This window comes from Neobacillus niacini, from assembly GCF_023715415.1.
Classification (GTDB): Bacteria; Bacillota; Bacilli; order Bacillales; family Cytobacillaceae; genus Neobacillus; species Neobacillus niacini_C.
In genome coordinates this window covers 57,672-115,342 of the sequence record NZ_JAMBOB010000001.1, presented here as the reverse complement: position 1 = coordinate 115,342, position 57,671 = coordinate 57,672, and the positions used below count along the sequence as shown (strand labels likewise).

The 57,671-nt window shown below is 37.3% G+C and carries 55 protein-coding genes, 2 tRNA genes and 1 pseudogene (2 of these 58 cut by a window edge); 39 read left to right on the top strand and 19 right to left on the bottom strand.

What is annotated here, in order from left to right; translation table 11 throughout:
• From M3189_RS00515 to M3189_RS00475, 9 genes are all read left to right on the top strand, one after another.
• Positions 1-257, top strand: partial view of an ABC transporter substrate-binding protein gene (locus M3189_RS00515; protein ID WP_251630809.1) — the end only. Its footprint begins 1,102 nt before the window's first position; the window shows 257 of its 1,359 coding nt (coding positions 1,103-1,359); its start codon lies beyond the left edge, outside the window; it ends in the stop codon at positions 255-257.
• Between the two features lie 87 nt (positions 258-344).
• Complete coding sequence (locus M3189_RS00510; protein ID WP_251630807.1) at positions 345-890, top strand: glycerol-3-phosphate responsive antiterminator; 546 nt, start codon at positions 345-347, stop codon at positions 888-890.
• Between the two features lie 197 nt (positions 891-1,087).
• Positions 1,088-2,578 (top strand): glycerol kinase GlpK, encoded by a 1,491-nt coding sequence (gene glpK / locus M3189_RS00505; RefSeq protein ID WP_251630805.1) that lies wholly within the window; start codon positions 1,088-1,090, stop codon positions 2,576-2,578.
• A gap of 167 nt (positions 2,579-2,745) precedes the next feature.
• Positions 2,746-4,437 (top strand): glycerol-3-phosphate dehydrogenase/oxidase, encoded by a 1,692-nt coding sequence (locus tag M3189_RS00500; protein ID WP_251630803.1) that lies wholly within the window; start codon positions 2,746-2,748, stop codon positions 4,435-4,437.
• A 22-nt stretch (positions 4,438-4,459) separates the two neighbouring features.
• Positions 4,460-5,644, top strand: coding sequence for an ROK family transcriptional regulator (locus M3189_RS00495; protein WP_251630802.1), 1,185 nt, complete (start codon positions 4,460-4,462; stop codon positions 5,642-5,644).
• 499 nt (positions 5,645-6,143) lie between these two features.
• Positions 6,144-7,172 (top strand): TRAP transporter substrate-binding protein, encoded by a 1,029-nt coding sequence (locus M3189_RS00490; protein ID WP_251630800.1) that lies wholly within the window; start codon positions 6,144-6,146, stop codon positions 7,170-7,172.
• A gap of 154 nt (positions 7,173-7,326) precedes the next feature.
• Positions 7,327-7,806, top strand: coding sequence for a TRAP transporter small permease (locus M3189_RS00485; protein WP_251630797.1), 480 nt, complete (start codon positions 7,327-7,329; stop codon positions 7,804-7,806).
• A 21-nt stretch (positions 7,807-7,827) separates the two neighbouring features.
• Entirely contained in the window at positions 7,828-9,129 is a 1,302-nt protein-coding gene (locus M3189_RS00480) for a TRAP transporter large permease (RefSeq protein WP_251630795.1), read from the top strand.
• 402 nt (positions 9,130-9,531) lie between these two features.
• Positions 9,532-9,678: a hypothetical protein gene (locus M3189_RS00475; protein WP_251630793.1), complete on the top strand. Its 147-nt coding sequence runs from the start codon at positions 9,532-9,534 to the stop codon at positions 9,676-9,678.
• Positions 9,679-9,771: 93 nt separating this feature from the next.
• On the opposite strand, the gene M3189_RS00470 is transcribed toward M3189_RS00475, so the two are convergent.
• From M3189_RS00470 to M3189_RS00460, 3 genes are read right to left on the bottom strand one after another with little or no spacing between them, the layout of a single operon-like run.
• Positions 9,772-10,863: a Gfo/Idh/MocA family protein gene (locus M3189_RS00470; RefSeq protein WP_251630791.1), complete on the bottom strand. Its 1,092-nt coding sequence runs from the start codon at positions 10,861-10,863 to the stop codon at positions 9,772-9,774.
• Between the two features lie 48 nt (positions 10,864-10,911).
• A complete protein-coding gene (locus M3189_RS00465) occupies positions 10,912-11,649 on the bottom strand; it encodes a ThuA domain-containing protein (RefSeq protein WP_251630788.1) in 738 nt (245 codons plus the stop codon).
• 25 nt (positions 11,650-11,674) lie between these two features.
• Positions 11,675-12,835, bottom strand: a complete 1,161-nt coding sequence (locus tag M3189_RS00460) for a Gfo/Idh/MocA family protein (protein ID WP_251630787.1) — start codon at positions 12,833-12,835, stop codon at positions 11,675-11,677.
• 133 nt (positions 12,836-12,968) lie between these two features.
• On the opposite strand from M3189_RS00460, the gene M3189_RS00455 reads away from it, so the two are divergent.
• Complete coding sequence (locus tag M3189_RS00455) at positions 12,969-13,772, top strand: helix-turn-helix transcriptional regulator (RefSeq protein ID WP_251630785.1); 804 nt, start codon at positions 12,969-12,971, stop codon at positions 13,770-13,772.
• A gap of 328 nt (positions 13,773-14,100) precedes the next feature.
• On the opposite strand, the gene M3189_RS00450 is transcribed toward M3189_RS00455, so the two are convergent.
• Both M3189_RS00450 and M3189_RS00445 read right to left on the bottom strand, forming a co-directional pair.
• A tRNA-Arg gene (locus tag M3189_RS00450) sits at positions 14,101-14,174 on the bottom strand.
• 74 nt (positions 14,175-14,248) lie between these two features.
• Positions 14,249-14,950 carry a YwaF family protein gene (locus M3189_RS00445; protein WP_251630783.1) on the bottom strand — a complete coding sequence of 234 codons (702 nt, stop codon included), beginning with the start codon at positions 14,948-14,950 and terminating at the stop codon, positions 14,249-14,251.
• Positions 14,951-15,113: 163 nt separating this feature from the next.
• Here M3189_RS00445 and mutS point away from each other — a divergent pair, with 163 nt between their 5' ends.
• The 3 genes from mutS to M3189_RS00430 all read left to right on the top strand — a co-directional run bounded on the left by mutS (position 15,114) and on the right by M3189_RS00430 (position 20,175).
• Positions 15,114-17,708, top strand: a complete 2,595-nt coding sequence (gene mutS, locus M3189_RS00440; RefSeq protein WP_251630781.1) for a DNA mismatch repair protein MutS — start codon at positions 15,114-15,116, stop codon at positions 17,706-17,708.
• A gap of 14 nt (positions 17,709-17,722) precedes the next feature.
• Entirely contained in the window at positions 17,723-19,603 is a 1,881-nt protein-coding gene (gene mutL / locus M3189_RS00435; protein WP_251630779.1) for a DNA mismatch repair endonuclease MutL, read from the top strand.
• Between the two features lie 119 nt (positions 19,604-19,722).
• Positions 19,723-20,175 (top strand): hypothetical protein, encoded by a 453-nt coding sequence (locus M3189_RS00430; protein ID WP_251630777.1) that lies wholly within the window; start codon positions 19,723-19,725, stop codon positions 20,173-20,175.
• Positions 20,176-20,517: 342 nt separating this feature from the next.
• On the opposite strand, the gene mreBH is transcribed toward M3189_RS00430, so the two are convergent.
• The gene (gene mreBH / locus M3189_RS00425) at positions 20,518-21,525 is read right to left on the bottom strand and encodes a rod-share determining protein MreBH (protein ID WP_251630775.1); all 1,008 of its coding nucleotides are present in this window, start codon (positions 21,523-21,525) and stop codon (positions 20,518-20,520) included.
• A 303-nt stretch (positions 21,526-21,828) separates the two neighbouring features.
• On the opposite strand from mreBH, the gene miaA reads away from it, so the two are divergent.
• The 3 genes from miaA (at position 21,829) to spoVK (ending at position 24,139) form a co-directional block, all read left to right on the top strand.
• Positions 21,829-22,809 carry a tRNA (adenosine(37)-N6)-dimethylallyltransferase MiaA gene (gene miaA, locus M3189_RS00420; RefSeq protein WP_251630773.1) on the top strand — a complete coding sequence of 327 codons (981 nt, stop codon included), beginning with the start codon at positions 21,829-21,831 and terminating at the stop codon, positions 22,807-22,809.
• A 26-nt stretch (positions 22,810-22,835) separates the two neighbouring features.
• Positions 22,836-23,066, top strand: a complete 231-nt coding sequence (gene hfq, locus M3189_RS00415) for an RNA chaperone Hfq (RefSeq protein ID WP_034672853.1) — start codon at positions 22,836-22,838, stop codon at positions 23,064-23,066.
• 122 nt (positions 23,067-23,188) lie between these two features.
• Positions 23,189-24,139: a stage V sporulation protein K gene (spoVK, locus tag M3189_RS00410; RefSeq protein WP_251630771.1), complete on the top strand. Its 951-nt coding sequence runs from the start codon at positions 23,189-23,191 to the stop codon at positions 24,137-24,139.
• A gap of 34 nt (positions 24,140-24,173) precedes the next feature.
• Here spoVK and M3189_RS00405 read toward each other — a convergent pair whose 3' ends face one another.
• On the bottom strand, positions 24,174-24,779 hold the full coding sequence (locus tag M3189_RS00405) for a trimeric intracellular cation channel family protein (protein WP_251630769.1): 606 nt from the start codon (positions 24,777-24,779) through the stop codon (positions 24,174-24,176).
• Between the two features lie 170 nt (positions 24,780-24,949).
• Here M3189_RS00405 and hflX point away from each other — a divergent pair, with 170 nt between their 5' ends.
• From hflX to glnA, 4 genes are all read left to right on the top strand, one after another.
• The gene (hflX, locus tag M3189_RS00400) at positions 24,950-26,218 is read left to right on the top strand and encodes a GTPase HflX (protein WP_251630767.1); all 1,269 of its coding nucleotides are present in this window, start codon (positions 24,950-24,952) and stop codon (positions 26,216-26,218) included.
• 4 nt (positions 26,219-26,222) lie between these two features.
• Positions 26,223-27,494 carry an aminotransferase class I/II-fold pyridoxal phosphate-dependent enzyme gene (locus M3189_RS00395; RefSeq protein WP_251630765.1) on the top strand — a complete coding sequence of 424 codons (1,272 nt, stop codon included), beginning with the start codon at positions 26,223-26,225 and terminating at the stop codon, positions 27,492-27,494.
• A gap of 146 nt (positions 27,495-27,640) precedes the next feature.
• Positions 27,641-28,042, top strand: a complete 402-nt coding sequence (locus M3189_RS00390; RefSeq protein ID WP_251630762.1) for a MerR family transcriptional regulator — start codon at positions 27,641-27,643, stop codon at positions 28,040-28,042.
• A 98-nt stretch (positions 28,043-28,140) separates the two neighbouring features.
• Positions 28,141-29,475 (top strand): type I glutamate--ammonia ligase, encoded by a 1,335-nt coding sequence (glnA, locus tag M3189_RS00385; protein ID WP_251630760.1) that lies wholly within the window; start codon positions 28,141-28,143, stop codon positions 29,473-29,475.
• A 48-nt stretch (positions 29,476-29,523) separates the two neighbouring features.
• Here glnA and M3189_RS00380 read toward each other — a convergent pair whose 3' ends face one another.
• Together M3189_RS00380 and lexA are read right to left on the bottom strand one after the other, a co-directional pair.
• The gene (locus M3189_RS00380) at positions 29,524-29,814 is read right to left on the bottom strand and encodes a DUF4257 domain-containing protein (RefSeq protein WP_251630758.1); all 291 of its coding nucleotides are present in this window, start codon (positions 29,812-29,814) and stop codon (positions 29,524-29,526) included.
• A gap of 169 nt (positions 29,815-29,983) precedes the next feature.
• On the bottom strand, positions 29,984-30,607 hold the full coding sequence (lexA, locus tag M3189_RS00375) for a transcriptional repressor LexA (protein WP_251630756.1): 624 nt from the start codon (positions 30,605-30,607) through the stop codon (positions 29,984-29,986).
• A gap of 157 nt (positions 30,608-30,764) precedes the next feature.
• Here lexA and yneA point away from each other — a divergent pair, with 157 nt between their 5' ends.
• From yneA to M3189_RS00330, 9 genes are all read left to right on the top strand, one after another.
• Entirely contained in the window at positions 30,765-31,088 is a 324-nt protein-coding gene (gene yneA, locus M3189_RS00370) for a cell division suppressor protein YneA (protein WP_251630754.1), read from the top strand.
• 9 nt (positions 31,089-31,097) lie between these two features.
• Positions 31,098-31,754, top strand: coding sequence for a YneB family resolvase-like protein (locus M3189_RS00365; RefSeq protein WP_251632005.1), 657 nt, complete (start codon positions 31,098-31,100; stop codon positions 31,752-31,754).
• A gap of 147 nt (positions 31,755-31,901) precedes the next feature.
• A complete protein-coding gene (locus tag M3189_RS00360) occupies positions 31,902-32,132 on the top strand; it encodes a DUF896 domain-containing protein (protein ID WP_095251703.1) in 231 nt (76 codons plus the stop codon).
• Between the two features lie 182 nt (positions 32,133-32,314).
• Positions 32,315-34,318: a transketolase gene (gene tkt, locus M3189_RS00355; RefSeq protein ID WP_251630752.1), complete on the top strand. Its 2,004-nt coding sequence runs from the start codon at positions 32,315-32,317 to the stop codon at positions 34,316-34,318.
• 248 nt (positions 34,319-34,566) lie between these two features.
• Entirely contained in the window at positions 34,567-35,007 is a 441-nt protein-coding gene (gene sirA, locus M3189_RS00350) for a sporulation inhibitor of replication protein SirA (protein ID WP_251630750.1), read from the top strand.
• 77 nt (positions 35,008-35,084) lie between these two features.
• A complete protein-coding gene (locus tag M3189_RS00345; protein ID WP_251630748.1) occupies positions 35,085-35,306 on the top strand; it encodes a YneF family protein in 222 nt (73 codons plus the stop codon).
• A gap of 172 nt (positions 35,307-35,478) precedes the next feature.
• The gene (locus tag M3189_RS00340; RefSeq protein ID WP_251630746.1) at positions 35,479-35,943 is read left to right on the top strand and encodes a hypothetical protein; all 465 of its coding nucleotides are present in this window, start codon (positions 35,479-35,481) and stop codon (positions 35,941-35,943) included.
• A gap of 164 nt (positions 35,944-36,107) precedes the next feature.
• Positions 36,108-37,859, top strand: coding sequence for an ABC transporter transmembrane domain-containing protein (locus tag M3189_RS00335; RefSeq protein ID WP_251630744.1), 1,752 nt, complete (start codon positions 36,108-36,110; stop codon positions 37,857-37,859).
• A gap of 1 nt (position 37,860) precedes the next feature.
• The gene (locus M3189_RS00330; protein WP_251632002.1) at positions 37,861-39,654 is read left to right on the top strand and encodes an ABC transporter ATP-binding protein; all 1,794 of its coding nucleotides are present in this window, start codon (positions 37,861-37,863) and stop codon (positions 39,652-39,654) included.
• Positions 39,655-39,695: 41 nt separating this feature from the next.
• Here the strand turns inward: M3189_RS00330 and M3189_RS00325 are convergent, their stop codons facing one another.
• The gene (locus M3189_RS00325) at positions 39,696-39,875 is read right to left on the bottom strand and encodes a Spo0E family sporulation regulatory protein-aspartic acid phosphatase (protein ID WP_251630742.1); all 180 of its coding nucleotides are present in this window, start codon (positions 39,873-39,875) and stop codon (positions 39,696-39,698) included.
• 273 nt (positions 39,876-40,148) lie between these two features.
• On the opposite strand from M3189_RS00325, the gene M3189_RS00320 reads away from it, so the two are divergent.
• Together M3189_RS00320 and M3189_RS00315 are read left to right on the top strand one after the other, a co-directional pair.
• Entirely contained in the window at positions 40,149-40,856 is a 708-nt protein-coding gene (locus M3189_RS00320) for a cytochrome c biogenesis CcdA family protein (RefSeq protein WP_251630740.1), read from the top strand.
• 66 nt (positions 40,857-40,922) lie between these two features.
• Positions 40,923-41,396 (top strand): CcdC family protein, encoded by a 474-nt coding sequence (locus M3189_RS00315; RefSeq protein WP_251630738.1) that lies wholly within the window; start codon positions 40,923-40,925, stop codon positions 41,394-41,396.
• A 46-nt stretch (positions 41,397-41,442) separates the two neighbouring features.
• Here the strand turns inward: M3189_RS00315 and M3189_RS00310 are convergent, their stop codons facing one another.
• Positions 41,443-41,925: a hypothetical protein gene (locus M3189_RS00310; RefSeq protein WP_435368044.1), complete on the bottom strand. Its 483-nt coding sequence runs from the start codon at positions 41,923-41,925 to the stop codon at positions 41,443-41,445.
• Positions 41,926-42,007: 82 nt separating this feature from the next.
• Positions 42,008-42,436, bottom strand: coding sequence for a DUF2621 domain-containing protein (locus M3189_RS00305; RefSeq protein ID WP_251630736.1), 429 nt, complete (start codon positions 42,434-42,436; stop codon positions 42,008-42,010).
• Positions 42,437-42,652: 216 nt separating this feature from the next.
• On the opposite strand from M3189_RS00305, the gene M3189_RS00300 reads away from it, so the two are divergent.
• Positions 42,653-42,749: transfer RNA gene (locus tag M3189_RS00300), tRNA-Sec, on the top strand.
• Positions 42,750-42,981: 232 nt separating this feature from the next.
• Here the strand turns inward: M3189_RS00300 and M3189_RS00295 are convergent.
• From M3189_RS00295 to M3189_RS00285, 3 genes are read right to left on the bottom strand one after another with little or no spacing between them, the layout of a single operon-like run.
• Entirely contained in the window at positions 42,982-44,136 is a 1,155-nt protein-coding gene (locus M3189_RS00295) for a Ger(x)C family spore germination protein (protein WP_251630734.1), read from the bottom strand.
• Positions 44,123-45,223 carry a GerAB/ArcD/ProY family transporter gene (locus M3189_RS00290; protein WP_251630732.1) on the bottom strand — a complete coding sequence of 367 codons (1,101 nt, stop codon included), beginning with the start codon at positions 45,221-45,223 and terminating at the stop codon, positions 44,123-44,125. Before M3189_RS00290 ends, M3189_RS00295 begins: the two co-directional genes overlap by 14 nt.
• 24 nt (positions 45,224-45,247) lie before the next feature.
• Positions 45,248-46,813, bottom strand: coding sequence for a spore germination protein (locus M3189_RS00285; RefSeq protein ID WP_435368043.1), 1,566 nt, complete (start codon positions 46,811-46,813; stop codon positions 45,248-45,250).
• 649 nt (positions 46,814-47,462) lie between these two features.
• Here M3189_RS00285 and M3189_RS00280 point away from each other — a divergent pair.
• Positions 47,463-47,699: a hypothetical protein gene (locus tag M3189_RS00280; protein ID WP_251630728.1), complete on the top strand. Its 237-nt coding sequence runs from the start codon at positions 47,463-47,465 to the stop codon at positions 47,697-47,699.
• Positions 47,700-47,978: pseudogene (locus M3189_RS00275) on the top strand (M15 family metallopeptidase); the annotation flags it as partial.
• 678 nt (positions 47,979-48,656) lie between these two features.
• On the opposite strand, the gene M3189_RS00270 reads toward M3189_RS00275, so the two are convergent.
• Both M3189_RS00270 and M3189_RS00265 read right to left on the bottom strand, forming a co-directional pair.
• Positions 48,657-49,196: an SH3 domain-containing protein gene (locus M3189_RS00270; RefSeq protein WP_251630726.1), complete on the bottom strand. Its 540-nt coding sequence runs from the start codon at positions 49,194-49,196 to the stop codon at positions 48,657-48,659.
• A 200-nt stretch (positions 49,197-49,396) separates the two neighbouring features.
• Positions 49,397-50,317 carry a hypothetical protein gene (locus M3189_RS00265; RefSeq protein ID WP_251630725.1) on the bottom strand — a complete coding sequence of 307 codons (921 nt, stop codon included), beginning with the start codon at positions 50,315-50,317 and terminating at the stop codon, positions 49,397-49,399.
• Between the two features lie 347 nt (positions 50,318-50,664).
• On the opposite strand from M3189_RS00265, the gene M3189_RS26805 reads away from it, so the two are divergent.
• Positions 50,665-50,790: a hypothetical protein gene (locus M3189_RS26805; RefSeq protein ID WP_285889256.1), complete on the top strand. Its 126-nt coding sequence runs from the start codon at positions 50,665-50,667 to the stop codon at positions 50,788-50,790.
• Between the two features lie 407 nt (positions 50,791-51,197).
• On the opposite strand, the gene M3189_RS00260 is transcribed toward M3189_RS26805, so the two are convergent.
• The gene (locus M3189_RS00260; RefSeq protein WP_251630722.1) at positions 51,198-51,911 is read right to left on the bottom strand and encodes an RraA family protein; all 714 of its coding nucleotides are present in this window, start codon (positions 51,909-51,911) and stop codon (positions 51,198-51,200) included.
• 36 nt (positions 51,912-51,947) lie between these two features.
• On the bottom strand, positions 51,948-53,282 hold the full coding sequence (locus M3189_RS00255) for an ABC transporter substrate-binding protein (RefSeq protein WP_251630720.1): 1,335 nt from the start codon (positions 53,280-53,282) through the stop codon (positions 51,948-51,950).
• A 499-nt stretch (positions 53,283-53,781) separates the two neighbouring features.
• On the opposite strand from M3189_RS00255, the gene M3189_RS00250 reads away from it, so the two are divergent.
• The 4 genes from M3189_RS00250 to M3189_RS00235 all read left to right on the top strand — a co-directional run.
• Entirely contained in the window at positions 53,782-54,459 is a 678-nt protein-coding gene (locus tag M3189_RS00250) for a hypothetical protein (protein WP_251630718.1), read from the top strand.
• A gap of 103 nt (positions 54,460-54,562) precedes the next feature.
• Positions 54,563-55,201 carry a YesL family protein gene (locus tag M3189_RS00245; protein ID WP_251630716.1) on the top strand — a complete coding sequence of 213 codons (639 nt, stop codon included), beginning with the start codon at positions 54,563-54,565 and terminating at the stop codon, positions 55,199-55,201.
• Between the two features lie 386 nt (positions 55,202-55,587).
• Positions 55,588-56,928 carry an ABC transporter substrate-binding protein gene (locus M3189_RS00240; protein ID WP_251630714.1) on the top strand — a complete coding sequence of 447 codons (1,341 nt, stop codon included), beginning with the start codon at positions 55,588-55,590 and terminating at the stop codon, positions 56,926-56,928.
• 210 nt (positions 56,929-57,138) lie between these two features.
• Positions 57,139-57,671: the 5' portion of a carbohydrate ABC transporter permease gene (locus tag M3189_RS00235; RefSeq protein ID WP_435368051.1), read on the top strand. The gene runs 379 nt beyond the window's last position; only the first 533 of its 912 coding nucleotides appear in the window; the start codon lies at positions 57,139-57,141; its stop codon lies off the right edge, out of view.

Sequence of the window (57,671 nt, the reverse complement as noted above, 5' to 3'; positions counted from 1 at the left end):
TTTCAAATGAATTAGAAAATACGCCAGTTATTGCAGCGGAAGATTGGCGAAATCAAGAGGTCATTTCCCAGGTTTCCTCTCATATGAGAGACTCAATTATGAAAGCTCTAAATGGGGAAGTAACCTCACAAGAAGCAATGAATGTAGTAGCAGAAAAAATTAAAGAAGCGATTGAGGCAAGTCAAACTATTCAGAGTGAAAAGAGAAATGAGATACCTGATGACCTTCAATCATCAAACCATTCAGCCAGTTATTGAACAAACTTGAGTCATAGGCCAAGGGTCCATTTTGATGGGTTTTATGACCTATAAAATAATAAGAACAGAGATGAAAGGATTAATGTTATGAACCAGAAAATCATCCCTGCCTCTTCTAATATGAAGGAATTCGAATCCTTTTTGAGAAGTCCTTACGAGATTGGTGTGTTTTTAGATATGCATATTGCTCAGTTAAAACATATTAATAGTATGGCTAAGGAAAAAGGAAAGAAAATGATATACCATGTGGACTTAATCCATGGCATAAAAAATGATGATTACGCCACCGAGTATATTTGTCAAGAATTCAAGCCATACGGCTTAATCTCAACCAAATCTAGCGTGATTCAAAAGGCAAAGCAAAAAGGTGTAATTGCTGTACAAAGAATTTTCCTAATTGATAGTCATGCTCTTGAAAAAAGCTATAAATTAATAAAAAAAACCCAGCCCGATTACATTGAAGTCCTTCCAGGGGCAATGCCGAAGATTATTGCTGAAGTTAAGGAGATTGTAGGAATACCTATTTTGGCTGGGGGGCTGATTCGAAATTCTGAAGATGTGGATGCGGCACTAATGGCTGGAGCTACAGCAATCACGACTTCAAAAAGAGAATTATGGGAGGGTTTTTTTTAAAACTATTAACAACATACTCATGTTAAAAAAGTTGTTGACATGGGTTTTAGTAGAATTGTATACTTTCCTCAACAAGTTAAAAGTATGTGACGGAGAGTAGGAGATTCACGCAGAGACCCATTTTGTGGTTAATTCTGTTTTGTGAATCTCCTTTTTTATATTCATATATAAGATGATATTTTGGGAGGAAATGAATAGTGGAAAAATACATTTTATCGATAGACCAGGGGACAACTAGTTCACGAGCAATTATTTTTAATAAAAATGGAGAAATTGTTCATTCTGCACAAAGGGAAATCACGCAATACTTTCCAAAGCCAGGCTGGGTTGAACACAATCCTAATGAAATTTGGGGTTCCATTCTTTCGGTTGTAGCTGAAGTCTTATCAGAATCCGAAATTAAACCTGAACAAATTGCAGGTATAGGGATTACAAACCAGCGCGAAACAGCTATAGTCTGGGACAAGGAAACAGGCCATCCAGTTTATAATGCCATTGTTTGGCAATCAAGACAAACAACTGAGATTTGTGAAGATTTGAGAGAAAAAGGTTATAATGACCTATTTCGTGACAAAACTGGACTGTTAATTGATCCTTACTTTTCAGGAACAAAGGTAAAATGGATCCTCGATCATGTGGAAGGGGCACGTGAAAAAGCGGATCAAGGAAAATTAATATTTGGTACTGTTGATACATGGCTGGTTTGGAAACTATCCGGAGGCCGTGCACATGTAACAGATTATTCTAATGCTTCTCGAACCTTAATGTTCAACATCTATGAATTAAAGTGGGATGATGAATTATTGGATATTTTAGGTGTACCTAAATCTATGCTGCCAGAGGTTAGACCATCATCTGAAGTCTATGGAAAAACGGTTGATTATCACTTTTTTGGGAATGAGATTCCAATATCAGGGGTTGCTGGTGACCAGCAGGCTGCATTGTTCGGACAAGCGTGCTTTGACGAAGGAATGGCCAAAAACACATATGGTACCGGCTGTTTTATGTTAAAGAATACTGGTGAGAAAGCTGTGCCCTCAGGGCATGGATTATTAACTACTATAGCATGGGGACTGAATGGAAAAGTAGAATACGCACTTGAGGGAAGTATTTTTGTGGCTGGTTCTGCCATTCAGTGGCTTCGTGATGGGTTAAGAATGTTTAAAGATGCAAAGGATAGTGAAGCATATGCATTAAAAGTTGATTCCAATGATGGCGTCTATATGGTCCCCGCGTTTGTAGGCTTAGGAACTCCTTATTGGGATAGTGATGTACAAGGTGCTGTTTTTGGTTTAACCCGTGGCACCACAAAGGAACATTTAATTCGCGCTACGTTAGAATCACTTGCATACCAAACTAAAGATGTCCTATCTGCCATGGAAGCTGATTCTGGAATTGAACTAAAAACTCTCCGTGTTGATGGCGGGGCGGTGAAAAACAATTTCCTAATGGAGTTCCAAAGTGATATTTTGGATGTTCCAGTAGAAAGACCAGTTGTAAATGAAACTACCGCATTAGGAGCAGCATATTTAGCAGGACTTGCTGTTGGCTTCTGGGAAAGCCAAGAGGAAATTGCCAAGCAATGGGCGGTTGACCGAACGTTCTTACCAAAGATGTCAGATGAAAATCGGAATAAATTATTTGACGGTTGGAAAAAAGCAGTGAAAGCAACAATGGCTTTTAAATAATTATTTTCAATTTCCTTACTTAATGTTATACTAAAAGCAAGTTAATACATGGCAGGAGAAGTCGGAGAGACCACAAAAACATTATCAATATTGATAATGTCTTTTGTGGTCTCTTTTTATTTCATCTGAAAAAATTAATACTACTATACAAGCAGGAGGAGTACATTATGAAATTTTCAAACCTAAATCGAACTGAATTTGTTAACAAATTTAAAACAAAAGTTTTTGATTTATTAGTTATAGGCGGAGGAATTACAGGAGCTGGTATTGCCCTTGATGCACAAACACGAGGAATGAATACGGCTCTAGTTGAAATGCAAGACTTCGCTTCTGGGACCTCAAGCAGGTCGACTAAATTAGTTCACGGCGGGCTAAGATATCTAAAACAATTTGAAGTTAAAATGGTGGCAGAGGTCGGAAAAGAAAGGGCGATTGTCTACGAAAATGGCCCGCATGTGACAACGCCTGAATGGATGTTATTGCCACTTCATAAGGGTGGTACATTTGGTAAATTTAGCACATCCATTGGTCTACGTGTATACGATTTCTTAGCTGGTGTAAAAAAGTCGGAACGAAGAAAAATGCTAACATCACAGTCTACATTAGCAAAAGAGCCGCTTATAAAAAAATCGGGTTTAAAGGGTGGCGGTTATTATGTGGAATATCGTACAGATGATGCAAGGCTGACCATTGAGGTCATGAAAGCAGCGGTGGAAAAAGGGGCATTTGCTTGTAATTATACAAAAGTATCAAAGCTCCTTTATGAAAATGGTAAGGTAATTGGTGCCTTGGTCGAAGATCAATTAACAGGAGAAAGGTATGAAATTCATGCCAAAAAGATTGTTAATGCTGCCGGACCATGGGTGGATCAAATTCGTGAAATGGATCAATCCAAAAAAGGGAAAGTCCTACAGCTTTCAAAAGGTGTTCACTTAGTGATTGACCAATCCCGTTTTCCTTTGAAACAAGCCGTCTATTTTGACACACCAGACGGTCGTATGGTGTTTGCCATCCCCCGTGACGGAAAGGTCTATGTCGGAACAACAGATACTTTCTATAATGAAGATGCCGTAAATCCTAATATGACAGAAAGTGATCGTAGTTATATTTTAAATGCTATCCATTATATGTTCCCTGAAGTGAATATAAGTGAAAAAGATGTCGAATCGAGCTGGGCTGGTGTACGACCGCTTATTTACGAAGAAGGAAAGAATGCTTCAGAAATTTCTCGGAAAGATGAGATTTGGGAATCGAATTCGGGTTTAATCACCATTGCTGGAGGTAAATTAACAGGCTACCGAAAAATGGCTGAAATGGTGGTTGATTTATTGGCTGCAAAATTAACAACTGAAGAGGAGAGAAGTTTTAAATCATGTCAAACGAAGTATCTCCCAATATCAGGTGGAGATGTCGGAGGTTCAAAACAATATCCTTCATTTATTACTACAACAGTTAAAAGAGGCATGGAAATGGGTCTTACAAAAGAAGACGCTGAAATATTAGTGAAAATATATGGATCCAATAGTACCACATTGTTTGAATTATTGAAAAATAATATGTCTGATGCAAAAAAATATCAATTACCTACAGTGTTATTTGCAAAATTACTTTATGGCATTGAGCATGAAATGGTTGCTACACCGATAGATTTCTTAAACCGCCGAACAGGTGCTATTTTATTTGATATACAAACAGTAAGAAAATGGAAGAAGCAAGTAATTGCGTATTTAGCTGATAGATTAAATTGGTCTGTAGAAGAGAAAAACAAATATTCATCTTCGGTAGATGAAGCATTAAACGCTGCTGTCATCCCTATGAATCAACCAAAATCTTACCAAAAAGCTGCAAATGGTAATTAACTTGAATAGTAGGGTGAACGTTATGGAAATAGGTGTGTCTTCTTATCTAAAGAAGATAAATAAAAGTTTGATATTAAGTAAGATTATTAAGCATGGGCCGATTTCGAGGTCAGATTTAGCGAATATAACAAAATTAACAAAGGCAACCATTTCTACACAGGTAGCAGATCTTTTAGAGGAAGAGTTGATCACCGAATCCCATAAGGAGAATAACAGTGTTGGTAGAAATCCGATTATGCTTTCTCTTAGTGAAAATGCGGGTTATGCATTAGGAATTGATCTAGATTATCGGGATTTACAATTTACTGTATCTGACTTAATGGGGAACCCAGTTCATACTGATAAAGTTGAGTTTGAGAATTCCGACTATGATGAAATTATTCATCTCTTAATCAAGCAAATTCGTGGATACCAAGAAAAGTTCTCTGATAGTCGTTTCGGGATTATTGGTGTTGTCATAGGAATACATGGAACAGTGACGAATGACAAAACCATCTCTTTTGTTCCACAGCATAGGTGGTATAACAAGGACTTAAAGTCTGACCTAGAGAAAAATATAAATATAGCAGTTGATGTTGAAAATAATGCGAATTTATGTGCATTTGCGGAAAAAGTATTTAATTACCACCAATGCACGAATTTAATTAATATAAGTATGTATTCTGGAATCGGTCTAGGATTTTTAATGAATGGAGATTTGGTCAAAGGGTATCATGGATTTGCTGGAGAAATGGGTCACATGATTATTCATCCTGATGGAAAACCTTGTAATTGCGGTAAATCGGGTTGTTGGGAGTTATATGCTTCAGAAGTGAGCTTCTTTAAACAAATATCCGAGAAACTTAATAAACCAATATTGACCTACGGGGATATTAAAAATCTTGTTATTGAAAGAAACCTGGCTGTTATAACTGCAATGGATGAGTATATAAAGTACGTTTCTATCGGTCTAAATAATATTATTAATTTACTAAATCCAGAAACACTCGTGTTAAATAGTGAACTATTAAAACAATTTCCTGAAGCCATGAGAATAATTAAATCAAATATAAAAACTTCGATTAGTAATTATAAGGAAATATATATATCAAATCTCGGTACTAATGCTTGTGGAATGGGCGCATGTGCTTTAGCAATAAAGAATTTTTTACAGATACCCGAGTTAAGTTTGTCAATTAAACAAGATGTGACGGTACAAAGTATTTAAATCCTAAGGGATTTCCTAGGTGGAGACTTAAAAATAATAATATCCGAAGTAACCCGACAGATGTTTGCCCTGTTGGGTTACTTCTTTTAAGCCCTGTAAGCGGGTACAACTACTTAAACGACATCCATCTTTGACTTCTATTAGATGAAATGCTTGAAAAAAACGAATTGACATCGTTTTCAATTCCTATTATTATAGTAATTAAGTTAATAATATGTGACGGAGAAATGGAGACTCACACGGATTGCCTGATATTTTATTCAGGTCCTTCTGTTGTGGGTCTCTTTTTTTTCGTTAACCCTTTAGGCTAACAAATTGAAGGGGAGAGGGAGTCACTTTTCATTTGAAAATGAATGGAGACGAAGATTTTACATCATGTTTAAAGCAGGAGTATTTGGGGAGGGAAATGATTAAAGCAAAGTATAAATAAGAAGAATATGCATTAATTTTTCTGAGATTTATGAAAAATAAATAATTTTAAAAATGGGGGTCAATCATAATGAGAAAATTATTATCTTTTGTTACATCTGGAATTTTAATAGCCGGACTTTTGGCTGGATGCGGCAGTGCAGGAAACAATACGGAGGATAAAGGCGGAAAGGAAACAGGGGTAGAGGAGAAAACGTTTAAGCTTGCCCATAACATGAGTGAAGACCATCCTGTTCACAAAGCCCTTGCTGATTTCTCCAAGAAGGTGGAAGAAAAGTCGGATGGGCAAATGAAAGTTCAAATTTTTGCTAATGGAGTTCTTGGAGCGGAAAAGGAAGTATTAGAGCAGCTGCAAGGCGGAGCTGTAGATATGACGAAAGTGAGTGCAGCAGCCCTAGAGAGTTTTGCTCCTGAATATGCAGTTTTCAGCCTCCCATATTTATTCGTCAGCAAGGAACATTTTTATAAATCGATGGAATCAGAAGCAGTTCAAAAGCTTTACTTGGCAAACAAAGATAAAAAATTTGTAGGGTTGACCTACTATGATTCTGGAGCAAGAAGCTTCTATACAAAAGATAAAGCGATAAACACTCCAGAAGATTTAAAAGGGTTAAAGATCCGTGTTCAGGATTCACCGACAGCAATCGATATGGTGAAATTACTAGGCGGGAACGCAACACCAATGGCGTATGGAGAGGTTTATACGGCACTGCAAGCGGGAGTTATTGATGGTGCGGAAAGTAATGAAACAGCATTAACCACTGGAAAGCACGGGGAAGTTGCAAAAGAGTTTTCCATCAATGAACATACCATGATTCCAGATATTCTGGTAATGAGCGCTACTACATGGGACAGCTTATCTGAAGAACAGCAGAAAATCTTAACTGATGCAGCGGGTTCCTCTACAGAATACCAAAAAGAACTTTGGAATAAAGCGATCGAAGAGGCAATAACAGAAGCCAAGTCCAAAATGGATGTAAAATTCACTGAAGTCGATAAAGAGCCATTTATCGAGAAGGTTAAGCCTATGCATGAGGAATATAGCAAGAAAGATCCTAATATCAAAGAAATCATGGACGCTATTGAAGCTCTAAAATAAAAGGGAGAAGGCCAAGCTCCGCCGTGCAAGTCGATAAAAAGGCGGCGGAAACATTTGCTTGGCCATTTCTATTAAATTGAGAGTGAAAAGGTTACCTGTGCTGGTAAAAGAACGATTGTGAAAGACACCGATTTAAAAGAAGGAGTTTAGGTTTATGAAATTAATACGAAGTTTCCTTGATAAGTTAATTATGTTTTTAGGTGGCGTTTTCACCATCATCATGGTTATCGGTGCAATCTGGCAGGTCTTTAGCCGATATGTAATGGGTGATCCAAGCACGATTACAGAAGAGTTGCTTCGTTTCGGGCTCATTTGGACCACTATGTTGGGAGCAAGTTATGCTTTTGGGAAAAACGAGCATTTGGCGATTACCGGATTTCTGGATAAGTTAAAAGGGAAAAATCAAAAGGCACTTAGAATGGTTAATGATTTGTTCATAATTGGCTTTGCCGGTGCAGTCATGATCAAAGGCGGGTTAAACATTGTAGCTACGACCATGGCACAATTGACACCGATTCTGCAAATTCCGATGGGAGTCATCTATTCCATCGTGCCAATTTCAGGAACGATTATTATCATTTATCAACTATTAAATATGCCCGATTGGTTGAGAAGGAAAGAAGAAATTTTATAGAGATGAAAAGAGGAGTTTTTCATGGGTGCGATTGAAACAGGTTTAGTGATGGTAATAAGCTTTATTATTTTAATGGCTATGGGGGTTCCAATTTCTGTAGCCACCGGGATAGCATCTTTTATTGCCGCGATAATGATTGTACCGTTTGACGTTGCCATTTTTACCGCAGCACAAAAGATGGTAACTGGAATCGACAGTTTTTCCCTTTTGGCCGTCATCTTTTTCATTTTGTCCGGAATTATTATGAATAACGGGGGAATCGCCCTGCGTCTCATTAATCTTGCTAAGTTGATGGGCGGCAGTCTTCCTGGATCACTAGCTCATACGAATGTTGTAGGGAACATGCTGTTTGGCTCGATTTCAGGTTCCGCAGTAGCGGCAGCGGCAGCTATCGGTGGTACGATGGCTCCGCTTCAGGAAAAAGAAGGGTATAACAAAGCGTATTCTGCGGCTGTAAATATTGCCTCTTCCCCTGCAGGTCTATTGATTCCTCCCAGCGGAGCTTTTATTATTTACTCGATGGTGAGTGGAGGAACTTCGATTGCAGCTTTATTTTTAGCAGGCTATGTACCGGGAATCCTTATGGGGCTAACAGTTATGGCAATTGCCTACTTTATTGCTAAAAAAGAGAAATATCCAGTAGCAAAAAGACCGAGCTTTTCTGAGGGTACAAAAATTATTATTGAAGCCATTCCAAGCTTACTGTTGATCGTGATCGTTATCGGCGGAATTGTGGCAGGAGTCTTTACTGCAACGGAAGGTTCGGCCATCGCTGTTTTATATTCTGTCATTCTTTCAATCATCTATAAAACCTTAAAGTGGTCACATGTTCCCAAGATTTTGGGTGAAACAGTTGTTATGACAGGGATTGTGCTATTTCTGGTTTCAGCTTCATCGATCATGTCCTGGGTAATGGCGTTTAGCGGTATACCAGCTGCGATCAGTGAGGCTGTATTATCCATTTCAGATAACCCTATCGTTATTCTATTGATTATAAATGTCGTATTGCTATTAGTCGGCACGGTAATGGATATTACACCGGCAATCCTGATTTTTACCCCTATCTTTTTACCAATTGTAACTCAAATAGGCATGGATCCTGTGCATTTTGGTATTGTTTTAGTTTTTAACCTCTGTATCGGTATCGTGAGTCCGCCATCCGGAAGCAGTTTGTTTGTCGGATGCAGTGTTGGGGGAGTTAGCATAGAGGCAGTAACAAGACCGTTATTGATTTTCATGGCAGGTTTAATTGTTACGTTACTGCTCGTAACGTATGTTCCAGCTATTACCTTATTTGTTCCAAAACTATTTGGAGCCATGTAGTTTGCATGGTGAAAGCTGCTTTTATTAAATCAATACACCTGAGAAGCCTTGCTTGAACGTTTTCAAATACTATTAATATCGTTATTAAGTTAATAATATATGACGGAGAAAAGGAGACTCACACTGATTGCCTGTTATTTATTTCAGGTCCTTCTGCTGTGGTCTCTTTTTATCTATAAATTAAGCAAAAGTATTTTTTGAAATTAGAAGATGGAGGTCAATCATAATGAAAAAATTATTATCTTTTGCTACAAATTTGGTCCGCGGAAACAGTTGCTTGGCCTTTTCTATTAAATTGGTAGTTACAAGTTGCAATGACCTAGAATCTAAAATCTCTATCAAATAACCCTTTTACTTATTGATAATTTTTAATTGGTAAGCGAATTCAACAGGGGGGAATATATGAATCAGATTAGTGGGCTGTTAAATCATAATACAATTAATGTTAAATCTTCTGAAATAGATAATTCTGAGCTTCTTTATTATTATTCAGGTGCTCTTATCGTTATTTTCCAAACGGACAATGCCAAAAAATATAGTATTAGGTAGATTTTACACTGCTTTACTTAGACAACTATGGAAAGGGCTCTCCAAGAATGGGGAGCCCTTAAATCTCGTTTGTGAAAGCAACCCTTATAGCACTTAAGCCTGTAACTCCAAAGACACAGATTCAGGACGTTCACAGGTACTTTCCATTATATAATGTTTACCGCTATCTGAGGAATCATGGAAGCCATGCATCGCTTCTAAAACGTGATACGCTAATTCGCTGTTTGCTCGATATTTCCCGCCTTCGAGGATGGCTTTGGCCATATCAGCAACGCCAAGCCCTCGATTGTTTTGGGAATATCCATATGCAAGAGGCACCTCTTTAAACTCATTCTCGTCACGTTTCCTCATTTTCACAGGTCCGCCGAACGTATTAGGATCAGGAACGAGTAAAGTTCCTTCACTGCCATAAATTTCAATAGGCGGCAGCGAAGTGCCGCCGAAGGCATCAAAGCTTGTGGTAATACTTCCAATTACACCCGATGCAAAATCGATCACACCTGAGATATGTGTAGGGGTTGTTACCTCAATTTTAGTACCTACTTTTGGTGTGCTAAGCACCGTTCTTTCTGGATAGCTGATACGAGTAGAACCAGAAATTCGTTTGATCGGTCCTAACAGAGCCACTAAGGCTGTTAGGTAATAAGGTCCCATATCAAACATCGGTCCGCCGCCAATATCATAATAAAAAGCAGGGTCTGGATGCCAATGTTCGTGCCCGCGGCAAATCATGAAGGCAGAGGCACCAATCGGTACACCTATTTCACCTTGTTCAATTAAGTGGATTGCAGTTTGAATACCAGCACCTAAGAAGGTGTCAGGTGCACTGCCAACAAGAAGATTATGCTTCTTAGCTGTTTCTAAAATTTGTTTACCTTCCTCGCGTGATACAGCAAGTGGCTTTTCCGTATAAACATGCTTGCCTGCTTCAAGTGCCTGAATGCAAACAGAGGCATGTGCTTTAGGAATGGTTAAATTAATTACGAGTTCAATCGCTGGGTCAAACAGTAGCTCTTCCACGGAACAAGCCCTAGGAACACCGAACTTTTCAGCTTGTAATTGTGCTCGCGATACATCTAAGTCAGCACAGGCAATTAGCTCGAGGTGAGGGAACTTCTGACAGTTTTCCATATAAATAGAACTAATATTTCCACAACCGATGATACCGATTTTAAGTTTTTTCATAGGAACCTCCAGTTTATTTTTATGGAGTAGCTTGCCTTCTACTTTCTCTTATTGACTGTCGCCCATGCCGGTATAAGTTCGTACATTACCATTAATAGACGCAACATCCATTTCTTCGGCTCGTCCCTTTCCTTCAGCTGCCCACAGAAAACCGCGGCGCATGATTAGCGAAACTTCAGGCATAGCGACGATATTGGCTTGGTGTCCTAATGAACTATAAAACACATTCCCAAGGCCCCAACGTTTTGTCCAAACAACAGGCATATCCACTGCTTTATTAGCACTATGCGGTCCGTGAAAAACTGGGAAGCGTGTGGAAGCTAACACTTCAACCGCCGGGTCATAATGAAGGTAGTATTGTTCACTGACCACTTTAAAATCAGAGATACCCTCTAATAATGGGCTTGAGGAATGCTTGATATTGACCATGTATTCTACCCCATCATTTCCAGGATGGGCTACCCAATTACCCCCTGTAATAAATTGCCAGTCTACATTATTTCGAAAAGAATCACACATCCCACCATGGCATCCAGCTAAACCTACACCAGCGGCGACGGCTTCTGAGATATTGAGGACATATTTTTTTTCAATCTCACCCATCGTCCAGTGAGGTACGATTAAGTCGAGGGATTTTAACTTTTCCTTGTCAGCATATGAGTCAAGTGAATGGGAAACCTCTACTTGGAAGTTTTCTTCCTCAAGAATCCCTTTAAAGATTTCAGCTACCTGTTCGGGCTGATGTCCATCCCATCCACCCCAAACAATCAATGCACTTTTTTTCATGGTAAAAGCACTCCTTTACATTTTTTTATACCTCAGAAATTCGAATCCATTGTCGTTTTTCAATCGATAAATCAACCGCTTCTAAGACTTCCTGGCACTTTACGCCATCACGGAAGTTGGGAACAGGTTGTCGATTTTCCTGGAAAGAATCCATAAGTTCAACGATTTCATGAATAAACGTATGTTCATAACCAATCGTATGTCCTGGCGGCCACCAGTTTTCCGCATAAGCATGCGCAGGGTCAGTTGCTAAGACGCGGCGGAAGCCCTGAACATCGTCTCGGTCATCAACGAAATAAACTTGCAGTTCATTCATCCGCTCAAAATCAAAGATAACACTGCCCTTACTGCCATTGATCTCAAATGAATTCGTACAGCGGTGTCCAGCCGCAAAGCGAGTAGCTTCAAAGCTTCCTAAGGCTCCGTTAGCGAACCGAGCTAAGAATAGGGTAGCGTCATCCACTGTCACTTCGCCCTTTTCATCACTATCACTGCCTTTTGCGGATAATCCGGTCATCTGAGAAGGAATGGGCCGTTCTTTAATAAACGTTTCGCTCATACCAATTACTTCGGTAATATCGCCAATTAGATAGTGAGATAGATCGATTAAATGAGCCCCAAGGTCCCCGTGAGAGCCTGAACCTGCAATTTCTTTCTGAAGTCGCCAGGCTAGCGGGAAGTTTGGATCCACGAGCCAATCCTGTAAAAACCAGGCCCGAAAATGATAGATATCGCCGAGCCTTCCTTCGTCAATAAGCTTTTTAGCCAGCATAACAGCAGGAGCAAAGCGATAGTTAAATCCAACCATATGTTTGACACCAGCAGCCTCAACAACATCAAGCATTTCTCTAGAGTCTTTCAATGTAAGCGCTAACGGTTTTTCGCAAAAAACATGCTTGCCAGCTTGAGCAGCAGCAATGGTTATTTCTTTATGTACATCACTAGGTGCATTGATGTCGATTAAATCAATGTCATCTCTTTCTAAGAGGCTTTTCCAGTCAGTTGCATGTTCCTCCCAGCCGAATTGCTTGGCTGCAGTAGTCACACCGTTTAGGTCACGGCCGCAAATAACCTTCATTTCAGGATGAACCGTGTTCGGGAAAAAGAGCGGAAGATCCCGGTAGGCATGACTGTGTGCTTTCCCCATAAATTTATAACCGACCATTCCGATTCTAAGTTTTTCCATAGCGTATCTCCTTTTGTATGTCATCAAGATAAACTCTAATATCGATAAATCTATCATTTGTAGGTTTGACACAACAAGTAAAAAATTATATAATCCTAGACAAAATTTACTCTTATCTGAGGATGTTCTTAGTATGTTAATATATGAAGCACACCATTTTGATTTAATATCAAACTATCATACATTGAATTTAAACTTTCCAAGCCATCTCCATCGTGGTTTTGAATTATTATTCCTCATTGATGGGGAAATGGAAGTCATTATTAGCCAAAAAAGTTACCATTTGAAAACTGGACAATTCTTACTCATATTGCCGTATGAAATTCACTCGTTTATTACAAAATCACATTCTCGAGCTAATATTTGTATCTTTTCGCCAGACTATGTTCCAACATTTCAAAAGATGATAGAAAATAGTTCACTTGAAAATCCAGTTTTCAACCTATCTTTGGAAGCGAATACACTAATTTCTAGGACACTTTTCAAAGATCACTCAAATCTGCTAGAACAAAAAGCCTGTCTCTATTTATTACTATCTGAGTTAATGGGACAAACCAACTTAATTAAAGGCGAAAAACAAAATCCAGAGTTGCTCCATAAGTTATTAACCTATATTCAGGAACACTTTACAGAACCTATTTCTTTAAAAAGTATCGCTGGTAAATTAGGTTACAGTTATAATTATTTATCGAAGTATTTTAATACTAATATTAGTATGTCTTTTGTGGATTTTTTAAATGAAACCAGAGTAAACTATGCTAGTTATCTATTAATCTATACAGAAAAAAATATTACAGAAATTGCTTTCCTTTGTGGGTATGAAAGCATACGGTCATTCAATCGTAACTTTGTAAAGATAAAATTATGTACACCCAAAGAATACCGAGAAAAGCAACCCCAGTCGTTTATTAATCTGTATCCTTTCAATATTACTTAATCCTAGATTTAGGGGGAAGTTACAAGCACAGTCTCTTAACTGGATTGAGACCTGCATGCCAGGATCTGGTGGTCTGTCTTATTTATGAAACGGAAAGAGGCTAAAAACAAAATGGAATATGTCGGAGAGTAGCTTCTCCCAAAGAATTGATTAATAGAAAGAGGAGATAATAAAGGAAAAATGGGGATAATGAACGTTGGATAAAGTTCTATTTAAACAAATTTGACTGTAAAAAATACAACATATCCACCATTAGAATCTTCAATTTTTTTTTTTGTAATTTCTTATTAACAAAAATAAAAAGCCTTGAAAATTCAAGGCTTTTTGACGTCCCGAAGAGGATTCGAACCTCCGACCTACAGTTTAGGAAACTGTTGCTCTATCCTGCTGAGCTATCGGGACACATTTATTGGGAACGTTACTTATTATAAATAGTTAAACGTGAAAGGTCAATAAATAATTACCTTTTCTACCTTTTATCGCCTTTTTCTGAAAATTAACCAGATGATCAGACTAAGGGAAATTGATAAAAACTCCATTGATAAGATATACCATGGGTAGGGACCAAGAAGGTTTAATAAGCTAGCACTATTGGGTTTATGGCTTAAAAACATATAATTCCCATCGACTGCCTTATTAATAATCATGATGATCGGCAATAAGACATTCAAAAAGACAAATAGTTTTACAACGGACCAAATGGTAGGTCTATAGCCTTGTACCCAAGTAAAATAGAAGACAACCCAAATCATCATTACATGCGTATAAAAAAAGTGAAAAAAGCGGAAATGCGGGAAATCAAAATTTAACAATGGGGTAAATATCGCCTGAGAAGCACCCAATAAGGCCGTGAATAATAAAATTTCATAAATAACTTTTTTTCTCGTTAACAATAATAATACCGATAAAATGAGGCTGATACTGCATAATTCTAATGGAATACCATGACTGACATCCCACATATCATTTACAACCATCCATAAATGGTAACTAACTTCTATTATGATTAATGAAATTCCTACAGCTACCTCTGCTTTTCTCCATTTTTTGTCCTTAAGCTTATCCCTGTTTATGAATATAAAAAATGAACCTAGAATAAGAAGGGCAATAATCACAAAATGGCTGACAGAAAACATTTCGAAATTATATTCCTTAACATTTCCTCCAAACCAACCCATCATTAATCACCCTTTTCGCTTTGTTACTCTGATTTATATGCGGGTATGTTCCATTCCCGACCATAACACGATAAAAGAAATTTCTACCTAATCTAAGTTTACCTGATATATGGTATAATAGTTTGTCGAAGATACTCGAAATAATTAAAACGTGGGGGTCATTATGGCTGGTTATACGCCGATGATACAACAATATTTAACGATTAAGGCAGATTACCAAGATGCCTTTTTATTTTTTCGCCTTGGCGATTTTTATGAAATGTTTTTCGATGATGCGATCAAAGCATCTCAAGAATTGGAGATAACCTTAACAAGTCGCGAAGGCGGCAGTGAGGATCGAATTCCGATGTGCGGGGTACCGTATCATTCCGCCCCTAACTATATTGAACAGCTTATTTCAAAAGGCTATAAAGTAGCCATTTGCGAGCAAATGGAAGACGCCAAGCTAACAAAAGGCATGGTTAGACGGGAAGTTGTCCAGCTCATAACACCTGGAACCGTAATGGAAGGTAAGTCGTTATCAGATAAGGAAAATAACTATATTGCATCCATTTCCTGTTTTGATGATGGAACATTTGGATTTGCTTATACAGACCTTTCAACAGGTGAAAGTAAGGTAACACAGCTCTCTACTAATTTTGATGAAGTATTAAATGAACTAGCCGTATTAAGCTCTAAGGAAGTTGTTGTCGCAAATGACTTTGAAGCTGAATGGCAGAAGAAAATGCGGGAACGTGATGTACTTGCTATTTCATTCGAAGATAATAGTTCAGTAGATATCAATTTTTCACATCTATTAGACAATTTGAATCAAGACAAACCAAAACAAAGTGCAGCAAGGCTATTTCATTATTTATATCGTTCACAAAAGAGAAGCCTTGACCACCTCCAACCGGTGACAACCTATCAAATTCATCAATATATGAAAATTGATTACTATTCTAAACGGAATCTTGAATTAACGGAAACGATTCGTTCAAAAGGGAAGAAAGGCTCACTGCTTTGGTTACTTGATGAAACGATGACAGCCATGGGTGGCAGGACGCTGAAAACTTGGATTGACCGTCCTTTAATTTCTCGTAAGGACATCGAACACCGTCAAACCATTGTAGAGGTTTTGATGGACAAGTATTTCGAACGCCAGGAGCTACGTGAAAAGTTGACTGAAGTATATGATTTGGAGAGGCTTGCGGGTCGTGTTGCATTTGGTAACGTAAATGCCCGTGACCTTATGCAATTAAAACGATCTTTAATGCAGATTCCTTTCTTAAAACAAATTCTTTTTGGGATGGAGCATGAAGAAGTAAATAAAATTGCAGAATCACTGGATCCTTGCGAGGAAGTGACGGACCTTTTAGAACAAGCGATTGTCGAAAATCCTCCGCTTTCATTAAAAGAAGGAAATATGATTCGAGACGGATACAATGAGCAGCTCGACCAATATCGCTACGCAAGCCGAAACGGGAAAACGTGGATTGCTCAACTTGAGCGTGAAGAGCGCGAAAAGACAGGGATTAAATCCTTAAAAATCGGCTATAACCGTGTATTCGGCTATTATATAGAAGTAACTAGAGCAAACCTGCATCTTTTAACAGAAGGGCAATACGAGCGAAAACAGACCTTATCAAATGCGGAACGTTTTATTACTCCTGAATTAAAAGAAAAAGAAGAGTTAATTTTACAAGCAGAGGAAAAAAGTGGAGAACTTGAGTACCAGCTTTTTACTGAAATTCGTGAGATTGTAAAAGAACATATCCCTCGCCTGCAGGCTGCAGCAAAAGCCGTTAGTGAGTTGGATGTCCTTCAATGCTTTGCACAAGTGAGTGAAGAGCGTCGTTATGTTAAACCGAAGTTTTCAACTGAAGGAAAAGTGGTTCTAAAGGATGGCCGACATCCTGTAGTTGAAAAAGTGCTGAATGCACAGGAATATGTAGCGAATGACTGCTTTATGGATCATGAGCGAGAAGTTCTGCTTATTACAGGTCCGAACATGAGTGGTAAAAGTACGTATATGCGCCAAATTGCGTTAACGGCCATTTTAGCTCAAATCGGATGTTATGTACCGGCTGATGAAGCGGTTCTGCCAATTTTTGATCAAGTATTTACAAGAATTGGGGCAGCAGATGATTTAATATCGGGACAAAGTACATTCATGGTTGAGATGCTTGAAGCCAGAAATGCCTTAACCAACGCTACACAAAATAGTTTGATTTTATTTGATGAAATTGGCCGCGGGACGTCAACCTATGACGGGATGGCTTTGGCCCAGGCGATTATTGAATATATTCATAAACATATTGGTGCAAAAACACTGTTTTCAACTCATTATCATGAATTAACAGTTCTTGAAGACGAGCTTGAAAAATTAAAGAACATTCACGTTAGTGCAATTGAGCACAACGGAAAACTTGTTTTTCTTCATAAAATCAAAGAAGGTCCAACAGATAAGAGCTATGGAATTCATGTAGCACAGTTAGCAGAACTTCCAAGGGAATTAATTCAACGAGCAAATGAAATTCTCTCAGCACTAGAAAAACCTGATGTACAACCTGTCGCCGTTAAAAGCGCAGTAAAGGAAATAAAGGAGCAGCCAGCGCAGCTGTCATTCTTTGATGAACCGAAAGAGCAGAAGAAACAAGAGCTTTCTTCAAAAGAAAAGAAAGTAATCGATAAAATGAAAGAACTTGATTTGCTAGATATAACACCGCTTCAAGCGATTAATTTGTTGTATGAGCTTCAGAAGAAGCTGAAAAGCTAGGAGGTGACTATGGTATGGGGAAGATTATCCAATTAGATGATGCACTATCCAATAAAATTGCAGCAGGCGAGGTAGTTGAACGTCCAGCCTCTGTGGTGAAAGAGTTGGTGGAGAATGCAATTGACGCTGGCAGTAAGGTAATTGAAATTGAAGTAGAAGAAGCTGGTCTTGCGAAAATTCGAATCACGGATAATGGAAATGGAATCGACGAAGAAGACGTCTTACTCGCCTTCCAACGTCATGCGACTAGTAAAATAAAAAATGAAAATGACTTGTTCCGTATCAAGACTCTCGGTTTCCGCGGGGAAGCTCTGCCCAGTATCGCATCCGTTTCAAGGCTGGAGATGAAGACCTCAACGGGTGAGGGCGCAGGAAATCGAGTGGTTATTGAAGGCGGGAAGGTTGAAGTTTTTGAAAAGTCTTCGAGCAGACGCGGGACCGACCTTACGATAACCGATTTGTTTTTTAATACACCAGCACGCTTGAAGTATATGAAAACCATTCATACAGAGCTTGGAAATATTACCGATGTGGTAAACCGCCTTGCGTTATCCCATCCAGAGGTTGCCTTTCGTTTAATTCATAACGAACGTAAGCTGCTGCAAACAAACGGAAATGGTGATGTTCGCCAAGTGCTGGCGTCTATCTATGGAATGGCGATTGCCAAACAGCTTGTGCCGATTTCTGGGGAATCGCTTGATTACAAGATTAGCGGCTATGCCTCTATGCCTGAAGTAACCAGAGCATCTAGAAACTATATTTCTACTATGATCAATGGTCGTTTTATTAAAAATTACGCATTAGCAAAGGCGATTCAAGAGGGGTATCATACGTTACTTCCAATCGGAAGATTTCCGATTGTTCTCCTCAATATTGAGATGGATCCATTATTGGTGGATGTCAATGTACACCCATCTAAAATGGAGGTTCGTATCAGTAAAGAAGCAGAATTGAATGAATTGGTAACTAGTATCATCAAAAATGCATTTAAATCGAAGATATTGATTCCAACTGCATATACCCAAGAGAAAAAAGAAATCCCGAAGTCTGAGCAAACTACATTGATTCTTGATGAAAGAACCAATCCAGTACCCGAGAGAGAAGAAATGAAATGGGATTCTTCTTTTGTTACAAATACCATTCAGGAAACGGTACCAGCTCTTGAGGTGAAAGTGGAACCATGGATTCCAAAAGAGGTTGAAGAAGAGGTAACAATTCCGAATAGTTGGGAATACGCACCACCTCCAGAGATGGAATTAAATGAAACGGATGTAGAAACAGAAACAAGTGCGAATACCGATCAAATGGAAAGCAGGATTCCAAGGTTATACCCAATTGGTCAAATGCACGGTACGTATATCTTTGCTCAAAATGAAAATGGGTTATATATTATCGACCAGCATGCGGCACAAGAACGATTGAAGTATGAGTATTTCCGTGAAAAAGTAGGTCAAGTTCATGCGGAGCTGCAGGAATTACTTGTTCCAATCACAATGGATTATTCCACGGATGAATATCTGAAAATCAATGAAAACCGTATGGAATTAGAAAATGTTGGGGTCTTCCTTGAGGAGTTTGGAATGAACAGCTATATCGTTCGCTCACATCCACAGTGGTTCCCAAAAGGCGAAGAAAAACAACTAATCGAAGAAATGATTGAGCAGCTGCTATCGATGAAAAAAGTCGATATTAAAAAGCTTCGAGAAGAAGCAGCAATCATGATGAGCTGTAAAGCTTCGATTAAAGCAAACCGTCATTTACGAAATGATGAGATTCAGGCATTACTCGATGACTTACGAAAAGCTTCTGACCCATTCACCTGTCCACACGGAAGACCCATTATCGTCCATTATTCGTCTTATGAGATGGAGAAAATGTTTAAACGAGTTATGTAGGGTGCTCTCTTTTATAAAGAGGGCACTCTTTTTTTGAAAAATGTAATAATAGGTACTTATATTTGTTTGTATTATAGTGTAAAATTACACTATAAGGGATATATAGAGGAGGTGGTTCTGTGGTTATTTTTGGCCTCTTAAGTACTTTTTTACCTATCGTGATTATTATTTTTGTAATCGTTTACGCAGTGAAGAATAAAGAAATGGGGGGAGAGACAGTGATACGTCATCTTTATACGTATTTAGTCCTGTTTGCAACACTTATGATGGTGATTGGCGGTGGAATTTCGATATTTATGGCTGCGGCCGATTTAGTTAGCCCGCCGGGTTATTATCAAAACTTCGAAGATTTTAAGCAGATTTACCATGATAAGAAAGTTCCAACTGAGGAAAGTAAAACCCTAACAGATGCTGAAATTCGTGAAAGATATAATCAAATGGTCAAAGATGAAAAGAACCGGGCAAGAGAAAATGCAAAAAACCAACTCATAAAAAGTCTAGGCTTTATCGTTATTCCACTTCCGATATTCCTATACTTCAATAATATGAGAAAACGCCAAAGTGATATATAGACATAGTTGCAGGTAGTCTGGAGTGACCGAAGAGAATTCATAAAAAGCATTTTGGTCAATGCAGGTAGTCTGGAGTGACCGAAGAGCATACAGGAAAAGTATTCTGGTCAATGCAGGTAGTCTGGAGTGACCAAAGAGCATTAATAAAAAGCATTTGGGTCAATGCAAGCAGTCTGGAGCGACCGAAGAGCATTCATATAAAGGATTTGGGTCAATGCAAGTAGCCTGGAGTGACCGATGAGCATTCATAAAATGCATTTGGGTCATTGCAGTAGCCCGAAATAACTAAAAAACTGATAAAATAGCAAAAAGAGTGCTAAAAATAGCACTCTTTTTTTCAATCTATCTCACTAAAGCTGGCAGCTTATGCATGTATTTAAGGGCTTGTCCGGTTCCGATTGCGACGGATTCAAGAGGATTTTCTGCTAATTGTACAGGCACTACTATTTCCTTGCTTAGCCATTCTTCCATTCCCTTCATCAATGCACCACCACCTGTTAGAATCACGCCACGGTCGACAATGTCTCCGCTTAGTTCGGCAGGGCAGTCCTCGAGTGTTGCACGAATTGCTTCTAATATATGAGATAATGATTCTTTTAAAGCATTTCTAATTTCATAGGATGATAGTGTAACGGTCTTTGGTAATCCTGTTACAAGGTCACGACCGCGTACTTCCATGTGAAGCTCTTCGTGATCGACCAACGCATAACCGATTTCCATTTTAACATTTTCAGCTGTTCTGTCGCCAATCAACACATTATACTCCTTGCGGACATATTGAATGATTTCTTCATCGAGACGGTCTCCGCCAATTTTAATGGAGTGGCAGGACACAACACCCCCGAATGATATAATCGCTACCTCTGTATTCCCCCCGCCAATATCAACAACCACATTTGCTACCGGCTCATCAACTGGCATTCCAGCACCAATAGCAGCCGCTACCGGTTCTTCAATTAACTGGATTTTTTTTGCGCCGGCATTTCTCACGGCGTCTTGAATAGCCCTTCTTTCAACACTTGTTGATCCTGAAGGTGTACAGATTACTACATTTGGCTTCCGTACGGCAAAGCCCATATTTTTAGAAGCTTTGCGCATGATATGCTTTAGAAGTTCAGTAGTAAGGTCATAATCTGCAATTACGCCCTCCTTCAATGGTCGGATTGCCATGATGTTCTCAGGCGTTTTTCCAATCATTTCTTTTGCTTCCATGCCAAAAGCTACAACCTTTTTTGTTTCTGTATCAATGGCCACCACAGAAGGCTCATTAACTGCGATTCCTTTATTTTTACTATAAACCAATATATTTGCTGTCCCTAGATCGATTCCAATCTCAAAGTTTGATAACATTTTCCTCACCTAATTTCCCTATTTTTCGACAACTTGCCGTTTGACCAGTCATCTTTCTACAAAATAAGCTACGATTAAGCCTATCATGAACTTGGGGGTAAGAAGGCGTTTGTAAATGAATCGTTATAGGAATGTAAAGTTGTAAAGTAAATTTATTAGTTTGTCTTAAATGTAATATATTAAATCCTTGCAAAACCATGCATAGAAAAGTTATTTTTTGATTATACTTATTTGATGTTCAACTGCTTTTAAAATATATGTTAGGATGTTAGTGTGACATGGTTGTAGTGACACACGTAAATAATGAAAAAGGGCAGTGTGAAAATATTGGATTTAAAACAGAAGTTATTAGTCATTATTGGTCCAACCGCAGTTGGAAAAACAAAGTTAAGCATAGAACTGGCTAAACGGTATAATGGCGAAATTATCAGCGGCGACTCCATGCAGATTTATCGAGGTATGGATATCGGAACTGCAAAAATAACCATCGAGGAAATGGAGGGGATTCCCCACCATTTGATTGATATTAAAGAGCCGGATGAAAGTTTTTCCGTAGCGGAATTCCAACAGCTAGTCCGAGCGAAAATATCTGAAATCACCTCGAAAGGGAAGCTTCCTATTATTGTCGGGGGTACTGGGCTTTATATTCAAGCTGTCATTTATGATTACCAGTTTTCCGAGGCACCTGCGGATGAGGAATTTCGATTGCAACTTGAAGAGAAGGCAAAAGAAATTGGAAATGAGGCGCTGCACCATGAGTTAACCAAGATAGATCCTGAAAGTGCAAGCCAAATTCATTACAATAATGTAAGAAGAGTGATTAGAGCACTTGAAATTTATCATTGTACTGGTAAGATTATGAGTGAATATCAAATGAATCAGCAGCCTGACCTTCTATATGAAACAGCCCTTATTGGATTAACCATGAATAGGGAACAGCTTTATGAACGGATTAATTCACGTGTTGACATGATGATATCCGAAGGGCTTCTTGAAGAAGTCTCTGGGTTATACAAGCAGGGAATAAGAGATTGTCAATCCATTCAAGCCATTGGTTACAAAGAAATCTATGATTATTTAGATGGAAAGGTTAGTTATGATGATGCCATCGAAAGTTTAAAACAAAATTCTAGGCGTTATGCAAAAAGACAACTAACTTGGTTTCGTAACAAAATGGATGTAGAATGGTTTGAAATGACAAATGTCTCAGATTTGTCAAAAAAAATAACCGAAATTTCACAGTACGTTGAAGGAAAGCTACAAGTAAAATCGAATACATATTAGTAGAGATAAAAGAGGAGGATATACAAATGAAAACCACCATCAACATTCAGGACCAATTTTTAAACCAGTGCCGCAAGGACAATACTCATGTGACGGTATTCTTATTGAACGGATTCCAATTGAGAGGCCAAATTAAAGGCTTTGATAATTTTACAGTTCTTTTTGAATCAGAAGGAAAACAGCAATTGGTATACAAGCATGCCATTTCAACCTTTGCACCGCAAAGAAATGTTCAGCTTGACCTGGATGCGCAATAACCTATACGTTTGATTGGAGCCCATAAATCTGTGGGCTCTTTTTTATTTTTATAATGAAAAGGTAATTGGATGAATACACATAAATGAAGGAGTATTGCGTTGCAGAATGAGAGGTGAAGGCTTTGGACCAACCGATTCGCATGAAAAGTAATGGTCAAATAACAGTATCGCTCAATTCCCAAAAAAGGAAGTCATTGACGAAAGAGCTTCCTGTTCCTCAAGTTGTTCCAAAGGTTATTCCCCCGGAGCACGCCGCATTAAAAGAAATCGAAGACGAGCTCGGGGCATTAGTAGGTATGGAAGAAATGAAACGAATGATAAAAGAAATTTATGCCTGGATATTCGTGAATAAAAAACGGGAAGAAGTGGGTATGAAGGCAAGGAAGCAAGCCCTTCATATGATGTTTAAAGGCAATCCTGGGACAGGGAAAACGACCGTTGCCAGATTAATTGGCAAGCTCTTCTTAAAAATGAATGTCCTATCTAAGGGGCATTTAATTGAGGCAGAACGAGCTGACCTTGTGGGAGAGTATATCGGTCATACGGCTCAAAAAACACGGGACTTAATTAAGAAAGCACAGGGTGGAATACTATTCATTGATGAAGCCTATTCATTAGGCCGCGGCGGTGAAAAGGATTTTGGAAAAGAAGCGATTGATACACTCGTCAAGCATATGGAAGATAAACAGCATGAATTTATCCTCATTTTGGCTGGATATTCCCGAGAGATGGATTATTTCTTAACCTTAAATCCAGGTTTGCACTCCCGGTTTCCATTAGTCATAGATTTCCCGAATTATACCATTGATCAATTGATGGAAATCTCTTCCCGGATGCTGGAAGAACGTGAATATAGTTTGAGCCATGGTGCAGAGAAAAAACTAAAGGATCATTTAATTTGGGTAAAATCAGTGCTCAATCCCAATAGCTTTTCGAATGGCCGATATGTCCGTAATATAATTGAAAAGTCTATTCGCGCTCAAGCTATGCGGCTTTTATTGCAGAATAGCTTCGACAAACATGAATTAATGACACTTAGGAGCAATGATTTAGTTTTCGAGGAAGATTCATAAAAGAAATCGGCGGACAATTATGCCGCCGATTTCTTTAATGCGCTCCGAGTCTTCTAGCAGGAAGCTTCCAACTAAATGTATAGGAAAGTACCCTTAGCGCAGTAATAAGCGCAAATAAGGTGTACAACTCCCAAGGACTTGAAGCTATTTTTAATCCGATGATGAGACCAGCCAGAATAGCCCAGACTGCATAAATTTCCGCCCGTAATACAATCGGTTTTCTGCCAGCTAGTAAATCACGAATAATACCTCCGCCAATTCCCGTTAAGACAGCCGCCACAATGACTGCACTAATAGGATGGCCCATATTTACTGCGTAAATAGCACCCTGAATCGCAAACGCTGACAAGCCAATGGCATCGAAGAAGTTCCCCCATCTTTGCCAATGCCGTAACAAATTGGTTGGAAACAAAAATACAGAAGTAATCGATAGAAGGGCAAATTGAAAGAACAACCCCTGTTCCCATAAAGCAGAAACTGGGACCCCGATTAAAAGATTTCGTATGGCACCTCCACCGAAGGCTGTGACAATCCCCAAAATATAAACACCTAATATATCATACTCTTCTTCCATAGCAACAATGGCACCACTAACGGCAAAAGCGATTGTACCTATAATACTTAAGACATCCCATGTCATGTTGTTCAGTTTCTCCTCTATGTGAAATACAGTTATTTTTAACTATTCAGCAAACAATATGATTTTAACACGGAGATGTAATTAATCAACAAATATTTTCAAAAATTAGGGTAAAATCATCTTTTTTGGTATGATGAGGAAAGGGAAATTTTATGAAAGCAGGTGTTGGTATGGAACAAGAAGTAAGCTTAGAAAAAGCAATCTTAGTTGGCTGCCAAACGCAAACATTGGATGATAGCAGGTTTCAATATTCAATGGAGGAGCTTGCTGCCTTAACTGAAACAGCTAAGGGTGAAGTTCTTATGACAGTTATTCAAAAACGAGAGCGTATTCACTCAGCGTTATATATAGGAAAAGGGAAAGTAGAAGAACTAAAAGCGCTCGTGGACGAGGTTGAAGCAGACTTAGTCATTTTTAACGATGAACTATCTCCTAGCCAAAAACGAAATCTTTCTTCTGAGTTAAATGCCCGTATTATCGACCGGACGCAGCTAATCTTAGATATATTTGCACAAAGAGCAAGATCCAAAGAGGGGAAACTACAGGTTGAACTAGCACAGCTCCATTATTTACTGCCTCGTCTAGCTGGTCAAGGTACAGCATTATCAAGGTTAGGAGCAGGTATTGGGACAAGAGGACCTGGGGAAACAAAGCTCGAATCAGATCGCCGTCATATTCGTCGAAGAATTGATGAAATTAAGGGTCAGCTTGCTGTGATTGTGCAGCACCGAGAGCGTTACAGGGAAAGAAGAAAGAAAAACAAAACCTTCCAAATTGCGATTGTCGGCTATACAAATGCTGGCAAATCAACACTTTTTAACCGACTGTCTGAAGCGGATTCGTTTGAGGAAAACCAACTTTTTGCTACATTGGATCCAATGACACGAAAGTTGATTTTACCAAGTGGGTTCCAAACCTTAATTACAGATACCGTTGGATTCATTCAAGACCTTCCAACTGCGCTGATCGCTGCTTTTCGTTCGACGCTTGAAGAGGTTAAGGAGGCAGACCTCCTTTTGCATGTTGTTGATATGTCAAATGCAGACTATTTCCAACATGAAAAAACAGTGAATAAGCTGCTTGCAGACTTGGAAGTAAAAGACATCCCACAAATTACTGTTTATAATAAAAGGGATATTAAACATCCGGACTTTGTACCAACGACGAGCACCCCTCTTATATTTATCAGTGCCTATGATAAAGAGGACCGCAATGAATTAAAAAGAAAAATCGAAAAAGTCACGATTGAAATGATGGAACAATATCAAGTTAGTATCCCTTCAACAGAGGGAAAACTGCTAGCACAATTAAAAAATGAGACGATTGTAAGAGAATTAATATTTGATGAAGAAAAAGAACTTTATCAATGCAGAGGATTTTCTCTTCCGGATCAACAAATTTCCGGGCAATTACAGAAATACAAAAAGAGAATGGGGTAACAGCATGTTTCAACAGTTAAAAAATGGGGAAAAGCTTCAACCGATTGTAAAGGATATAGAACAACAAATTGCATCTGTACATAAAGAAATAGACGAGAGGATTGAAACCAATCAATTTCGCGTATTGAAAAGTTACCAAAAGCATAGGGTGAGTGATTCACATTTTATGCCATCCACTGGCTATGGATATGATGATATCGGCAGGGATACACTGGAGCTTATTTATGCCGATGTTTTTGGTGCTGAAGCAGGACTAGTAAGACCGCAAATTATCTCGGGAACGCATGCCATTTCAATTGCTTTATTTGGGATCCTTCGTCCTGGAGATGAACTGCTCTATATAACTGGTAAACCATATGATACCCTTGAAGAAATTGTTGGGATTCGTGGTAATGGAGTAGGCTCATTAAAGGAGTTTGGCATATCTTATGATAGCGCCGCACTAACAGAAGAAGGAACGATTAATTGGAATCTTGTAGCTGGGAAAATTAAACCTAATACGAAAATGATTGGAATACAGCGTTCAAAAGGGTATGCAACTAGACCATCTTTTACTGTTTCTGAGATTAAAGAGATGATATCATTTGTCAAAGAAATCAAAGAAGATGTCGTCGTATTTGTAGATAACTGTTATGGAGAATTCGTCGAAGAATTAGAGCCCTGCCATGTAGGTGCGGATTTAATGGCAGGGTCACTGATTAAAAACCCTGGTGGGGGAATTGCAAAAACGGGTGGATATATTGTAGGGAAAAAACAATATGTTGAACCCTGTTCATATCGAATGACCTCACCAGGTATCGGTGCTGAGGCGGGAGCTTCTTTATACAGTCTTCAAGAAATGTATCAAGGGTTCTTTTTGGCCCCTCATGTAGTGGGACAAGCGTTAAAAGGAGCTGTTTTTACAGCTGCCCTTCTTGAAAAACTAGGGATGAATTCATCGCCTAAATGGGATTCAAATCGAACCGATTTAATTCAATCAGTTCAATTTGATGATAAGGATAAGATGATTGCTTTCTGCCAAGCGATACAATTCGCTTCACCAATCAATTCTCATGTTACGGCCTATCCAGCTTATATGCCTGGTTACGAGGATGATGTAATCATGGCAGCTGGTACATTTATTCAGGGTGCAAGTATAGAGCTGACCGCTGATGGACCGATTCGACCTCCATACGTGGCCTATGTTCAAGGAGGATTAACCTACTCCCATGTGAAAATGGCCGTTTGTATTGCTGTTGATTCTTTAATTGAAAAAGATTTGATTGAATTAAACTAACAGAATATACAAAGGATAACTTCATAAAGTTGTCCTTTTATTTTTTTGTGAAAAAACTATGTTAGAAAACCTCACATAGGATTGACATCTTTTCTAACACGAAATATAATAACAATATAAATTAGCAAAAAGAGAGGAGAAATTAAATGAGTGGAAAGGAAATTCGCCGCTCAATGCCACTATTCCCAATCGGAACGGTCATGCAGCTAACAGAATTATCAGCTAGACAAATCCGATATTATGAAGAGCATCAATTGATTTCTCCAGCAAGAACTGATGGGAATAGAAGACTATTTAGTTTAAATGATATTGATAGTCTATTAGAAATTAAGGATTTAATTGATCAAGGAGTGAATATGGCTGGTATAAAACAGCTATTCCTTGTCAAACAGCAACAATCGAATGTTCTTGAGCAACAGGCTGAAAAGGCCAAGCAAGATTTGACGGATGAACAGCTTCGAAATCTGCTTAGACATGAATTACAGCAAGCTGGTAGATTTAATCGTTCGTCTTTAAGGCAAGGGGATATGTCACGATTTTTCCATTAGGTTGATTTTCTTAAACTTGTTGTTAAAATCCTAGAGCATATTTTAACGTGAAACAAACTATTATTGTGCTTGAAAAAAACTATTTGGGGGTAATAAGAATGGCAAAGTTTACAAGAGAAGATATTAAACGTTTGGCGCAAGAAGAGAATGTTAAATTTATTCGTTTACAATTCACTGATATTTTAGGAACAATCAAAAACGTTGAAATTCCAGTTAGCCAATTAGAAAAAGCTTTAGATAATAAGATGATGTTTGACGGATCTTCAATCGAAGGATTTGTACGTATTGAAGAATCTGATATGTATCTATATCCAGATTTGAATACATGGGTGGTATTCCCTTGGACAGCTGAAAAAGGAAAAGTAGCTCGATTAATTTGTGATATCTATACAGCTGAAGGAAATCCATTTGATGGTGACCCACGTAATAACTTAAGAAGAGTATTGAAAGAGATGGAAGAACTAGGATTCACAGATTTTAACTTAGGGCCTGAGCCAGAATTCTTCTTATTCAAATTAGACGAAAAAGGTGAGCCAACGCTAGAATTGAACGACCAAGGCGGTTATTTCGACTTTGCACCAACGGATTTAGGTGAAAACTGCCGTCGTGATATCGTACTAGAACTAGAAGAAATGGGCTTTGAAATTGAAGCTTCTCACCACGAAGTAGCACCAGGACAACATGAAATTGACTTTAAATATGCGGACGCTTTAACAGCATGTGACCAAATTCAAACATTCAAGTTAGTAGTAAAAACAATTGCTCGTAAACATGGCTTGCATGCAACGTTTATGCCAAAACCGTTATACGGAGTGAATGGATCTGGAATGCACATGAACCTTTCATTATTCTCAAATGGCAAAAATGCATTCTACGAGCCAACTGGCGACCTAGAAATGAGCGATGCTGCTCGTCAATTTATCGCTGGTATCTTAAAGCACGCTCCTAGCTTTACAGCTGTAACAAACCCAACTGTAAACTCTTATAAGCGTCTAGTTCCTGGTTACGAAGCACCTTGCTACGTTGCATGGTCTGCTAGAAACCGTTCACCATTAATTCGTATTCCTGCTTCCCGCGGCTTAAGTACCCGTGTCGAAGTAAGAAGCGTTGATCCAGCTGCTAACCCATATCTAGCAATGGCTGTTCTATTAAAAGCTGGTTTAGATGGAATTAAAAATAAAATGACTCCTCCAGCTCCAGTTGACCGTAACATCTATGTAATGAGCAAAGAAGAAAGAATCGAAGAAGGAATCATCGATCTTCCTGCAACACTAGCTCAAGCTTTAGATCAATTGAAGTCTAATGAAGTAATCGTATCTGGTTTAGGAGAGCATATCTTCGAACACTTTATTGAAGCAAAAGAGATCGAGTGGGATATGTTCCGTACGGTAGTACACCCTTGGGAACGCGACCAATATATGAGCATGTACTAAAATTAAGTAACCCAGTATGGATTTGAGTCCATGCTGGGTTATTTGCGTTCAGGATTCTTTTTCTTTATTTTCATTAAGTGATCTAAATCTAGTGAGCATGATATCACCACTAATCCCGGCAAGGGCCGATAAAAAAATAGTTTCAACCATTGAATTTGGAGTTGTGTAAATCTGGATGAGGAGAGCTGCGACAGAACCAAGAAGCATTTCTTCTATAAAACCTAAATAGATAAACCTCTTTGTTTTCCTGGGCATGATTATTTTTCCGTGCTTCCGAACGTGTCCTATAAATCCCACCAAACCACCAATAACCATTGAGAAAATAATGTCCTTCAACACTGTTTTCACACTCCTTAAGCCTGGATTTTTTGACCTAAGGTTAACTCTCGGTGTAATACCATTATACTAATAGTGGAAACCAAACAGAATGAGTAAAAATACATATTTTTGAATAAATTTCCATAAATAAACATAAAAAAGAGCAGATTTTCATATCTGCTCTTAATAATTAATGAATATGACGGTAAACCCCGATCACTTTTCCTAATATGGATACATTTCTTAATATAATCGGATCCATTGTTGAGTTCTCTGGTTGTAAACGTATGAAATCTTTTTCTTTAAAGAATCGCTTACAAGTAGCCTCATCTTCTTCTGTCATAGCAACGACGATATCACCATTATTCGCAGTTTGCTGCTGTCTTACAATCACGTAATCTCCATCAAGAATTCCGGCTTCTATCATACTCTCACCCATGATTTCTAGCATAAATACTTGCTCATCAGCAGGTGCTAGACTTTCAGGTAGTGGAAAATACTCTTCTACGTTTTCGATGGCGGTTATAGGCAGACCAGCAGTTACTTTACCTACAATAGGTACATTGACGACATTGTTTCTCGGAATATTCATCGTTTCATCTGCTTCTAGTATTTCGATTGCTCTCGGTTTTGTTGGGTCTCTTCTAATTAATCCCTTACTCTCTAAACGTGCTAAATGACCATGCACAGTAGAACTTGAAGCAAGCCCCACCGCTTCGCCGATTTCTCTTACGGATGGCGGATAGCCTTTTTTCTTTACTTCCCCTTTAATAAAATCAAGGATATCCTGCTGGCGCTTAGATATTTTTGTCATTATAGATACACCTCGCCCTATTTAATGTGTAATTTAATTATAGCATGTTCGTATTTTTTATACAAACATAAGTTCGAATTATTGTTGACAACAAACAAATGTTCGGATTATAATAAAAATAAATAAACGAACATATATTCTGGATAGGGGATCTATTATGAAAAAACTATGGGAAAAATACTCTTATGCAATATTATTAATTATTTTAAGCTGTTCTTTAGCTTTTATTTTATCATTACGTTTTAATTCTAACGTGGAAGAGAAGTTCGTGACTATTATCGTTTCCGAAGGCGATTCGCTTTGGGAAATCTCTAATCAATATTCAGACCAGCATACTTACTCCAATAATGAATTTGTCAGCTGGGTTAAGCAGCATAACAAACTTGAAGGGGATAAAATTTATCCTGGGGATGAAATCACAATCCCTGTAAATCTTGAAGTTGGATCTTTAACGGAATACGCTAGCGCTGCTGGGGAGTAAAGTCAGATGGTGAATGCAGTTATATATTGCCGGGTAAGTACAAATAAAGATACCCAGGAAACATCATTAAAGCGCCAAGAAGAGGAACTTATAAAACTGGCAGAACAATATCATTTTAGTGTGGTATCCATCATTAGAGAGCAAGCAAGTGGTTATGATCTTGATCGAGATGGAATGTTGCAGTTATTGGATTTATTGAAAGAAAAAACGGTACAAGCGGTATTAATCCAAGATGAAACGAGGCTTGGACGAGGAAATGCAAAGATTGCTCTTTTGCATTTTATTATGAAAGAGGGCGTTAAGCTGTATAGTATCTCTCATAATGGAGAGCTGCAGTTATCTGAAAGTGATTCCATGGTACTAAATATTGTGGGTATGGTTGAAGAATATCAGCGTAAGCTTCATAATATCAAAATTAAGCGCGGTATGAAAAGAGCTGTTGCTCATGGATATAAGCCTGAGAAAAATCTAAAAAATCTCGAATGGAATTCAGGACGGGAAAAAATAGAAGTTCCTGTTGAGGAGATAATCCGTCTCAGAAAAAACAAATTAACTTTTTCTGAGATTGCTGCTACTTTAAGGGGTTTTGGATACAATATTTCAAAAGCAACTGTTCACAGACGCTACCAAGAGTCTCAACAATCTATCGAATCAGAAGAGCAGTAGACCGTTTGCCTTGTCAGATGGTCTATTTTTTAGTAAAATCAGTCTTTAAGTAATTACTGTGATAAAGCTTATTGTTGTCACTCTTTTGATCGACAAGGAACTCAACAGATAAGTTTATCCACAGCAAAAGTGAAAGGAGGGTACTTCTTGCTCTCGAAAGAAAAAATGGCAAGAATCAATGAGTTAGCCAGAAAAGCCAAAGCAACTGGTTTAACAGAAGCAGAAGCGAAGGAACAATCAAAATTAAGAAGTGAGTATTTGACTACTTTCCGCAGTTCTATGCTGGATACATTAACGAATACCAAGATCATAGATCCAGAAGGAAATGACGTAACACCTGAAAAAATAAAAGCAAGAAAAAAATACAATCTTCATTAACAGGGGAAACATTTTGTTTTCCTTTTTACATATTACACCCGCTCGAGTGCTAAAATAAGAAAATGAAAGTAATTTAATTTGTTTAGTACTCAAATTAATTGTTGAATTAATACCAAGAGAACTATAATATTATAGTTGTTATTATTTTTTTTTATCCCAGTGGATTAGGAGTGATTTATTTAATGTTTAATACTATTGATGATTTGTCGGTAACCTCTATTCGTACGCTTTCAATTGATATGATTGAAAAAGCAAATTCAGGGCATCCTGGAATGCCAATGGGTGCTGCACCTATGACCTATGCGTTATGGACACGTTTCATGAACCATAACCCAAAAAATCCAGAATGGTTTAACCGTGACCGTTTTGTATTATCTGCAGGGCATGGTTCTGCATTATTATACAGCATGCTACATTTATCTGGTTATAAGCTAACAATGGATGATTTAAAACAATTCCGTCAATGGGGAAGTAAAACTCCAGGACACCCAGAGTATGGACACACTGAAGGGGTAGAAGCAACTACTGGCCCACTTGGACAGGGAATTGCAATGGCTGTCGGAATGGCGATGGCAGAACGTCATACAGCTAGTGTTTATAATAAAGAAAATTATGAACTAGTGAACCATTTTACATATAGTATTTGTGGAGATGGAGATTTAATGGAGGGTGTATCAGCAGAGGCTGCATCGCTTGCTGGACATTTAAAACTTGGACGTTTAGTGGTTTTATACGATTCCAACGATATTTCCCTCGATGGTGATTTAAATAAATCTTTCTCTGAAAGTGTAAAAGACCGCTTCACATCATACGGCTGGCAATACGTTCGCGTAGAAGACGGAAATAATCTTGAAGAAATTGCTAAAGCGCTAGAAGAAGCTAGAAATGATCTTGACCGACCAACAATGATTGAAGTTAGAACAGTAATTGGTTATGGTTCACCTAACCGCGCTGGAACTTCAGGCGTACATGGCTCTCCACTTGGAGCGGATGAGTTAAAACTTACAAAAGAATCTTATAAATGGACTTTTGAAGAAGATTTCCATGTTCCTAATGAAGTTTACGAAAACTTCCAAAACTTAATCGTTGAGAATGGTGTAAAAAAGGAAAAGGAATGGAATGACCTTTTTGCACAATATAAAAATGAATATCCTGAATTAGCAAATCAATTAGAAAAAGCACTGAAAAATGAATTACCTGAAGGCTGGGATAAGGATATTCCTGTTTATAGCGAAGGTAAAAGTTTAGCAAGCCGTGCTTCATCAGGTGAAGCATTAAATGGTATTGCAAAGAACTTACCAATCTTCCTCGGCGGTTCTGCTGACCTTGCTGGTTCTAATAAAACCATGATTAAAGGTACAGGCGATTATGCTCCAGGTAACTACGAAGGCCGTAATATCTGGTTTGGTGTCCGTGAATTTGCTATGGGTGCAGCGTTAAATGGTATTGCCTTACATGGTGGAGTGAAAATTTTTGGCGGAACATTCTTCGTGTTCTCTGATTACTTACGTCCTGCGATCCGTCTTGCAGCTTTAATGGGCTTACCGGTAACATATGTATTTACTCATGACAGTATCGCTGTTGGAGAAGATGGACCTACTCATGAGCCAGTTGAACAACTTGCAGCACTACGTGCAATGCCAGGTCTTTCTATTATCCGTCCTGCAGATGGGAATGAGACAGCTGCTGCATGGAAGCTTGCGGTTGAGTCAACTAACAAACCAACTGCTTTAGTGTTAACACGTCAAGATTTACCAACACTTAAAGATACAGATAAAAATGCATACGAGGGAGTTTCAAAAGGTGCGTATGTTGTATCACCTTCTGAAAGAGAAACACCGGATGCACTTTTACTTGCAACTGGTTCAGAGGTAGGTTTAGCGGTTGAAGCACAAAAAGCATTAGCTGGTGAGGGTATTCATGTTTCTGTTGTGAGCATGCCATCGTGGGATCGCTTTGAACAACAATCACAGGAATACAAAAACTCAGTTCTTCCAAAGAATGTTAAAAAACGTCTTGGAATTGAAGTTGGTACATCATTCGGCTGGCACAAATACACAGGTGATGAGGGAGACGTCCTAGCAATTGATACATTTGGGGCTTCTGCACCTGGAGAAAAAATTATGGAAGAATACGGCTTTAGTGTAAGCAATGTTGTTGCACGTGTTAAAGCACTTCTACAATAATAAATAGTTTTATTCAAAGGGAGCGACGAATGTCGTTCTCTTTTTTGCGTTTCTACTATAGATATGAACATTAATTGAATAATTTGAAGCACCTGTGACGTTCCAATTATTTGTAGGATATAATAAAATTTTGAAGAATCTTATTGATTCGACAATAATAGTGATTTTTTTTGTCAGTATAAGACAAATGTTTTGATAGTGATTATTTATAATTGATAGAAAGGGTATTCAACGAAGGAGAGATCGTGGTGAGGAATTATCAGCTTTATCTAATAGAAGATGAATTTGCCGCCCATTACTTCGGAAGAGAGCGTATGTTTTACCAGCTTTTTCAGGAACATCATAAAGCAGACGGTGAACTGAAATTTATAACAAAAAAGCAGATTTCTTATATAACAAAGTCATTAGAGGTTTTGAAATTGCACCAGTTAATTCAAAAACAGCTAGGAAAGAAGAAAGGTTTTCTGGCTGAACATGGTACATACTTCATTGAATTAAGTGGAAAACTAAGTACAGCGAAATTAAGAGTCTTCCAAGATTTAATAACGATTGAGGCATCTGGCAGTTATGAAGCCGAAACGATTTTCTTTGAAGTGCTTAGAAAATGTGAATCATCCTTTATGGCTTTAGATCTTGATCATCAGCGGTTTGGTTGGTTAAAGCCTATTAAAGAAAGAAAATATGTGTAATCTTTTAAAAGAGAATATTGTATATTCCCGTTTTATTTAGTACACTGTATGGTAGACAACATGAAGGAGGAAGTTTAATGGGTACAGGTTTATGGATTCTAGTTGTTGTACTAGCATTAGTAGCTGGTGTAGCTCTAGGATTTTTCATTGCTCGTAAATATATGATGGACTACTTAAAGAAAAATCCGCCAATTAATGAGCAAATGTTAAAAATGATGATGATGCAAATGGGTATGAAGCCTTCTCAAAAGAAGATCAACCAAATGATGTCTGCTATGAATAAACAGCAAGGCAAATAAATAATAGTAAGAAACCACTTATTTTTGAAAGTAATCAAAAAAAGTGGTTTTTTTATTTGAAAATAGTATTTTTTGAAAAATCTTATATTTCATATTTCTATTGAAAAAAGGAATAATAAGGTTCATACTAGTTACGCTAAGAAGCAATATCATTATGAAGGAGCCATACTGTATGAAAAAGGTTTTATCACTTATTTTAATTCTACTTTTAGCTTTAACAGCATGTGGAACGCAAGAAAAAGAGGAAACAGCTACTCCTAAAGAGAACAAAACAGAAGAAGGTACGAATGCTGCAAAAGAAAATACAAATTCTAGAGAGTTAACTGCTGAGGATAAGAAATTCGCAGAATTAATCATTGCGGAAGATTACGAAACAGTAGTGAGAGAAACAGGTTCATTAAAGAGTGATGCACAAAAGGATTTCTACTACATAGCATCTGCTTTCGTTAAGAACAATGAAATTCATACAAAGACTTACGACCCGAATGACCCCAATGCAATTGTAACGGATCATAAGGTTATCATAAATTATTTAAAAAGAGTGAAGTTTGTACCAGATAACATTAAGGATCAAGTGAATGAATTAAAAACAGCTACCGAAGAAAAAATGGCAGAGTTTGAAAAAGAGGCAGAATAAATTAGAATGAGCACTCATAGAAATGGGTGCTCTTTTTCATGTGAAAAAAGGTGTCTAAATCTTTATTATTTTACTAATATTTGATAAAATAAATCTTCGGGTGTGGGAAAAGATTTTTGAAAATAATAAAAAGAAAAGTTGAATTATTTTTCGGGGGAACGATTATGAAAGTATTTTTAGATTTAGGGTGGTTTTTTAAACAAGAGAAAAAAGCTTACATATTTGGAACCGTTATTTTACTGTTTGTCGCACTGCTTCAACTTGTGCCGCCAAAGGTAATTGGGGTGATTGCCGACCATATTAATAACGGGACGATGACGAAAGGCTTGCTCCTTGAATGGATGACAGTCTTAGTCGGGGCAGGACTCGGTATGTATATCTTGAGATATTTTTGGCGAATTATGATTTTTGGATCTGCCGTTAAGCTTAGCAAACAGTTAAGAAATGGTTTATATCAACACTTTACGAACATGTCGCCATCTTTTTATCAGAAACGAAGGATTGGCGATTTAATGGCGCATGCGACGAATGACCTGCAAGCGATACAACAAACAGCTGGGTTAGGAGTCCTGACATTGGTTGATTCACTTTCAACAGGTGGATTTGTCATTCTGGCCATGGCGTTTACGATTAGCTGGAAATTAACCTTAATCTGTCTTATCCCCATGCCATTTATGGCTATTTTGACAAGTTGGTTTGGTACGATGCTGCATCGAACCTTCCACAAAGCACAAGAAGCCTTCTCAGATTTGAATGATAAAACGCAGGAAAGTATTTCTGGGATTAAGGTTATAAAAACCTTTGGTCAGGAAAAAGAAGACATAGAGGATTTTAGAAAAAAATCACAGGATGTAGTCGAAAAGAACATTGTGGTAGCAAAAATAGATTCCCTATATGATCCAACGATTTCGATTATTGTAGGTATTTCCTTTTTCTTAGCCATCACCTTTGGTTCTAAATTCGTATTGGCCGGGGAGTTAACGATTGGTGAATTGATTGCGTTTACAACTTATTTAGGACTATTAATATGGCCAATGCTGGCATTTGGCTGGTTGTTTAATATCGTTGAACGAGGTCGTGCTTCGTATGACCGTGTGGCCGCACTGCTTCGTGAGAAATCGGATATTACAGACCGCAGTGATGCGTTAGAGATTATTCCTAGCGGTGATATCCACTATGATATTGAGAAATTTACTTTCCCAGGTGAAAACAAACCAATGTTAAAGAATATCAACTTCACACTTAATCGAGGAGAGACATTAGGAATTGTAGGAAAAACGGGTGCTGGTAAAACAACACTGTTAAAGCTGCTTATTCGCGAATTTGAAGACTATGAAGGGGGAATTAACTTCGGCAGTCATACACTTCAAGAATATAAGCTGGAGAAACTACGTGAAGTGATTGGCTATGTTCCACAAGACCATTTCTTGTTTTCGGCAAGTGTGGCTGACAATATCGCCTTTACGAACCCGAATGCACCAAAGGAAGATATCTTTGGTGCTGCAAAGCTCGCTAGTATTCACGATGATATTCTTCAATTTACAGAAGGCTATCAAACTGTTGTTGGTGAAAGAGGAGTATCGTTATCTGGTGGTCAGAAACAGAGGATTAGTATCGCACGTGCATTGTTGATGAATCCTGAAGTGTTATTGCTAGATGATTCCCTCTCTGCCGTCGATGCAAAGACAGAAGAGGCAATTCTTTCATCATTACGAAAGAATCGTGAGGGGAAGACGACGATTATTACCTCACACCGCTTGAGTGCGATCCAGCACGCTAACTTAATACTTGTGCTTGATAATGGCGAGGTCATTGAAAGAGGGACACATGAAGAATTAATGGCAGCACCAGGCTGGTATAAGGAAATGTATTTACGTCAGCAGCTAGAGGAGTTGGTTGAGCATGGAGGACATTAAAATGGAGGATACAGCACAGCTGACTGAAAAAGAACAAAAAAGAGTTTTATCTCGCTTGTTATCCTATACGAAACCACATAAAAAGGAATTAATCGTAGCGTTCAGTCTTTTAGTATTAACAACACTAGGAGAGTTGGCATCTCCGATTCTAGTAAAAATCTTTATTGATGATTACTTAGCACCAGGAAATTTGGTTTTCAAGCCATTGGTTATCTTAGGTGCAAGCTATCTTGGAATTCAGTTTGTAAAATCATTCTTGTTGTTTTTTCAATTAGTAAAATTCCAGGAAATTGCTCTAAAAATCATTCAGCAGCTTCGAATTGATATTTTTTCAAAGGTACAATCACTAGGTCTTAAGTATTTTGATCAAACGCCCGCTGGAAGTATTGTTTCAAGGGTGACAAACGATACCGAGGCCATTAAAGATATGTTTGTTACGGTTCTATCAACTTTTATCCAAAGTGGATTTTTACTAATCGGAATTTTCATTACCATGTTTATCCTAGATGTAAAGCTGGCGTTATTCTGTCTAATTTTTATTCCTTTAATATTGCTCGTCATGAGTTTATATCGGAAATTTAGTTCCCGTTTTTATTTGGAAATGCGTGAAAGACTCAGCCAATTGAATGCTAAACTAAGTGAGTCTCTGCAGGGTATGAGTATTATTCAAGTATTTCGCCAGGAAAAAAGACTTCGCAAAGAGTTTGAAGTTATCAATGATAAGCACTATGATGCGGGAATGAAGAATATTAAGATAGATGGTTTATTGCTGCGTCCAGCAGTGGATTTAATTTTCATTTTAGGATTAATCATTGTCTTAAATTATTTTGGTCTTACTTCATTGGACAGTCCAGTAGAAATCGGTGTTTTATATGCTTTTGTTAATTATCTGGAGCGATTCTTTGAACCAGTCAATAATATGATGATGCGATTATCATTGTACCAGCAAGCAATTGTTGCTGGAGCACGTGTCTTTAGAATCTTGGATAAGCAGGAATTGGCACCAGGACAAAATGATGAAAGTAAACTATCGATTGAAAAAGGAAGAATTGAATTTAAAAACTTAACGTTTTCCTATGATGGCAAACGGGATGTGTTGAAAAATATATCCTTTACAGCAAATCCTGGAGAAACCGTAGCACTTGTTGGTCATACCGGAAGTGGGAAAAGTTCGATTATCAATCTATTAATGAGATTTTATGAATTCGAGAAGGGTGATATCTTAATTGATGGTCAGTCCATCCGTCATTTTTCCAAGGATGAATTACGAGAAAAAATGGGGCTGGTTCTTCAAGATTCGTTTTTATTTTATGGAACAGTAAGAGATAATATTACGCTTCATAATCATCATTTAACAGATGAACAAGTAGAGGAAGCTGCCCAATTTGTTCAAGCACATACGTTCATTGAAAAGCTGGAAGATTCTTATCATCATAAAGTAGTGGAAAGAGGGTCTACGTTGTCTAGTGGACAGCGCCAATTAATTGCGTTTGCAAGGACCATTGCCGCGAATCCAAAGATTCTCGTCCTCGATGAGGCGACGGCTAATATCGATACCGAAACGGAAGAAGCGATTCAAACTGCACTTTCCAAAATGAGAAAAGGGCGTACGACAATTGCTATTGCTCACCGGTTATCGACGATTCAAGATGCGAACTTAATACTCGTCTTACATCAGGGAGAAATTGTTGAAAGAGGCACGCATCAAGAGCTATTGGCACTAGGTGGACTCTATCATAAAATGTTCCTGCTGCAAAATGGAGCGTTGGAACGTTTAGAGGATGTTATGCATTAATAAGAAAGAAAAAATCCTGGTTATTGACCAGGATTTTTGCATTAGAGACTCGCCACTTGGCGGGTTTTCTTTATATATGTTCGATGATATTCATTTAATAAATGGTCTAATTCCTGACTATAACGAATAGCAATGGAGGAAGTCAGGCCGTTGGTGACCGCGACTTGAATTAATTCAGCACGCTTTTTCTCAATAAGTGAAATTAGGTCTTGTTTGATCACAGCCGTGGTCCTTTCCGGAGAAACTCCAAGAATAGAAAACATTGATAGTTTTTCTCTACCAATGTTTTACTAGTATAACCTAAGATGGGAATAAATCCAAGATATTTGTAAGAAATTATCCATCTGATAAAGAGAAATGGTAGAAAAAGAGAGAGGTTTTTGAAGAAAATGATAATTAACCCTTAGAGACACAAAATATTCATGTTAACCATTATCATTTAGTGGAAAGGTCTGATAAAATGATAAGGTATCGACTATAGTGGGAGTGTTAATATGACGGATGTAAATATATTTTTAGCTTTAGGTGCCGGTTTCCTAAGTTTTATCTCACCATGCTGTTTACCGCTATACCCTGCATTTCTATCCTATATTACCGGGATGTCTGTAGGGGAGTTAAAAACTGAAAATGCCATGCTTCAAAAACGGAGTCTTTTACATACAATCTTTTTCCTTTTAGGTTTTTCGGCTATTTTCATCGCAATTGGTTTTGGTACTTCTTTTGTTGGAAGCTTCTTCCTTGAGTACAAAGATCTCATTCGTCAGTTAGGCGGAATATTTATTGTTCTATTTGGATTGATTATTGTTGGGGTATTTAAACCTGAGTTTTTAATGAAGGACCGTAAATTAGAATTTAAAAATCGTCCTTCTGGCTTTTTTGGTTCAGCACTCATCGGGATGGCCTTTGCGGCTGGCTGGACACCATGTACAGGTCCGATTCTTTCGGCGGTAATCGCCCTTGCAGCAACAAACCCAGGTTCAGGTGTGCTTTACATGGTTGCCTATTCACTTGGATTTGCGATTCCGTTCCTAATCCTATCGTTCTTCGTTGGCCGCATGAAATGGATTCGTAAAAACAGCGGGAAAATTGTTAAAATCGGTGGCTACATTATGATTGTAATGGGTATTGTGCTTTTCTTTGACTGGATGACAAAAATTATTACGATTTTTTCAGGAATGTTTGGCGGATTTACAGGCTTCTAAACATTAGATGGATATAGTATAATATGAATTTTGAGCTTTATTTTAAGGAATTAGGGGTTGAAACCTATGAACTTTGTTGTTGTTTCTTCAATCGGTGCAGTATTTATGGGGATATTTGCTTTATTCGTCCGCATGAAGGCAGCTAAGAAACCTACAAATGTAAAGAAAATTATCCTGCCGCCGGTCTTTATGTCGAGCGGGGCATTTATGTATCTGGTACCTCAATTTAGGTTGACTGGTATGGAAATCATAGAGGTCGTGATTTTGGGAATGCTTTTTTCGATACTCTTAATCAAAACATCTAAATTTGAGATTCGAGAAAACGAAATTTACTTAAAAAGATCGAAGGCGTTTATTTACATTTTAGTTGGATTGTTAGTAGTGAGGTTAGCTTTAAAATCAATCCTAAGTACGACTATTGACTATGGTGAACTAAGTGGAATGTTCTTCCTGCTGGCATTTAGTATGATTGTTCCATGGCGGATTGCGATGTATCTAGATTATAAAAAGCTATATAAACAGCTTCAGGGTAAACAATAATATAGATATAGAAAACGCTCAGGGCATAAAAGCTCTGAGCGTTTCTTTACAATCGATATCCTCTTAGTTTATCGAACAAATACTGTACACCGTATAATATATACGCTTTATAATGTAGGTAAAAGAAAAACTGAACATGATTTAATCGACCAAGACTGATGATTTTAAGCTTTTTAAGAACATCTATGATAAAGAAAGCAAACGCACCATCAGAAACAGCATTCAATAATACAAACTTCTTAAAGTTTCCATACGAGTGCTTAAGCAACCACATCGAAAGTGGCATATAAGGACCAACACTAAATGGAAGTTCATCCCTGATAAATGATTTTCGTTTATCGTAAAATTTCCACCAATTCCGCTTATGTCCATACAAATGATTAATGATTTCAAAAATAATAATAAAAACGCCAGAAAAAGAATATCGTTTAAACTCACGCTTGCCTATAAAAAGTAAAGATAACCATGGAATCAATATGATCAACAGGTTAAATATTTTGTGCCTCTTAGTTGCCATTCGTTTAGCCATCCTCTTTCACCCCAACCTTACTTTTTGACTCCTTTTTAAAATATCCAAATTCATGAAAAAAAACCGCCAAAAATTGGTCGGTTTAGAATAAATGCTCATAAGGAGCTACATCAATTCTGTTTTCAAATAGCTTTTTACGTAAGAATTTGTGATCCCTTTTTGGCGTTGCTTGAATATAACCGCGAATAACGAGTTCTTCCGTTATTTTAGATACCTTCTCATTTAGAGCAAGTTCGCCAATTTTTCCTGCAATTTTATGTCTAGCAACATCACGGAAAAGCTCGGGAACTGGACTAACCAAATCTTCGAGAAGATGTTTTTCTTCCTCGCCCCATAAATGACGAGTCTGATTAACGTAGTATTCTTCCCAGTCCATCACGGATTTGCCATCTTCCTTTGGCATTTTCTTAAGGAACTTTCGAAACATAAAAAATCCGCCAATAGCCATTAAACCTGCAAATGCAAAAATCCATATTAATATAAACCAAAGAAACCAACCTGTTAATTGCATAGTTTTCACCTACAAAATACTATTTTCATTTATCTATTATAGTCTGTAAAGTGGTGAAAAGACAAGTTATCGCTTTAATATCAAGGAAAAGGCCATAATTAAGGTGCTTGCAAAAGTTGTCGAAAAAATGACAAAATCCCCAACTCTATTGATTATTACTATATTCCATTGTATTATGATTACAAATAGGAATTACCTTTTTACTATAATAATCATGGGGCTGAATGGGGTACTGGTGTCCTCCACAGTCTTCAAAACTGCTTGAGACCTGCGTGCCAGGTCTGGTGGGTTCGATTCCCACACAGTCCCGCCAAAATACATAATCTATAATAACCGCACAGTGAATTGTTCTCAGGTGCGGTTTTTTTGTTATTAACAGGACACTAGAAGGTGAGAACAAAAAGGATATAGTCGCTTACTTTTTAAATGATAAATCTTTAAGGGAGTAACATTATGAGGGTCTGAACATTAGGTTCAGGCCCTTATTTTTAAGTTCATTCAATATATGAAAAACAAGTAATGTCCTTTGCACTATCAAAAGTTATTTATTTTTTCTTTGATCCAATCATTCCGTAATCCTGTATCGTAATCGATACATCATAGGTGATGGGAATCTCACTAAATTTTTCATCCCAATTGTCCTTCACGTTTTTCCAAACATTAGGATGTTTTATTCTCAATTTAGTGCCAAATCCTCCAACATCAACTCCGAATTCCTTTTGCATTTTTTTTGTGGTATTCTCTACTAAGCGCATAACTTCTTTCTCGGCTGCATTTTCTATGTGTTTAATCGTTTTATTCTTAAAAGCTGGTTTAAAGTGAGGATTCCAATATTCAGCGATTCTTCCTTCTGACTCAATTTTTACATCAAACGAAATTCTATCTCCTGTAACATGCGGCTTAATTTTGCTTTTTATAGACTGAATCTGGTAATATGTGGGTTTTTCTGACTCTTTTTGAAAGGCTTTTACCGCTCCGCTATTAACTTCTCCTGTTATCCAATTTATGCCTTCAATTTCTTCCTTATTAAGAATCCCAATCATCTTGTTTGTTCTTCCTTTTATTACGGCTGCTCCATCTAATTCAAATTCTCCCTTTTTTATATCAATCAGCTGTAAAAGGAAGCTGGTCTGAGAGTTCGATTTTCCCCAAATCTTCATTAAAGAGAGGTGCTTCAATGCTCTAGTTGTAAGATCCTGTTGTGCGATTTCTACCAAGCGTATAGCAGGAACGACATCTGCTTCCTTTGATTCGAGTGTTCGTGCAGCTTCTCCTTTAGAAATAAAGATTAAGGTACTTCCTCTAATATCGATATCCCGAAAGAACAAATCTGTTATTTCTCTAATTGGCTCTTCACGAGCAAGATTTTGCCCAATAATCACTGCTTTTTCATGTGCCCCTGAAATAGGACCCTCTCTTTGTAAGGTCGTTTCCCAACCGATTGGTTCTAGTGAATTTCCTGTCGCAGAGACATTAGTATAAGCTTTTTGTTGCGGTGATTTGCTATTTGAATTACCGATTGCTTTTGGTATTACATATTGAAGAGTTGATCGTATTTTTCCATCTTTTGATTTATCTACAGCCGTGCCAACGGCGATATTTAAATCTTCAATGGATTTGCTGCTCCAGCAACCAGACAGTAGAAAAAGTAAAAGCATCGAGACAAAAGAATTTATTAGTATAGGTTTACATTTTTTCATATTTTCTTTCCTTCACCTTTGAGATAATGAATAGGAACAGTGGCATAATAAAAAATAAATAAAGGGCTAAATTACCAATCATTTCTGCCATTTTAAACACTTCATTTATATTTTTGGGTATCATAGAAACTAAATAAATGAGAGGTATTAAACTATAAATAAATGCATGAGTACTTTTCGGAAAAATCTGATTTAATCCTAGAGTAGCAATAAATAAAGCAATGACATACGAAGCGAATATTTGCATAATCCAAATGACAAGTATGAGGGAATCAAACCGTTCAAATAAAAGACCTGTGATTTCAAAGCTTCGAATAAATGTAAGTACAGGCCATGTTTGTGACACTACTGCGTCTACTGAAATGGAACCTATTACGATTACCACTGTAATGGTATAAAAGATAATGGGTATTCCAACTCCAACTAATGGAACCTTTGTTATGTTGTTTTTTTCTTTCATGAACATATAAATGAATAGGAGAATTTCAAAGCCTGCAAAGGAAAGAGAAGAGGTTGTTAACCCCTTAAAGACGGGCTTAACCCCCGATCCTAACACCGGACGTAAATTATCAACCTCAAATAATTCGATGCCTAAAAACATGACCAAAAGAAATAAAAGAACCGTAATTGGAAAAATAATTTCTAATAACCGAGCAATGGCATTTACCCCGCCTTGAACTAAGTATAGACCTATCCACAAAAATGGCATTATAATAGCCCATGTTGGAGTTCCTTGAAGTAAGAATAATCGTGTAGTTTCAGCCATAGTTCGAACCTCATATGCGGACAACACAATATAATAGCAGATAACTGTTAAACTTAGCAGCAATCCTACCCATTTCCCAAGTAGTTTTTGATTAAATTGATAGAAAGTTTCGTTCGGGTATCTTTGGCATAGTTTTAATATTATTACTGCTATAAGAGAAATAATTAATCCACTAACAATTACTGCAATCCAAGAATCGGGAGTGTTGATTTTCTCTGTCGTGGTTCTGGGGAGCGTTAGAGTCCCTGCACCGAGAATAAAATTTGTGATAAACATTACTGCTTGATAAGATGTTATTCGATCTAAAGGACCGGACGTCATAATTTGTCAACTCCTTTCCAACTGTTACCTTTTTCTTACTGAATCTTTTGGATGCAACAGTTTTGGACGGCGTTTCATCAGGAATAGGGGGACCCGTATTATGAAATCCTTCCAATCATCCAATCTATATGAAACAGCAGGGCTCACATATGGAATGCCAAAACTTTTAAGTCTGACCAAATGGCTGCATAGGAACAGGAAGAACAGAACGACTCCATATAATCCAAACACACTAGCAAATAGCATTGAGGCAAAACGAAGAATTCTTAATGCAATCCCTACATTATAATGCGGGAGCGTGAATGAAGATATGGCCGTGACAGCGACTACGATAACCATGATTGGACTAACTATTCCTGCTTGCACTGCTGCTTCGCCAATGATTAAACCGCCAACGATCCCTATCGATTGTCCAATTGGTTTTGGTAAACGAAGCCCGGCTTCTCTTAATACTTCTATAGATACTTCCATTATGAGTGCCTCAATTAGAGGGGGGAAAGGAACTCCCTCTCTGGTGGCTGCAATGGAAAAAATGAGCTTGGTTGGAATTAATCCCGGATGAAAGGAAATAAAAGCAATATATAAAGAAGGAACAAATAAAGCAATAAAGGCTGCAAAATAACGTAATATACGAATTAAAGTCGCAGCCATCCATCTTTCGTAATAGTCCTCAGGTGACTGCAACAACATATGGAAGGTAACAGGAACAATTAAGGCAAAAGGTGAGCCGTCCAACAGTAAAGCTATCCTTCCTTCCATCAAAGCACTCATAACACGATCAGGTCGTTCTGTACTTTGCACTTGAGGGAATGGACTTAAAAAATTATCTTCAATTAATTGTTCAATATAACTAGAGTCATGTACATCATCAATTTTTATTTTATCAATCCGCTGCTTAACCTCTTCTAATATATGTGGGTTCACAATATCCTTCATATAGGTAATGACTAGTTCTTTTTTGGACCGTTCTCCTACCTGAAAGCTGATTATGGATAAGTTTTGATCTTTGCCGTGCCGCCGTAGAAGAGCTGTATTATCTTTTAAATTTTCAATAAAACCTACCCTGGGTCCACGTACCAATGCCTCAGTAGGCGGCTCATCAATATTTCTTGTTTTAGCTTTAGCGCCGCCAACCATGAAAACGTCTTCTAGACCATCCACTAAAATCGCAATTGAACCAAACATTACTCCGGAGGTTATATCATTAAGAGTATGAACTTCATTTAAGCCGCATACAGAAAGGGTTTGGTTTTTAATATACTCTTTTAAGGAGGAGTTTTTTAGTGGATGGCCAGTTTCTTTTGGTGAAGCCGACATGAAATCAACTAAAATATGTTTATTAATTACATCCGCATCTGCCAACCCATCTATAAAAACAACGGCAATACGAATACCCGTTGTTCCCATTTGAAACTCACGAAATTCTACATCTGAATTATGCCCAATCTCTTTGCGAATTAGATTCAAATCAGCCGTAAGATTGCCAGTCATTTCTTTTATAGATTCTTGAAATGGCTGTTTATCCTGTTTTGCTTTTTTTGCAGATTCTTCAATCTTCATCCGGTTTTTGTTTAACTTCCGCCATTTCACTAATCATCACTCTTTCTCTAAAGAATGAATCCATTTGAAAAATTTAAAAAATCCAAGTGGAACTATAAAGGTAATAAATGCTTGTACGAAAATGATATATTCCGGTATTAGAGAAATAATTTTCTTGAACATAAAAACCTCTCCTATAAATGTTTAGAAGTATTTTCATTAGAGACGTTTTTGAATAGATTGAGTGTATTATTTACTTTTTATGTTAAAATTAACCGATTATCGATAAATAAACAGTAAGACTCAAAAAGGTAGGATTCTTAAATCCCACAATGAATCATTGGATTCTCATGTTTGGTTGAAATTTTTTCTTCCTAAGGTTTTTAACTTAATCAAATTGAAAAGCATTCTTATCGCACTATCGTGTACCTAAATTTAAGAATATTGGCTGCTACGGCAGCCTATATTTTTTTGAGCTGAAGGCACAGAGACAGATTAAAATAATTAATAGCCACTAAATTAATAGACTTGAAGCAAAGTGGACAAGGTACTTTGATGTTAAAGGTTGGTCATTTTAAGCCTTACTTCATAACATATTAAGTTTTCTGGAGTTCATTAAACGAAAGGCACCATGATAAAATTTAACCTGTTAATTTAAAATTAATTGATGTATAAAGTTTTTATTATGGATGTGTTCAAATTGGATAGATTATTAATCAGGGACTGCATCATTATATTAGCAGTGATATTAACTGGCTATACAGACATGTTTCTAGATACAAAAAACAAACCTGAGTCAACTCTTTCCAATCAAAGCAAACCTGAATCAACATCGTCTGTTCATGCAAAACAGAATGAAGGCAATATCCATGTTGACGCTAACCCAGAGAGTATTTCTGTTCTCGTAAATAACCTACATAAGCTGCCAGAAAGTTAACATGAAACCGGTCTTGCAATCGATGTTACCGGAGGAGATGGCAAGTGTCCTGCAGAAGACTGCTTCGGAGGGACAAAAGAGGCCATTTGGATAGAGGAGAATGCATCGGGTTACGGCTTTATTATTCGATATCCTAAAGGAAAAAAAACCATTACTAGTTATCAATATGAGCCTTGGCACCTACGTTATGTTGGTAAATCGATTGCTCTAAAAATTATGAACATAGGAATTACACTGGAAGAATATTTTCATGCAGAACCAGTGTCTGGTGGAGAATAAAAATCAAGTGTAAAATGTTTTTCATCGATCATAATGTGGATCGGATCAGCTGAAGTTGAGGTGATAGAATGAATTTTGAACAAATGGAGTATATTGTCAATGTTGCGAATGAGATGTCCATTACAAAAGCAGCAGAAAAATAATTTATTTCACCTTCAGGAATGAGTCAATCAATAACACAGCGCCAATCTAGAACTCAGGCTGTTTTATTTTATTATTTGTAGAGAGGAACTTCCGTTAATTGGAATTTTGTTTTTGAGTGATATGAAAGGATTTTTAAGTTTATATACTATAAAACGTTAATAAAGTTAATAACATAGTCCCATAAAGAAAGCTCCCTTCATTTTAGGAAGGGAGTTTTTAGTTTATTTATCATTATGAGATGAATGTGTCATCATTCGGAAGTGGAACTTAAAATGCTCTAAAAATTTTTTTGTGTTAATAGAAATATGATTATTCTCAGAGCGTACCCAACCTACACTTATTTTTTCCTGTTCGTAATTTATTATTTCAATAGAAACGATTTCGCCGCTTAATACATAGGGATCATTTTTGTTAGAGAAGTCTGGCCCGAAGCTAACACCTAATCTCAATATAAGAATGGGGAAGTTTAATAAATAAAGAGAGTAGACTATTCATATTGAGTCAACTCTCCTTATTTAGGTTTTATTAATTAGATTATTTTTCCCGGACAATCAAAGATGAAATCCAGCCTTTGACCCCGCTTGGTGTTTGAACTTTTAGCCACTTAATTCCTTTGGAATCTACTTGTTCTTCATTCAAAAACTGCAGGGTTTCTCTAGTTGTAATCGTGTATATACGGGGTGATGTTAGTTCTGGGGCTTCACGAATATTTCCGCCATCTTTATAAATCTTATTTAAAATTAATTCTTTTTGAACAGGTGAAGCCTTGGATGCCTGAATGTGCACATGATCCTGGTTTAACCATACCTCAGCTTTCTTCCATTTTTGTGTATACCATTCATTTGGATTGTTCATGATTGCCGCAGTAAGCAAAATGACTAAAGCTGTGGCAGAATAGAAGGTCCATCTTTTCATCCTGTTCTTATTTCTTTTCCGTTTACTGAAAAGCTCAATCATTTTGTTTAAAAACTTTTCAAACAAGGAAAACATACCTTCAATGAACTCCATCCAAACAGGTAAGCCAGCTTTCCCTGCTTCTCTCCTCCTTCTTTGTACCGAGGCGAGAAGTTTCATGATTGGGTAAGAAATGAGATAAAGCATTACGCTCAACAAACGGCATAACAAGGTAAAGAAGGGAGGAAAAATGTACAACAAAATCAGCCTTGAAATGTGTATGAGTAGAAAAAGGACTAAAAAAATACGCAACCATTCAGGAAGGACAGAGACAAGTGACCAAATCCAAAAAAGCTGATTTAAAATGGATTCCACAATTCCTACTCTCCTTTATTAAAGTAGGATAGAAGTTCTCTCTTTTGACCAGAAATCTGTTTTTTTCTATGGATGTTTTCCGGATTGATGGGGAGGTGGGGGAACAGATTTTTTAGCTTGGCCAATCTTTGTTCTGCCTCAAACTGGTCAATCGAATGATCGTTGATCAAGTTTAAAAGTTGTTTGTTTACCTCAATTTTAAAGGTTTGATTTTGGTTAAACTCCGATTTCACTAACACCTTTGCCATTTCATTCTTTTCTCCAAGCTTTCCAGCAGTGATAAAATCACCTGCTTGTAGGGCTTCTTTAATTGCGGCCGAAATGCGGCGCGCTTCCTCCAAGTCCAGCGCCTCTTGATAGGCAGATAGTTCCGCGTTCCTGTCTAGATCGGCGATTGCCTCATTATGGCGCTGATCCCGAAACCCTTGCCGGATCAAAACACGAACATTCCGCACCACAATTCCAGTTTCTCTTAACACCTTAACTAATTGAGAAGTTTGAAAAAAATCTTCTATATGCTGAGCAAAACCCAGATCCTCTTCAATAGGATAAAATCGTGCTTCCGACTCCACCCAGAAGGGCAGGTAATTGTTAATAATGCCGCCAATTTCACCGGCATTTTGTTGAACTATGCGTTCGGGGTGTTCAACGGCAATATCGATAAACAGGTTGACAAAAAAACTTCTACCTCTTGTTGCCGAAGGGACTTCCTCTTTGAAAATGATGGTATGCTGCTGCATATTGACGGTATACACCTTTTTATATTTGCCAATCCGTAATTCACTACGGGACAGACGCTCACCATTCTTAACGGCATAGTATTCGTTGTGATTATTAACATAAACAAAGGCATATGTCATCGAAGACGCAGGCGGTTTTTCCAAAAAACTAAATTTCACTTCATTAATATCTTCAATAAATTGCATTAGGTTTTTCCCTCCTGGTTTACTATTTTCATTGAGAGATTACTTACCCTTGTCTACATACTATGCAGACAATCGGAAGAAAAGCCCCATATCTTAGCAGAAATTGGGGTTTGAGGGAGTTGAAGTAATATTATTTAAAAGGAAGCCCACAATAGATGCTCCCATCGAGCTCCAACACCATCGTAAAATATAGACCTTTAGAAAAAATTTCTAAAGGTCTATCATTTGTGCATCAGCAAAGGTAGGGTGGATTCATGTAGCATTGGCTGAACAGATGGACTCTACCTAAAAAGAAATACAATCGGTGGAATATTAACTGTCTTATGTGAAGTCGGAGGGATGGGAGTATGCCTTACGTACAAGTAGGAGACTTGAGTATCTATTATGAAATGGAAGGAAGTGGAAAACTATTAGTATTGCTACATGGTATGAGTAATAACTCACAGTCGTGGGAAAGAAACATAAAAGTTTAATCCTCTAAACTAAAATTGAAAAGAAATTAGCCTTAGCTAGATTCTAATTCTTTAGTTTTACATTATTGATTTATTCTAAATAGGGGGGATTTAATGAACCTCCCTTTTACTTTTTTTCATTTAGTAGTGACCTGGTAAAGTCATACTATTGATCACAACTTGGTCACGGATTAAATGTTTTTAAATATTATTAGAGAAAATTAAATGATATAGGACTAGGTTTCTAAGATTTACATAAGTTATATAAAGAGTCATCCATAGTGAGAGACAAATTGTAGAGATTAATGATTTGAAGGAAACAGGTCTTTAGTATTCCTAAAAATGAAAATTGACTCCCATGTAAACATGGGAGCCTTTAACATCATTAATTTTACTTACCGTAGTGACCAGTAGGAATTTCTATTTCATTATTTTCCTAATCTGTTCAGCGTAGCGTCTGGCTCATAACCAAGAGCTTTATAGTGATCAGCTCTTATTACCTGATCAGCTTCTAAGATTGCTCTTGCAAATTTAAGGACATCTTCGGCTTTATCCCTTGGAATAACTAATACACCATCATCATCCCCACAGACAATGTCACCAGGGTTTACTGTTACCCCTGCGCAATTTACAGGAATTTTTACGCCGTCAAGTTTCATTCGGCCTGATACATGGTGGTAGGTACGTTTCGTACTGAATACATTCACATTTTCTAAATTACACTCATAAGAGTCACGGCATCCGCCATCGATGACAGCGCCAGCCATGCCCCAATAGTGAAACTTCATCATATTTTCGGAGCCAAGAAGTCCGCCTGGGTATCCATCCATATCAACCACTAATACATGGTCTGTTACATCCTCATCTTTCATTACACCTACAAAAGAATAAATTTCTCTGCATTGTTTTCTGTTTTGTTCTATATATTCCTCAACTGTTTCACTTGGCTTGAATCCTTGATTACTATTAGATAACTTAACTGTCCAAGCGTACCCAGCAAATGAGATGCCAGGGCGAAGTGGGCGCATATCTGTTGACATAGATCCTTTATTTACTAAACCTAATGCATCCATTCCATCTGATAAATCTGCTAAGCGGCATTTTCTAATTTCTTCTAACAAATGTTGGTCTCTGTATTCCATTATATTATTCTCTCCCTCAATATGTTTTAGAATAGACTACTTATTCAATGCTTTTTGTGCTTCCGTAAAGAATTGATCTACTGCATCTTTGATTGATAATTGTTCAAAAGCGACCATTTCGGCATATCGGAAATAGATTGACAACACTTCAACAGCGCCGCTTGGACGAAGGGTAGTCGGAGGAGAATCCTTCGTAATATTTTCCATTACTTCTATTGCTTTTGCATCTATCGGATCAAGTACAGGTTTCAGATTTTCACGGACTGGAGCTGTCCCAGGAATACCATTTTCAGCCTTATAAATTTTTGTAGCTTCTAAGTCATTGACAAACCAGCTGAGTAATTTTGCAGCTTCTTCTTTAACTTTTGAATTTTTACTCATTACGATTGCCGGAAGTTGGAGTTGTTCACCTCTCTTGTTTTTTCCATTTGCCAGTCTTGGTTGGCTCAATACAACCAGTTGATCTTCGCCTACCAATTTAGCAAATAATTTTGCCTGATTTAATGGTCGATCAATGAACACTGCTTTCCCGGTTCCGAATAAACTAGCTTCATCTGTTAAGCCTTTTTGTTCAGCACTCAATTGAGCAGGAGGAATTATGCCAGCTTTCCTGAGCTCATACCAATATGTCCAGTACTCAGTGAGAAGTTCCTTAGTAAATCCAAGGTCCGATCCATCCTCTGTTAAAAATGAACCACCTCTTGTTCTTGACCAATCTTCAAGACCATGCTCAAGTGCAGTAGGATCGTCTCCCAATACATATTCACCTTTTGGTAGTTTTGCTCTAATCTTTAGAGCATACTCTTTGAACTCATCATAGGTTATATCAGCTTTTGGCGGCTCTATGCCCAGTCTCTCAATTTTGCTCATATTTGTAACATAAGTTGCGACAGTTACACCTTTTGCTAGAGCATATAAATTACCTTTATATTTCCCTGCATCGAGAACAGACTGATCCCATCCTTCTGTGCTGATGGTTCCACTTTTTACATATGTATCAAGCGGTTCCAGAACATTTTTTGTGAAATATTCACCTCCATAAAGATTTAAATGAAGGCCAAAAACATCCGGCAGGTTACCACCTGCAGCTTGAGTTGCAAGCTTCGTCCAATAATCATTCCAGCTTGTAGGTTCTCTGATAACTTTTACATTTGGATTCTGCTCTTCATATAAATCCAGGATTTCATTATACTTTTTATCCCGTTCAGAACTTCCCCACCAGGCGAACCGGATTTCTACTTTTTCACCACTCTTTTTTTCACCTTTATCCGTATTTTTAGCTTCAGTTCCAGCATCACTGTTACATGCTGCTAATGAGAAACTTAACAACAAAATCAATAGGACCGAAAAAAAACGTCTCATTTTATACATTAAGCCACCATCCTCCATAAATAATTTTTAGAACCAAAACAAAGAATCTACTAATATACTTCCTCCTCATCTGCTCCATGCGTTATTTTATGAAGCGGTTAAAATAAAAACGCTTTCATAATGATGTGAAGGTCATCAACCAATTGATTCATTGATTGGTTGACCAATAACTAAATATTAGTATGTTAAAACAAGACTGTCAATAATTTGTATAAAATTTTCTGAAGATATGGAATAGTTTTATAATATAAAATATTACTTTTTCCTTATTCCTTAAATGTTCTCTTATTGCCTTCTTATTTCCGTTCCCCGTATATTAAAATAACCATCTTGATTGCGAAGAAAATAACCCTTATAATATATTTGTACTTAGTTTGTCGAATGAACAAACTTTTGAAAACGCTTAGATTTATTGAGTAATTTTTTGTAACCGTCACCACTAATCAATTTTGGGTAGTGATACACTTTACCATTACCCGTAAACTACTAGGAGGAAATAATGACCTATCAATCTTATATTAATTTAACAGATGACTTTGTTGAGGGAGTAAGTGAATACTTAAAGAGGAAGGGAATACCTCTGGAAGATGTTGTTGAGGTATTTGCTGGTAATGGGAAGTTGGGATTACAGCTTGGATTAAAGGAAAATTGTAATATCTCAGATTCTCTATTATTTGCGACTGAAGGCTATGAGGATTTTGTAAATATGAGATGGGAGAAAAGTCCAAAGGGTGTTGTTGTAGAAACTGCATATGAAACTGCCATACGTTTTAGTGCCGAAGGCCGTAATATACGATTGATGATTATTGGGGCACCACTTCCTGCTAATTCTTTTTACTGTCCATCATACGAAGTAACAAGAGCTCTCCACCATCTTTTCGATGCAACTATTTTTTATATTGGAGAAATGTTTAGTCCAGCATTTGGTTCTCCGAAGTTTTTTAATCATATGGAAATAGTAGAAGATGACATGGAGCAGTTATTTACAAATCTAGTGGTAAACAATTACGACAGTACGAACGGATACTTTACAAGCAAAATATTTAGTGAACCAGTTATTTTAAAACCATATTTATTAAAATTTAAAGAATGTGCAGATGAAAAATGTGACTGTCATAGTGATTCTATAATAAAGATGGATGTTCAGAAATATTCCCAGAACCAAATAACAAAATGATAGTGGTCTTTAAGGACGACAATTATAATACTCTAAAAAATTTTGTGATGAATATTCTTAATCTTGTTAGTTTTCAAATAATACTGTCGAAGAGGTGAATTACTTGGAATTTAATGGAGTGACAGGCACTGTTTATACAGTATGTAAATGGATTTTGAAGATTGCTTATGTAAATATATTATGGATTTTGTTCACTTTAACTGGAATCGTAATTCTAGGAATAATGCCTGCAACAGTAGGCCTATTTGCAGTAATCAGAAAGTGGAACCTTAAAGAAATAGATACTCCAATCTTTCAAACATTTTTTGATTCATATAAAAAAGAATTCATTAAGTCTAATATAATTGGCTTTTTCATGACAGTGATTGGTCTCGTATTATACTTAGATTTAAAGTTTATCTTCTATATTGGCGGTACAGCTCAATACATAATGTCTATTCCTTTCTTTATCATTGCCGTTTTCTATTTAATTACATTCCTTTATCTTTTTCCTGTATACGTTCATTTTGATTTAAAGTTTTTGCAATACTTTAAAAATGCTCTATATATTGGAACACTTAATCTTCCTGTTACATTTGTGATGCTTATTCTTCTTATTTTATTTTGCATTATTTTACTATCCATTCCTGGTCTTCTCCCGTTCTTTTCTATAAGTGTATTTTCGATTATTTTAATGTGGGGCGCTTCCATTAGCTTCCGAAAAATTGATAGAAAACAAGAAAATCTTAGCAAACACCATTAAGGTATCTCGAAAAAAGGATCTAGTCCATAGAATGATGTCTATGTTAATAGATTCTTTTTTAATTAAACTACCTGTTTATGTAATGAACGATTTGAAAAAGTATAAATATTCTAAAATTTATTATTGACATGTTTTATACATCAATTTAGAATATGATTAAAGGTTGATGAATTGATGAGTGAACCAATTAACGAATGTTGGGACTGGCTGTCAATTCTTTAATTAGCAATGAAAGTGTTTTATTACCTGCTCTGCTAGTTTAGTAGGAATCAGGAAGTGGTAAAGCAATAAAACTCGAAAAAAGGGGGCTCTTTAATCAGTTTGATAATGAAAACGCTTTATCTCGATAAAAATTCTAAACATAATTACAAGGGGGCTTTTAATCAATGAAGTTGAGACGCTTACTATCGGTATTCCTAATTCTGTTATTAAGTTTCACAGTTGCTGCTTGTAGTAGTAATACAAATTCGGAACCAGCTGAAAAGAACTCTGGCAAAACAACAGAAAAGAATGAATCGAAGAATGTTGAAATACGATTTGCTTGGTGGGGTAATCCAGAACGCGATAAAGTTTATAATCAAATTCTTGATATTTATGAAAAAGAGAACCCAAATGTAAAGATTATAAGAGAACCTTCGAGCTGGAATGATTATTGGACAAAACTATCAACTCAAGCAGCAGGCGGAAACCTTCCAGATATTTTCGGTCTTCAATTATTACTTTATGGTAATGAATATTTCTCTAAAAACGTCATTGAGCCCCTGGATTCATATGTTAAAGACGGAACGATTAACACAGAAGGCTGGGATAAAGCAGTTATTGACGCTGGGAAATATAAAGACAATCTTTACGCATTAGCAAAAGGTGTCACAATCGAATCGATGATTTTTAACACTTCTAAACTCAAAGATTTAGGAATTGATTCACCAAAGAGTGGTATTACTTATGAGGAATTTGCGGATTATACGAAAAAAATTCAGGAAAAATTACCAAAAGGCGAATATGCCATAAGTGGTGACCCAACTTCAATTGAGCATGGTATTGAAATGTGGGCAAGACAAAAAGGCGGATCTTTCCTATCAGAAGATGGTAAGAGTTTAGGATTTACTGAAGCAGATTTGAAAAGCTATTGGACATACTGGGATGATCTCAGAAAAGCAGGTGTTATTCCTTCAGGACAAGTAAGTGCTGAACAGTCTACTACACCTGATCAGAGTAATTTCTTTGCAACTGGAAAAGCAGTATTTATTGAACGTCCTTTTAACCAGGCGAAAGTATTTGCAAAATATTTAAGTGGAAATGAATTGGATATTATGCGTTATCCAACAATGGATAATGGTAAGAATAAAGGTGGAGAACAGCTGCAAGTCCCTGCAATTGTTATGAGCAAGAAATCTGAAGTTAAAGAAGAAGCTGCTAAGTTAATCAACTATTTTGTAAATGATTTAGAAGCAACAAAAATTTATAAGGCTGAAAATGGAATTCCTGGAACACAGCCTGTACGAGATAACTTAGAAACTGTACTAGATCCACTCGATGTTAAAGCTATTAAAGTTATGGAAGAAGTACAGAAGGATATTCCAACAACAACAATTCGTCCACAAGGTTCTGTTGAAGTTTTATCCATTTATAAGCGTTATGCACAAAATGTAGCCTTTGGTAAAATGTCAATCGATAAAGCTGCAGAAGGATTTTTCCAAGAGGCTAAACAAGCTCTTAATAAGTAGGATGTGTTAAAGGTCATTGTGGGCTTTTTACCCTGTTGATTAGGACAGAAATGAACAGTCAGTTTAAGATGGCCAATTAAATAGTGAGGGTGAAAAGTGATATGGTTTCACCCTCATACTCTTCATACCCATAAAGAACCCATGCGAAAATGAAATTTAAATAGGGGGGATTCAAAGTTGCAAGCAGAAGCTTTAGAACGAGAGTCCGCGTTGCTTAATGTTAAGAAAGAAAGTGCTGGAAGGAGATTGTGGAATAAAAACAAAGTTGCCCTGCTGTTCCTAACTCCGTGGCTGATCGGGTTAATTGTACTCAGTTTAATCCCAATGATTGCCTCCATGTACTTGTCTTTTACACATTATGACATGTTTAATATGCCAAAATGGACTGGTTTTGACAATTATATTAATCTCTTAACTTCGGATCTAAGATTCACCCAATCTTTAAAAGTTACACTTAAATATGTATTTATTGGAGTGCCTTTACAATTAATTATGGCCTTTGGTCTTGCGGTAGTATTAAATAGAGGTGTTCGAGGATTATCGGGGTTCCGAGCCATTTATTATGTACCTTCTTTACTAGGACCAAGTTTAGCGATTGCAATTTTATGGAAGCAACTTTTTGGAATGGATGGAATTATTAATGAATTTCTATCGATTTTCGGTATTGCTCCAAATAGCTGGGTAGCAGATCCATCGACTTCACTTTATACCCTTATTATTTTACTAGCATGGCAATTTGGTTC

What these genes read in the sequence shown, in the direction of transcription:
- M3189_RS00510 (WP_251630807.1), top strand. Translation starts at nt 345, where the DNA reads ATGAACCAGAAAATCATCCCTGCCTCTTCTAATATGAAGGAATTCGAA.
- M3189_RS00500 (WP_251630803.1), top strand. Translation starts at nt 2,746, where the DNA reads ATGAAATTTTCAAACCTAAATCGAACTGAATTTGTTAACAAATTTAAA.
- M3189_RS00495 (WP_251630802.1), top strand. Translation starts at nt 4,460, where the DNA reads ATGGAAATAGGTGTGTCTTCTTATCTAAAGAAGATAAATAAAAGTTTG.
- M3189_RS00490 (WP_251630800.1), top strand. Translation starts at nt 6,144, where the DNA reads ATGAGAAAATTATTATCTTTTGTTACATCTGGAATTTTAATAGCCGGA.
- M3189_RS00485 (WP_251630797.1), top strand. Translation starts at nt 7,327, where the DNA reads ATGAAATTAATACGAAGTTTCCTTGATAAGTTAATTATGTTTTTAGGT.
- M3189_RS00480 (WP_251630795.1), top strand. Translation starts at nt 7,828, where the DNA reads ATGGGTGCGATTGAAACAGGTTTAGTGATGGTAATAAGCTTTATTATT.
- M3189_RS00475 (WP_251630793.1), top strand. Translation starts at nt 9,532, where the DNA reads ATGAATCAGATTAGTGGGCTGTTAAATCATAATACAATTAATGTTAAA.
- M3189_RS00470 (WP_251630791.1), bottom strand. Translation starts at nt 10,863, where the DNA reads ATGAAAAAACTTAAAATCGGTATCATCGGTTGTGGAAATATTAGTTCT.
- M3189_RS00465 (WP_251630788.1), bottom strand. Translation starts at nt 11,649, where the DNA reads ATGAAAAAAAGTGCATTGATTGTTTGGGGTGGATGGGATGGACATCAG.
- M3189_RS00460 (WP_251630787.1), bottom strand. Translation starts at nt 12,835, where the DNA reads ATGGAAAAACTTAGAATCGGAATGGTCGGTTATAAATTTATGGGGAAA.
- M3189_RS00455 (WP_251630785.1), top strand. Translation starts at nt 12,969, where the DNA reads ATGTTAATATATGAAGCACACCATTTTGATTTAATATCAAACTATCAT.
- M3189_RS00445 (WP_251630783.1), bottom strand. Translation starts at nt 14,950, where the DNA reads ATGGGTTGGTTTGGAGGAAATGTTAAGGAATATAATTTCGAAATGTTT.
- mutS (WP_251630781.1), top strand. Translation starts at nt 15,114, where the DNA reads ATGGCTGGTTATACGCCGATGATACAACAATATTTAACGATTAAGGCA.
- mutL (WP_251630779.1), top strand. Translation starts at nt 17,723, where the DNA reads ATGGGGAAGATTATCCAATTAGATGATGCACTATCCAATAAAATTGCA.
- mreBH (WP_251630775.1), bottom strand. Translation starts at nt 21,525, where the DNA reads ATGTTATCAAACTTTGAGATTGGAATCGATCTAGGGACAGCAAATATA.
- miaA (WP_251630773.1), top strand. Translation starts at nt 21,829, where the DNA reads ATGAAAAAGGGCAGTGTGAAAATATTGGATTTAAAACAGAAGTTATTA.
- hfq (WP_034672853.1), top strand. Translation starts at nt 22,836, where the DNA reads ATGAAAACCACCATCAACATTCAGGACCAATTTTTAAACCAGTGCCGC.
- M3189_RS00405 (WP_251630769.1), bottom strand. Translation starts at nt 24,779, where the DNA reads ATGACATGGGATGTCTTAAGTATTATAGGTACAATCGCTTTTGCCGTT.
- hflX (WP_251630767.1), top strand. Translation starts at nt 24,950, where the DNA reads ATGGAACAAGAAGTAAGCTTAGAAAAAGCAATCTTAGTTGGCTGCCAA.
- M3189_RS00395 (WP_251630765.1), top strand. Translation starts at nt 26,223, where the DNA reads ATGTTTCAACAGTTAAAAAATGGGGAAAAGCTTCAACCGATTGTAAAG.
- M3189_RS00390 (WP_251630762.1), top strand. Translation starts at nt 27,641, where the DNA reads ATGAGTGGAAAGGAAATTCGCCGCTCAATGCCACTATTCCCAATCGGA.
- glnA (WP_251630760.1), top strand. Translation starts at nt 28,141, where the DNA reads ATGGCAAAGTTTACAAGAGAAGATATTAAACGTTTGGCGCAAGAAGAG.
- lexA (WP_251630756.1), bottom strand. Translation starts at nt 30,607, where the DNA reads ATGACAAAAATATCTAAGCGCCAGCAGGATATCCTTGATTTTATTAAA.
- yneA (WP_251630754.1), top strand. Translation starts at nt 30,765, where the DNA reads ATGAAAAAACTATGGGAAAAATACTCTTATGCAATATTATTAATTATT.
- tkt (WP_251630752.1), top strand. Translation starts at nt 32,315, where the DNA reads ATGTTTAATACTATTGATGATTTGTCGGTAACCTCTATTCGTACGCTT.
- M3189_RS00345 (WP_251630748.1), top strand. Translation starts at nt 35,085, where the DNA reads ATGGGTACAGGTTTATGGATTCTAGTTGTTGTACTAGCATTAGTAGCT.
- M3189_RS00340 (WP_251630746.1), top strand. Translation starts at nt 35,479, where the DNA reads ATGAAAAAGGTTTTATCACTTATTTTAATTCTACTTTTAGCTTTAACA.
- M3189_RS00335 (WP_251630744.1), top strand. Translation starts at nt 36,108, where the DNA reads ATGAAAGTATTTTTAGATTTAGGGTGGTTTTTTAAACAAGAGAAAAAA.
- M3189_RS00330 (WP_251632002.1), top strand. Translation starts at nt 37,861, where the DNA reads ATGGAGGATACAGCACAGCTGACTGAAAAAGAACAAAAAAGAGTTTTA.
- M3189_RS00320 (WP_251630740.1), top strand. Translation starts at nt 40,149, where the DNA reads ATGACGGATGTAAATATATTTTTAGCTTTAGGTGCCGGTTTCCTAAGT.
- M3189_RS00315 (WP_251630738.1), top strand. Translation starts at nt 40,923, where the DNA reads ATGAACTTTGTTGTTGTTTCTTCAATCGGTGCAGTATTTATGGGGATA.
- M3189_RS00310 (WP_435368044.1), bottom strand. Translation starts at nt 41,925, where the DNA reads ATGGCTAAACGAATGGCAACTAAGAGGCACAAAATATTTAACCTGTTG.
- M3189_RS00305 (WP_251630736.1), bottom strand. Translation starts at nt 42,436, where the DNA reads ATGCAATTAACAGGTTGGTTTCTTTGGTTTATATTAATATGGATTTTT.
- M3189_RS00295 (WP_251630734.1), bottom strand. Translation starts at nt 44,136, where the DNA reads ATGAAAAAATGTAAACCTATACTAATAAATTCTTTTGTCTCGATGCTT.
- M3189_RS00290 (WP_251630732.1), bottom strand. Translation starts at nt 45,223, where the DNA reads ATGACGTCCGGTCCTTTAGATCGAATAACATCTTATCAAGCAGTAATG.
- M3189_RS00270 (WP_251630726.1), bottom strand. Translation starts at nt 49,196, where the DNA reads ATGAAACTTCTCGCCTCGGTACAAAGAAGGAGGAGAGAAGCAGGGAAA.
- M3189_RS00265 (WP_251630725.1), bottom strand. Translation starts at nt 50,317, where the DNA reads ATGCAATTTATTGAAGATATTAATGAAGTGAAATTTAGTTTTTTGGAA.
- M3189_RS26805 (WP_285889256.1), top strand. Translation starts at nt 50,665, where the DNA reads ATGCCTTACGTACAAGTAGGAGACTTGAGTATCTATTATGAAATGGAA.
- M3189_RS00260 (WP_251630722.1), bottom strand. Translation starts at nt 51,911, where the DNA reads ATGGAATACAGAGACCAACATTTGTTAGAAGAAATTAGAAAATGCCGC.
- M3189_RS00255 (WP_251630720.1), bottom strand. Translation starts at nt 53,282, where the DNA reads ATGTATAAAATGAGACGTTTTTTTTCGGTCCTATTGATTTTGTTGTTA.
- M3189_RS00250 (WP_251630718.1), top strand. Translation starts at nt 53,782, where the DNA reads ATGACCTATCAATCTTATATTAATTTAACAGATGACTTTGTTGAGGGA.
- M3189_RS00240 (WP_251630714.1), top strand. Translation starts at nt 55,588, where the DNA reads ATGAAGTTGAGACGCTTACTATCGGTATTCCTAATTCTGTTATTAAGT.